This is a genomic window from Sediminibacterium ginsengisoli (assembly GCF_900167075.1).
Classification (GTDB): Bacteria; Bacteroidota; Bacteroidia; order Chitinophagales; family Chitinophagaceae; genus Sediminibacterium; species Sediminibacterium ginsengisoli.
Genome location: NZ_FUWH01000003.1, coordinates 229,312 through 286,982 on the forward strand (window position 1 = coordinate 229,312; position 57,671 = coordinate 286,982).

The following is a 57,671-nucleotide window of genomic DNA, read 5'->3' on the forward strand; positions in this document are numbered from 1 at the left end:
GCGGCTTTCTGTGCTCACTACTATTTTAGACCGGTTTTCATTTTCGTTTACCCGGCCCATGAATTCGGGAACATCGTTGGCCATTAACAGGTTCTGTTTGCCGATGGGCAGAACGATCTGCATGATCTTGTTGGCCTCTTTTTCCGGAACGTGGAATTCGGCGCTGGCCAGGTCTTTGAAGCGGATGAGCTTTGTGAACTCGCCGCCAAAAACTGATCTGTAAAAAGTAAACGCTTCTTCGGCATTGCCGTTGAAGTTGATCCAGGGATGAATGGCTCGCATGATTTGTATTTTTTAAGTGTTATGGATAAGAACGCTTTTCAGCGTGCCTATATGTTTTCTTTTTTATTATGATAATGTAGCCAGCAGTTCTTCCAGGTTTTTCAAAGTCATGGTGAAACCGATCCTGAAGCCTTCCAGTAATTTCTCCAGGCGCTCGAACGATTCATTGTAAATAACGATATGCACTTTGGTAATGCCGTTTTGTTCGCTGAAATTGTAATCCCATTCAGAGCCGGGCAGTTCGCGGTTTTCGTCTTTGTCTGAAAAAGCGTTGTACATTTTGAAATTGGTCTTCGGTGTGATGGAAGTGAATTCCTGTACCGCCCAGCGTTCCTGTCCATCAGGACTGATCATAGCGTAAAAGCGGCGGCCGCCAACTTTAAAATCCATATACTTTGTACGGGCACGCATGGGTGCCGGTGCACCCCACTGATCGAGCAGCTCGGGTTTGGTGAATGCATCCCAGACCAGGGCCAGGCCGGCATTGAATTCCCTGGTGATGTATACCGTTTGCGCGGCTTTGTCTACGTTGAACTCAAATAGCAGATCGTTATTCATGATTTCTTTTTTTTCATGGTGGTTAATAATTGATCGAGCTGGTTAAACTGTGTTTCCCAGCTTTGCCTGAACTGCGCCAGCCAGTGATCGAACTCCTGCATTTTTTTGGCGTTGAAATGATAGTAGATCTCCCTGCCGCTATGTTCCGGCTTGATCAATTCGCATTCGTGCAATACTTTAATATGTTTTGATACGGCCTGGCGGGTCATATCAAATTTCTCCGCCATTGCATTCGGGGTTAATGCCTGCACGGCGAGTAACATTAATATGGCCCGGCGTGTGGGGTCGGCGATGGCCTGGAAGATATCCTGTTTCATGTTTGATTTTAATTACGCAACTTTCAGGTTGCGAATATATGTGCAACTTTTGAGTTTCGCAAATTAATTTAGAGATTTTTTCGCTGAGGCTCCTTCAATAGATGTCAGTGCAGTACGCTACATGTCATTTCTAAAGCCGATTACAAATTTTAGGCCTGACTCGAGGGTTGAGTTATGAGCGCTCAGGCCGCTGGGCATCGTCTTTGCGCCAGCGCTGCTTTGGCCTCTATCGAAATGTGCTGCGCATCATTTCGATTACCGCCGCTTCGCTCGGCACCGAACCCAAAGAGGCGCCTCTGCAAAGACTGGTAGGATATTTTGGTTGTCAGTTGATCCTAACGATTTTACTATTTACGCCCGAACCCCGAAAGGTGTCTTTGCAAATCGGCAGGGTCTTTACTATCTCGGTGAGGTCTCCGCGAAAGGACGCAGCGCTGCACGAGAGTGTTGATTCATGGTCGCTTAGGCTGCCGGGGATCGTTTGCATTTGAGTCCTTACCGGTAAAAGGGCGTATTTACAGCCGGAAGAAAATAACGCAAGACCACCAGATAAAACGGCATCAGAACGAGCATACAAAGGATAATGATCGTGTATCTGCAGATAAAGTAGCTGATGTTGTTCAGTGCCATTTCCTCTTGCAAGGCGGCTTTTCCGAGAACCGGCCTGGTGATAAAACCAGCTAGTATTATCCAGCACCAGAAACAAGCCGTTGCGATCAGCAGTATTATGCAACTTGCAGTTAGTGCTGCTGTAAAACATTTTTTTACATTAAGCGGCGTATTGGCCATTGAGAGAGAGCCGTATATCAAATCCAGTGCTTCCAGCAGTACCTGTATGGCAGGCAGATAACTGATCGCCAGCATAGCAGCAGTGCCGCCCAGCCAGGCAGCATAAGCGCCGGTTTCTTTATAAGCGATCTCTTCCAACTTCCGGAACGGGCGTTCTGTTGCGCGCAGCAATGCGGTTATTATGAGCAGTGTTACTAAGGCAATCAGCAATAATAAAAAAGTACGCGAGGCAATCATATAAATGGTTTTAATTGGTGAAAGTTTGGTTCAGCATCGAAATACGCCATGCCTGCATGTTGCTGATCTGCGGATCTACCTGGCCAGGTTGTGCCCCGCGCATTGTTGTTTCCCATAATACATAGCGTTTGTTCTCATATCGGAATGCCTGGCCGCTGTAGGGCAACTGCATGCCAATGAGCGAATGCCGGTACGATTCGCTGCTCAGCAGGGCAACTTCATAACCATAGTGAGACAGTACCAGGTAACTGAACAATGTACGCGAATCGCAATCGCCGTTACCGCTGGCTATAAATTCGAGCGGTGTGTAAATGCCAAAGCGCTGATATGGCGCACAAATAGCACCGGCTGACTTAAGATAGTGTGTGATGAACTCGTCGTTATACAGCGCTGCATCGCAGGCTTCGGATAATACAACACTGTATGGCATGTCCTGCACAAAGCCCATAACCATTGCGGCAAAGGAGGTACTGGAAAGATTTTTTGCCTGCTTTAACGAATCGAACAAGCGGTAAACACCGGTCATGTACGAAGCATCATTCTCTTTTAACGCATGGATCACTTCATCATATCCTGCCGGTGTTGCATTGCCAGCAGGCAATTGTTGTTTAAATGCCCGGGCACTGCGAAGTTCGGATCTGCGGTAACTATAATTACCTGCATAGGTATTGCCTGCGCAGTCTGTCCATTCACGATAAAAGGTGACCAGCGTATCTGCCTGATCAGATGAATCCCTCACCGTTTCCAGAACAGGCGGCGACTGCCGGGGCTGCGATTCTGTTCTTGTTGTGGCAACAGATCTTCTCGTAGAGCGCTCGCCGCTTAGCAGCGATATCAGTACAACAATATAAATTACGAATACGCAAACTATCAATACAGAAGTGAAATTTCCCTTGTTTACGCCAGCTAACCGGCCCAGTAACATAAGGATAACGAAGAACAGCAGCAAAGGGAGAAGATAGGGCGCCTTGAGCAGCATCAACACCAGCAGCAATACTCCCGCGAACCCGCCGCCGGTGGAGCCGAGGCAACCACCCGTTGGCACACGTCTTCTTCCTCCGAACGTGAAACCACCGACATCCCGTTGCCGGTACCATTTGCCCCAGTAGGGCCTGCCATCCGAATGATAATATTCTTCGCGCACAAAAGAATAACTACCCTCGGTCTTTTGTTCCGTTTTTCCCGTGGGACCAGAAAACTCAAACGACATATCAGGCGTTTCTTCCGTAACCGTTTCGCTGATCTCCTGCTCTTCAAAATCATTCACATATCCATAGAACCGGCCTGTGATCGTTCCGAAACTCTGGTTCTCGTGTTTGGTAACCCAGATGATCTGGGGGTCGGGAATCCGGAGTTCCTGAATCGATAATGAATAATACGTGTTGAGAACGCCATCCCTGAACAATATTGTCAGCGGTTGTGGTATGGAAAGCGGAAAAGCCGGGTAACGTTGAAATATGCCGCCGAAACTTTCCGGATGCTGCTCCGACCAGATACAATCCTTTTTATCAACTGTTGCGGATGCCTGCGTTGCATGGATCAGATAAAAACTCTCCCGCAGGGACGGATCTGACCGCTCCGTATCCTGCGGCGCCCGGTATTTGATGAATATCGTTCCTGTAATATAGATCCTGATTTCGCGGTACACTTTACGCGTACGTACCGTGGTTTTGGAAGTTGACTCTTGTGCCGGCTTTTTACTGGTCTTGTTATCCGCCTCGATATTGCGCCAGTATTCATCGTACGCGAACCGCTTTTCATCATTTAACAGTACCTCTTTGGCTTCGTTGATCTCCTTGAGTATTTCCTCATATTCCGGTTTCCCGGGATTCCGGTCGGGGTGATAACGGACAGCCAGCTTGCGGTATGCCAGCCGGATCTCTGCCGAGGTTGCGTTCTTTTCAACACCAAGGATCTTATAATATTCTTTCCGGAAGTCCATAATTTCTGAAACGATTAAAAAAGTCTTTTTGACTGTCGCAGCCCGGCGCTTTTGTGCGGTGATTGCGGAATGGCGGATCGGTATGGGTTTCATAGAACGATATACCGCTTAGGTTATACCGCTCCAGGAAGTTCTTTGTATACAAATCCCTGAAACGTAAATAGTGCGTCATTACCAGCGCCTCCTCGGCCTCATTCTTTCCTATATAATACCTGTTGTTGGATGATACGGTATATACCAGTAAAGCCGGTGTAAAAAAAAGTATCAGGATAACCAGGCATATCACCCACGATGACCGGTAATGTTTTGCTGCCAGGCGAACACGCTCCAGGAAAAAGGGCGACCCGCTGATCCTTGCTGACGCGTTCTGAATGGCCCTTGACTGTTGCAATTCCAGTGCTCTGATCCTGACTGATAATTGCTGCAGATCATCCTCATTACCCAAGTTCTTTGCTATGGATTGCCGCATCTGCAGCCGTGCAATATCCGCAGCATATATTTTCTTTGTCTGTTGTTCAAAAGAAATATTCAATTCCTGCCTGTACCGGGCGATGTCTTTATCCAGCGGCATCGACAATATGAAGATCTCTACCGGCTTGGACAACAGGAACCCGATGAATAAAATGAACCCGCCCCGCAACAGGTTTGGCACATTGAACCACCGGCCCTGTTTTTGTCCGAGCGGCTTTTTTGAAATGGTCTGCAACAACAGCACATAGATGATACCGAACATGAGGCTGAAGAACAAAGACAGCAGAAACTGCACGTACCATTTATGAAACATCAGCTCGAACGCATAATAGACCGAAAAAAGACTGAGCATCAGGATGACCGCAACAAAAATGGCCGCCCAGTGAAACCGGTCGAGGTTTTTATCCGCGCTTCTCCTCAGCTCATCATAGTCAATACCGATCATCCCCACCATGAAGCGTTTGGTGATCTTCATTCTCATGCCTGGTCTTCTTTTATAAAGTTCTCCGGGTTGCCGGCAATATCTTCCTTCTTTTTTTCCTTCCAGCTGTGTATCGCCGTAGCACTCAGTTCGCTCTGGGTTTCGAGGATCTGTATTTTTTCTTTCAGCACCCGTATCACTTCGTGGTTGATCACGAGGTCTCGTTCAATTCCTTCCTTTTCAGGATAATAATTGTGTTTTATCTCGATACCCTGCTGTGCTTTCAGCAGTTCCTTCACATTTTCTTCCATATAATCATAGGGCGATTTGATCAGCATCAGTTTGAAGAATATAGGCGTCAGCTCTATGGTCATGAACAGCAGGGTGATGAACAACGATATAACCCAGCCGGCTTTTTCATGTGCCAGCTTGATGCGTTCCAGCAGGCCATCCAGCCCGGCAGCCACCTTGTCTGACTCGTCGAGTTTTTGTTTACGTGTTTTTTCGAGATCGTCGAGTTGCTGCTTTACAGCGAGGTATTCAGGATCATTTTTGATTGCATTTTTAGCCTCGTCATTTTTGAGAAATTGTTGCTTGAACTCCTGGCATTTATCACTGCATCCGCCGTGCGAGATTTCATAGTTGATTCTGCCCTGTAATGTATCGCCGATGGCGTTTAACTGTTTTAACCTTTCCAGAAAGGGACTGATCTGGCTTTCTTTTTTACTGATCTGGCCATTGAATACCGAATCAATGTTCGCCTTATAACTCTGTTGCTGCTGGATCTGTTTTTCATGCAGCGCCACATCGATCTCGGTTTTGAACATCCGTATCTCCACGGGTTTGGAGATAGTCAGTGCAATAATAGCACCCATTACCAGTCTTGGAAGCGCGCCGACAAATTCCTTCTTTGTAATGGCTTCCGTACCATCGCCCTTACCGGTGCTGGTAACAATGAACCGGTCTATGTTGAAGATGATCAGGCCCCAGATCAATCCGAATACCAGTGCCTTCAAGGCGGTAGGCCAGTGCGTCTGGTCGTAATTACCCGCGATACCCGATACTGTTCTGAAAGAATCGATCGCGTTGCCCTTTGGTTCAAAAATGGTATAGAAAGCATACCCGCCGGCAATCGCTGCCATCACGCCCGTTGCAATGATGATGCCGCCCAGGCAGACATATTTGATCTGATCGCCGTAAGTGCTTTGTTGCAAGAGGTAATGGTCTGCACCGGCAGCCTTCCAGAAGATACGCATGATCTTTGTTGCCCTGGGCGAAACGTAGAATTGTTTTTCGGTGTTCATATATTATACAATAAATTTTGCAGCACAGGTTGTTTGATCGTAAAAACGGGTGCGGATATAGCCGCTGATTTCAGCTGCCCAAAAGGTCTAGGTACAGGTAATTGGGGTTGCGGCCTGCACGGAACAGGTTTTGTACCCGAAACCTGCGCCAGTGTTTTTGCGTCGATGCGTATCAATTGCAAAACGAATTTCCTGCTGTACCACAGATTGCCCAGTTTGAGTTCAACTTCAGCTGTATCCGCCGGAATCATCCGGTAGGCCGAGCCCTCAGAAGACCTGCTTCGGAAACCTAACTGGCGCGACTTGAGGTATAAAGCGTCGACAGTCTTCCAGGTAAACAGCAAATAAGGATTTCCATCCACTACTATATTCGTGAAACGAATCGTTTCGAGTGTAGGTTTCCTGAAAACAAACAGGTACCGGACAGACAATAGTATAGCTGCTACCGTTTTCATGGGTATTAGTTTAGTTGTGAGACTGTTGGCCGGTATCACCGGTTTTTTCCGAGAGTTGTGATCAGGACCCGTACTTACAAAAGCAAGGGCTGTTGCGCTTCATCACCTCCATTTACGATGGTATCCATCCTTTACCGTTGTGCTGATGAAAGTGCTTAATCCGCTGCCAGCTACCGCAAGCTGCTTCATGCGCTCAATATTAAAAGCGCTCGTACTGCTGGTATTGTATAAATAATACTGACCACTTTTAAACTGAACAGTAATGCTGTCTGTACCTATTTCATATGCGAGGATACCTGAAGTACCGCTTAAGTTCTTATACTGTGTCATGGCTTACAGACTGTTTTTAATTTCAGGAGCAGAGACATTTTCTAAAAGACAGTTGTCTGAATGCTTCGCAACGCTCAACTGTCTTTTAGAAAATGTTGATCCGTAAAATTACCTTGCTTGAGAATGATATTTTTACGGGAACCCGTAAATCTTCAGCACCAAAATGTTTCAGCTCCGAGCAACAATGTTTATATTTAAAAATGCCTACGTCCGCAAAACATCACAAACAGCAAAGAACACAGCTGATAAGAATATTATTCTTTTTGTTTCTGTTTTGCAATGTTTTTAGTTTACAGGCGCAAAACATAGCAGAACAGATCTCCGAAGACACTACCCGCATGAATCTTTATACTGGCCGCGCATTCGGGAAAAACATCATGTTCACAGATACATCCGGAAAAAAAATAAGTCTTGCTGCCTTCCAAGGAAAAGTCTGCTACATCGATCTCTGGTTTGTAGGCTGTGCGCCCTGCGCCAATGAGATCCCTTTCTGGAAACAGCGGTTCGATCATTTTGCAGGCGATACCAACCTTGCCTTTATTACCATTGCGATACCTGTTTCCAAACAACATGCCGGATGGCGCAGGTATATCAGGGATAACCAGATTCCTGGCATACATCTTACCATCGCGCCGGAGCTGCTTAAGACGAAAACAGCCGCTGCAATTGCAAAAGCCTTACTTACGGATGAATATCCAAGCTATTATATCCTTGATAAAAACGGGCTGCTGGCCGGTAACAAAGTGAGCATTCCAAGCGATAAACTAATTACGGATTACATACTTTATAATGCGTTGAAATCTGTAGCTCCTTCAAAAAGTTATGTGGAAATTCATAGCGAACTTTCAAGGGTCAATTCCAAAACGGCCAGTCCGGCGTTTGTTTCCTGGGTTGAATCTTTTTATAAGAAACCTTTTATGGGGGCATTGAGTGAAGCACTGCAGTAAGTGAACCGCAATGTCTCCTTCAGGAGACAGTTGCGGAGGTAAAATCTTCGGGCAATGGTTGCGGAGACACAATATGCTTTTGGAGACGTTTGTCCACTGTAGTGTAGCCACATCACCCCCTTGCTGCTTCAGAATATCCTTATGGTTTTACCCATTCCCTGCTCCGCTGCAGCATTTCTGCAACTATTGCTTCTGTTGATGCATCGAACCGGATCAGGCGGCTATCTTTTTCAGATTTATAAATATCGATGTAAGCGGCAATGAAGTTTGCAGGATCGGCTAATACAAGATCTGCAAGTGCCTTCCTGCCTTTATATTTCACGATGGCTTTCGCCATTTCGTAGCCGGTGAAATAGGCGGTTTCGTCATAGGCGGTGCTAAAGCATATATTGTAATGCTGCTCGTAACGTTTTGCCGATGTGTCGTAGTAAGATTTGTACAGTACCGCTTCAAATAATGCAAAATTTTCCCGTCTGCGATCTGCATTTTTTGCCCATTCGGCGGTCTGTTCTTTTGCAAATGCACTTTTTCCTTCGAAGCCCGCAAAATCGCCCGCCAGGTTGGCTGAACCTTCGCTCCAGAGGTTTTCCAGCAATGCTGCCGTTGCCTGCAGAAAATAAGGATCCTTGCCGGTGATCGTTTTTTTACGCATCGACTGCCCTTCGGCCTGTACGATATGATAAAGTTCATGCGCCACCAGTAATTTCATCGCGTTGAAATCATTATCCAGTTTCTGCAAGGCCACATTAAACGTTTTGTCGTTGCCGATCGTAAAACCCAGTGCCCCGCCGCCCGCAAGAAAACAGGCTTTGATGGTGATATCGAGTCCTGCAGGTGTATAAGAAAGAATACTGTTCTTTACCTCTTCGATAAAGGATGCGCTGTTCGCATCTATCTGCCCGATCAATTGTTTCATCTCCGGAAGCGCTGCCTTTACCGAACGCCAGTTATAAGGATCATCGCCTTTTATATTTCCATCGATGATCATCGCCTTTAATGTGCTTATAAACACATCTTTACCCGCACCGCTGTAGCTTTTTACTTTTGCAATCAGCTGCTGGTTGCCGTATAACGCGGCGGCGTCATTGAGTTCCTGGTCGGTTACCTGCTTTTTTCCCAGGAGGGCAATATTCGCTTTAGCACTTTCCGCATCTACTATTACCTGTAAGCCCGGAGCGGCCAGCACTGTAACGACAGGAAAGAGCATACCTGACAGAAAGAGTAACAGGCTGCGACGTAAGGAATGGTTTTTCACGAGGCAATGTTTTGATTGCAGTAAAGATATTACTATCTCTTTATTGCCTCGTTCACCGGAAGAAATCCGCAAACGTATACCGCAATCCTACCCCGCCTCTTGCACCGTCAAAACCTTTTTCACCTGTTATGTTATACGAAGGCTGCCAGTCGAGACTGATGTTAATGGGCACACCGGGAATTTTCATGTCCAGCCCGATGATCGCATCCGGACCGAAAGTTGCGCCGTGCTTGCGGTCGGGAAAGAGTGCTTTCCAGTATTCGCTCCAGAAGCCGATATGCGCTCCTGCACCATAATAGCAGCTGAACCCTTTTAACTTTCCGATCTTATAATATCGTTCATACAAACCAGTGATGCGAAAATCCGCTTCAGAGAGGTAAATCAGTCCTTCTACTGCTTTATCCGGGTTTAGAAAATGCCTGGAACTGATCGCATTCCTTGCACCCGGTTTGATGCCCAGTGCATTTTTATACCAATATGGATCGGTAACGTTTTGTGCATTGAGGCACACAGAAATTAAGAGGCAATACAGGATTGCGATTGGCTTGCTCACGGAATTTAGTTTAATGGAACCGGCCGCGCCTTACCTGTCTTGCTTTCTGTTTCTATTATGTATAGGACACGTCCTCAGTTCGGCTTTCATTAAACTTAGCGGAATCGGGCTGCGAAGAAAAGTTATAATTATTGAACTGTTTGAATCAGTGACCGAACATCATTTAAATACCTGTTAAAACCACTACGGACAGCTGTTATACTTTCCCGTTTTTCTTTATCCGCTTCACCCATTTATATATTTCAAACCATAGAACAGATGCGGCTGCAACCAGAATTGCAATGCCCATTTCATGTGGGTTAAGGCTGGCTACTTTAAAGAAAGCTGTCACAGGCGGAAGGTATAGCATGACCAGCAACAGCAGCAATGTTATACCCGTTACGATCAGGAGTAAGTTATTACGGTTCCTGAAGGTCGAAAATATGCTGTAATAAAAAGACCGGTTTGCAAAACTCAGCAGGATGTTCGCAAAGATCAGTGTTGCAAATACCATGGCCCGGGTTTTGTTTTCATCTGCGCCTGACTTCACCATATACTGGTACACCAGTAAAATACCTGCCGTAATGACTATGCCCTGGATTATACTGATGACCAGCTCGCGCCAGTTCAGGAATGTATCTGTTAGCATCCGCGGAGGTTGTTTCATCGCATTGCGCTCCATCGGTTCATTTTCATAAACAATTGAACAGGTTGGGCCCATCACCAGCTCCAGAAAGATAACATGCACCGGTGTAAAGATCTGCGGATATAACCAGCCCAGAAATAAGGGCAGCGATACCGTAAGGATAATAGGAATATGGATTGAGATGATGTACTGTAGCGCCTTCTTGATATTCGCATAAATTCTTCTCCCCGCTGCAATCCCGCTGATCAGCTTTCCCAGGTCGTCGTTGGTGATCACCAGCGCTGCTGCAGCTTTTGCGATCTCCGTTCCCTTGCTTCCCATTGCCACCCCTATATGCGCCGCTTTTAATGCCGGTCCGTCGTTTACGCCATCACCCAGCATAGCCACAATTTCGCCTTTCCGTTTCAGCGCGTTCACTACAGAAAGTTTAGCTTCCGGGAACATCCTTGTGAATAAGGTGGTCTGATCCGCTACCACCACGAGCCTGTTTTCTTCGTAACTACTGATCTCGCTCCCATTTACTGCCGTCGCTTCATTACGGATACCCGCCTGTGCCGCAATTGCCTGCGTAGTATCTGCATTATCGCCTGTTATCACTTTCACTTTGATACCCGCATCGTATATCTGCTGAAAGACTTCCCTGATCCCTTTTTTCGGAGGATCATAAAAAACAACCAGCCCGATGAATTCAAAATCAAAATCCTGTTGTTTCTCCGGAAAACCCTGGCCTTCGAAATGTGTTTTGGCTACGCCCAGAACACGGTACCCTTTTTTACCCAGCGCTGCAACTTCCTTCCTTGCCTTTTCTTTATCGCTATCTGATAACCGGGATACGGCCAATATAGCTTCCGGAGCGCCTTTCGCCGCTATGATCCGCTGCTGTGTGTCGTTTTCGAATAAGTGGGTCATCATGGGCGGCTTCCCCTCCAGCGGATATTCATGAAAGAGCCGGAATTCATTTCTTTTGTCCTGCTGCGTTATTTCATAAATATGATGCAGGGTTTTCTCCATAGGATCGAACGGCACCGGCTCGCTGCTCCACATAGCATACTGTATCAGGTCTGACAATACAGGATCTGAAAAGTCCTTTTCTTCATACAACTGATCCGAAGTAAAATCGTACAGATGCTTCAGATGCATGGTGTTTTCAGTAATGGTGCCGGTTTTATCCGTACAGATAACAGTAGTGCTTCCCAGCGTTTCAACAATACTGCTTCGTTTAATGATGATGCCTTCGCGCATCAGTTTCCAGGCACCCAGGGCCATAAAAGTGGTAAACGCCACCGGGATCTCTTCCGGCAATACAGACATTGCCAGGGTTAGTCCGCTGAGTAAACTATCCAGAATATTTCCGCTCTGGTAAAAACGATAACCGCAAACCATCAGAAAAACAGTGACCCCGGCAATGGCCATGGTGCGTACAAACTTCCCGATCTGAATCTGCAGGGGCGACCGCTCTTCTTTGATGGAAGAAATAGAAATACCTATTTTACCCAGCCGGGTTTCTTTTCCTATTTTCTCTACTTCAAAAACCGCCAGGCCGGAAACGGTGATGGTACCGCTATATACTTTATTGTCTTCCGAATCTTTATCCTTAAACACAGAAAGACTCTCGCCTGTTAATGAAGCTTCATTTACAGAGAAGTCGTTGCTGTGTATGATCTGTCCGTCTGCATTGATCATTCTTCCTTCTTCCGTAATACACAGGTCGCCAACAGCGATCTCGTTTGTGGGGATTTGCTGTACTTCGCCGTTGCGTATGACCGTACTGAGTGGTTCGTTGAGTTGCTGCAGGGCTTTCAGCGCATTTTTACTTCTTCTATCCTGGTAAAATGAAATGCCCGACACGACAATGATCGCCGCCAGCATAAAAAAAGCTTCCGTGTAATTGCCTACGATGAAATAGATCACAGCAATAGCGATCAGCAACAGCAGCATCGGTTCTTTCAGGGTATCCAGCAACAGCTTGAATACCGTATGCTGCCGTTCATTCTCCATCTTATTGAAGCCAAATCTCTGCCGCGATCCCTGCAGGGCATTTGCTGTAAGTCCTTTTAAGTGTGCAGGTATATTATAAGACATAATAAACGCGGATCATATATTACCGACAGAGGCAATTTAATTCTTTTACGGGTTTTATACAATTACATATTAAATTTATGATACTATGAAACTCATCCCGACACTCCTGCTTTTTATTTACGTCAGATGCCTGGCTCATACAGACACATCACTGGTGTACCTCAATAAGGCTAATACAACCACTGTAAAGGATAGCGCTTTTTCTGTGCTGAAAATATACCGGGAAAACGATGCCTGGCATGGCAGGGAATATTATCTGAAGAACGACGTTTTGAAATCAGAGGGAAATTTTGAAAGTAATTCTATCGATAGGCGAATCGGTAGTTTTAAAAACTTCACAGACAGCGGGCAGTTGGATTTTGTTGTCAGTTATGAGAATTATCAGCCTGCCGAATTCACTTATTATTATAAGGATGGCAGTAAAAAATCCTGGTTACAATTGTCGGGCACCAATATTAAAGCGCAAACAGGCTGGGACGAATCCGGAAAAGAGATCAAAGGTTTTATCGTAAAACGGGATCCGCAATTCAAAGGCGGGATAAATGGCTGGCTCAGGTATCTCGAAAAGAACCTGAACGGCATGGCGCCTATTAATGCAGGCATGGCATCCGGAAGGTACACGGCTTACATCACTTTCAATATAAGCAAAACCGGGAAGATAAGTGAGATCAAAGCCTGGTCTTCATCTTGTAAATCCTGTGAGGAAGCTGCCATAAACGTGGTCAGCAGGAGCCGCGACTGGCAGCCTGCTATCTTCCAGAATGAACCGGTAGATTATTTCGGGCACAAACTGGGAATCACATTTATTGTTCCCTGAACCGGTTTCTTTTATTTAAACTCGGGATCGTTTGTCAATAGAATATAACAACCCGATGTATAAGTTGCCGGAGGAACTGTAACATATTGTACACCCACAGCAAACTTCAGGTCCTGCCATTTCCACTTATACAGGTTGGTAATGATCTTGGCGCCCGTGTTCGACTGATCCAGGATTTCCGGCTCGGGCAAATAACCGAACAGGTCGCCGTATTGGCTGAGTACCGGTTGGGATTTTTGTTTTGCCTTTGAAAAATCAGACTGGTCGCTCTCATAAAAGAGCATATGCATGTACGTTTTCAAACGATTGTCTTTTGTAACGATCAACCGATAACTTTTGAGTGATGCATCATCATAAATAATTTCTGCACCGTCCGGGCTCAGCTTCCCTTTCTTAGAGGGATTTTTTTTGAAATGCTCATCGAAGAACGCTTTGTTGAGTGCAACCACACTATCCACATGCATTCCCGGATACCAGCGATTCTCTTCCTGGAAAGCTTTGATGCCTTTTTCCGCTGCTGAACCCCTGTTTTTCAGCCGGTTCCTTTCGAGTTTGATCTTCATCACTTCCAGCAGCTTCTCTTCATTAAAGGCCGACATATCCGGTGCTCTTTCAAACTGTGCAATAGCGCTGTCGAGCTTAACGGCATAGCTTCCGCTCTTCGTATTCAGTTCTTTCAGGACGTTGATCCGCAGGAACAGAATTTTGGCATTGGCAGAACCAAGTTTTGCAGCCGCTTCATCCAGGTATTGCAGGGCCGTCTGCATATCACCTTTACCATAATGCTCTTCGGCAAGCAGGTAGGCGGCCTTAGCCTCCAGCGCATTGGTTTGGGCGCCAGACCGGGCCACGATCGCCAGCAGGAGAATAACAAACAGTTTCTTCATGCAGTTAATTATTAGACGTAATGATCTCGGTCAGTTTTGCGACAGGCAGTTTCCCGTTGGGGTATAATAAGCGGTGCAGTTCTATTTTCCTGTTGCCGCGCACCCATACATAACTTGTTACTTTTCCGGCAGCCTTATCATAAAGAACAGACTCGCTGATCACGGGCGAGAAACCGAGTTTACGTTCATATGCGCTTATGATAGCTATGATCTCCTGTACGGTTGCTGCCAGTGCATTTTTATTTACTTTCTTATCTGCATAAGCCAGTACAGAGCGATACTGCAATATTTTTTCGCCCGCTATGCCCAGGTTTACAGAGCTGATCTTGTTTTTAAAAACAGTATCATTATCAACAGTGCAGAAGGGATAGGCTTCGCTTGGCACATAGAGATCAAAATCTACCCAGGAGGGATGGTAAGTATTAATTTTCTCCTTCTTCCATTTTTTTACATTGAGTTCAGGATGCAGTTCGTTCAGCTGATCCAGCGTAATACCGAGCGGCCCGAAGCGTGTGAATTCCTCACTGAATGCTTTCTCGGCAGCTGCATTTGCAGCGTTTTCCCTGTCTGTTTTTTCTTTCAGCGCCTTCTGTTCTTTTTTCAGCGCCAGCTTCATCTTGGTGATCTCCAGCGATTTCTCCTCATTGAATGAGGCATAATCTGCGCTCTTTTCAAACTCATCGATCAGCGGCAGTACCTTATCCGCCACATTCGGATCTTTGGCGTGCAGTTCACGGGTGGCCATGATCTGCAGGTACAATATCTTACAATTGGTAGTTCCAAGACTGGTCCGCACCTGCTGCAGGTATTCCAGCGCACATTTATAATCTGCCTTCCCGTAACACTCTTCAGCAAGCAGGTAAGCAGCTTTTGCCTCATTTGCATTGACCTGTGCTTTTGCCGAATGGAAAATAATCAGCGCGGCAAATAATAAAACATATCTCCTCATTGTATAACTATTTGATCAGTGTATCGAGTATTCCTGCAGGGTCATCATACAGCAGTTCTACCAGCTTTGCAACGCCGGCCCTTCCTTGCGGAAAGCTGATCTGCATCATACTTACACCCTTACTGCCCTTTCTCCAATCGGTCAGCACAGCCGGGTTCCTCAGTGCTGTAAAACTCCTGGTAGTATATTCTTTACCGAATGTTATTTTAAATCCTTCCACAAAAGAAGCCGAAGTTTTCTTTACCTGGTCGTAGGTGGTGCTGAAGGTTGACTTCTCCTGGTCTAGTTCAAGCAGCTGTACCAGATAACCGATGATCTTGTTATCTGCAGTGATGATGCCGGTGATCGGATTCGGCGTACTGATGATCTTACGGTTCGTGGCAAAGGGAAAATTTTCGGCTGAGATGCTGAACAGGTTCGCGTCATAATAAACCTGAATCGCTCCGATGTCGGTTTTTTTCCACTTTTTCAGATTCCATGAAGGTTTTGCCCGGTCCAGTTCTTCCATAGACACGCCATAGGGGCCTGCTGAATATAAAGCAGTGGTAAAGGATTTTTCCACAGCAGCTTTATCGGCTGCTTCTTTTTCTTTTTTTTGTTCCGCTGCAAGCCGCTGTGCATTTTTCAACGCCAATTTCATTTTCGTGATCTCCAGCGACTTTTCTTCATTAAACGTTGCATGGTCAGGACTCTTCTCAAACTCTTCGATCAATGGTAACAGCATATCTGCAGCGTAAGGACTCTTTGCATACAGTTCGCGGCTTGCCATGATCTGGAGATACAGTATTTTACAATTGGTGCCGTCAAGGATGGTCCTTGCCTGCTTCAGATAGTCAAGCGTACATTTGTAATCTGCTTTCCCATAACATTCTTCAGCAAGCAGGTATGCGGCTTTCGCTTCATTTGCGTTGCCTTGTGCCTGTACTGTATAACCTGCTGCAATCAGAAAGGCAATTATTCCCAATAACTTCTTCATAGCATTAATTATTCCAGAAATCTGATTTCTTTTTTGTTGTGTCGGTTGCTGCTTTTACAGGTTGTTTCCCTGTTTCCCAGAAATCCGCCGGCGTTGCTGCTGTACCGTTATTACTTCCCACCGGTTTGAGTGTAACCTGTTTTACGGTCAGTTCGCTTTTTTGCGCCAGACCGATAAATGATTTGCGCATTTGTTCTGCCGCATTTTTATCGGTATAAAACCCAACGAGCATCACATCGCCTTTTGAAAGGCCGTTCAGTTTACCGGATACTACCGTTTTAAAAGGATAAGTGCCATCTGAGTATTGTGCTACCGGGAACACATTACTCACCGTTACATCTGCAGCTTCATTATTCAGTGTTGCCTGGTCAACAATATAACCGAACATGTATACCTGGGGTTGCGTTACCTTATGTGCAGTAAGTGGTGTTCCGCCATTGGGAAATGATTTCAGGAGCTGGTTACGCAGATCGTTCCTTGCTTTTTGTTTGGCTGCGATCAATGCTTTCTGCTGCCTTTCCCTTTCGGCCTTTAATGCCTCTCTTGCTTCCTTCTCTTCCTTGCTGGCTTTGGCGCTGTTGAAAATACTGCCGATCAGTGCCACACCCTGGCCGATTGCCTGTTCGGTGCTACTGCCATTGAAGTTGGCATTTACCGCATTGTTCAGTTTTGCATTTCTCGCCTGTTCTATTCCCTGAACTTCGCTGCGTATGGAACTGTATTTCTGGTTGAACTCAGCTTCCAGTTGTTCTATCGAATTATAATTACCCGATAATGTACTTAATTCTGCCAGGTTCTGCTTACCGTTACGGATAGCTTCTGCATAATAAAAATTCTGCTGCATCGCCTGTGAGAACTGGTTGATCCTGGCATTAATGGCAGCATCACGGTCCCTGGCATCTGAGAACATTTTGTCAACAGCGGCGCGAACTTCTGCCGCCGTCATTTTCTGCTCTTCTTTAACCGGCGTTGTATTACTGGTTGCTACGGCCGATTTTGCTTTCTGGTATTCTTCGGCGCTTACCTCCCTGAACTTTCCATCGGCTCCGCGATGAAAATATCCGCCATCCGTTGTGCGTACAAAATCCGGCAGGTTTTTATGATTGGGCTGTTCAGGTATTACTTTACCGCCTGGCTGAGCAAGTGTTTTGGTATTATCCTGCACAGGCTTTTTTTCGTTCCAGAAATCATCTTTTGCGGCAGTATTGCTGCTTGTTTTATTCTGCTCCGGCACCGGTCTTGGCTGACTAGCTCCGGAGGAAGCTGTATTGGCAGTAGTTGCCCTGTTTTGTACAGGTTCGGATGTTATGGCAGGAGCGCTGCTGCCCGTAACCGGTGGCTTAGCCACCTGGGGTGGCGCCTGGTTCTGGCTCTTACGTTTCTCTTCAAAATTGCGGATGGCCGTTTCAACAGGTTCTGTTCCGCTATAATAAACATTTCGTAACGACTGCACATGACAGGAATAAGTGGACAGTACAGCATCTTTCGATACAACACCCAGATCTTTCCTGCTGATGACTGATTCGTACAGAACTTCCTGGTTCACACCAGGGCCCTGTACAAGCACACTGAAACTTGCCTTCTGCATCCGCACAGATGCAAAAGGGTCGAAACCCAGATCACGATCGGTATATTCTTTACCATTATAGGTATAATGATAAGAAAAAGGAGCAACAGGGTTCTGCGCTGTTCCCATTGTAATATCCATTTTCAGAACCAGGTGTTTTTCGCTGCCGAGATTCTCGAAAGATAAGGTTGGAACAACTTTGAACCCGGGGGTGCTTAACCCGGTCCTGTGACCTTCCGGCATTGGCCAGTCACGGACGGAGGCCGCGCTCTGCGACCAGACCGGAGACAGGCCGACCAGTAATGTTATTGTAAATAAGGCAAGGAATTTCATAGTCATTTTAACTCATAAAAAACGAGGTAAAAGTACTATGAGACTGCCTGATATGCTTGTCCCCCAAAAACGTTCATCCCGTTTTTAAGCAGCAGTTGCAGAAGCCGGGTTATTTTCTCAGTATCTTCTCCATCGCCTTTCCCTTGGCCAGCTCATCCACCAGCTTATCGAGGTAGCGGACTTTCTGCATCACCGGATCTTCGATCTCTTCCACGCGGTAACCACAGATCAGCCCGGTGATCTTTGAGCTGTTGGGGTTCATCTGCGGGGCTTCCTTGAAAAAGGTTTCAAAATTGGCTTTTATGTCAATCTGCCGCTGCAGCGATTTCTGATCATAGCCGGTGAGCCAGAAAATAATCGTGTCAAGCTCTTCTTTGGTGCGGCCTTTTTTCTCCACTTTCTGAATGTACATCGGGTATACGCCGGCGAAAGACATTTTATATACCCTGTCGATGCTTGCCTGGTTCATATTGGTATGATTTGATAATGCTCAGGTTTCACGAGCAGATAAAATTAAAGATACAAACAGATAATCAGTTCAATTGTCTTCCCCGGATGATACTATAAAGACCTCCCGGCCGGAAGGTCTTTATACAGTAAGGAAACGATTTGCCTGTTACCAGATGTTGATGGAAAGCGGCCCGTTTACCGTAACATTCGTGAAAACAACAGGCGTTCCCGCTACCTGCGACTGGTTATAAGACGGTGTATACACGTAACAGGGAACAACTGCCGACGCCCCGGACCATTTTGTGATCTCCACATTATAGGTACCCAGCGGTAAGGCCAGAAAATCCGTGTAAGTAGTAGCGCCATAAAGATGGAAGGTGCTGATGGTAGCGTTGGTGGCCGCATCTTTGATCTGCACCGCATAATCGTCGGAATCATTGTTGATGTAGGTGACGTCAGTGTTGGTTTGCTTTACATTCAGCTGCTGTGTCTTTTTGACCGTATTGACCCGGCTTTCGTTTTTGACAGAGAGGTTGTTGTGCTGTACACTGGCGATGAAGAGGAACAGCGCAGCCGCTGTGATCATTGGTTTCATGGTATTTGGATTTATGGTTTACTGTTTAACACCTTTCTGATACAGGTATATAAATGAATGCCATTGCATCGGCAATAACGATAAATCTGAAACGGATCACTATTGGCAGGGGGATAAGAACAAGATACATTAAAAAAACCGATCATGCAAGTTTTTCTTAATGGCGAAAAATGGAATAATTTTAAATAAAATCTGCCTGAACATGAAGTTGCGTCCATACCTGATACTGCTTGCATTTGCGTTACTGATGCTGAATAAAAGTTACTGCCAGCTACCCGATTCCATCAAAAATCATATCGACAGCAGCCTTCTCATTCTTGAAAAAAATTCTCTTTACAGTAAAAATCTGAACTGGCCCAAGATCAGGCAGCAGGTATATAATGCTGCGGCCACAGCAAAGACCAAAGCACAAACCTTTCCCGCGTTGAAGATCGCGTTCGATGCATTGGGCGATAAACATGCCGCCTATTACCAGTTCGATGATCAGTACCGGCTTGATAATCCCACACTCATGGCGCGCTATTCGGACTCCATCAAAGCGGCCTGGAAAAAAGGACCGCGCATCCTCAAGCAGATGATCGGAGATATTGCTTACATCAGCATACCGCTAATGGCTGCAGGCAAACAGGAAGACATCGACAAATATGCCAACTGGATCTATGATGCGGTACTTGCCCTGCAGAAAAACAACCCCGCCGGCTGGATCGTTGATCTCCGGCTCAACGGCGGCGGAAATATCCGCCCGATGCTCGCCGGGCTGGCGATGTTTTTCGGAGATGGTATTGTAAGTTATTATATCGACAGGAATGGGAAAGCAACCGACGAAGCTGCATTCAAGGACGGCGATTTTACGATTGATGGAGTAAAACAGGCTACTGTAAAAAACAAAGTGCCTTACTTTAGTCCTGTAAAAACAGCTGTACTGATCGGTCCGGGCACAGCCAGTTCCGGAGAAGGAGTGGCAGTTGTTTTCAGCCAGCGGAAGCATACAAAACTGTTCGGGCAGCCGTCGGCCGGTATGGCCAATGCAACGAATGGATTTGTATTCAACAACCAGCAATCCTATTTTCTTATTTCCACCGCCTATATCGGTAATAAAAACAAAAAACGTTTACCGGAATCCATTCAGCCAGACCAGAAAGTTACGCCCAATGATGCATTTAGTGATGTGAATGCCGATCTGGTGGTGAAGGCTGCTGTTGAATGGCTGACGAAAAAATAAGCTTCGCCGAACGTTATGAATTGTGTTACAACTTCGGCAGATTATTTACGCAATAATGAAGCGTTTACTCCCGTTGGGGAAAAACAATAACAATATGAAGTTATCGCTGCTCTGCTTAGCATTATTATTATGTTCGGGCATTCTTGCACGAAGCGCCGACACTACTTTTTTAAAAAGGCAGGTCATCGATACGCCCTATCCTTCTTATCATGCTATTTTCATTGACACCGCAGACACGCATAAAAACCCGCTTATACATTTCGGCTTCGACCACTATGACAGCGCTACGTATTTTGAATTGCTCACAAGACTGAAGCCGTTGAAAAAAGTGGTTATGCCCGTCAGCAGTTTTCCCCAAAAGTGGATCGCGCTTTACCGGCTGAAAGGTCAGTATTACCTGTACACACCGTCCGATGCCGGTAATCATTTTCAATTCGAGATCACCGACAGTACTACAATCGATTTTACCATGGAAGGCCCCTGTCCGAGCAAACTAAACAGGATCTCCGCCAGCTCTTCTTCCGAGATCATGATCAACCGCAGCAATTACTGGAACCAGAACAACGTCCGCATCAGGATCATCGACAGCAACAAAGGCATCGCCGTATTTCAGTTCGGCCCATCCGGATTTAAAAAAAAGGAGAAGTATATATTGATGGTGGATGCTTCAAAGGCCCGCCTGTTTCCCGTTATTGTGAACTGGTCTACAGAAAAACAACCAGAATTTGATTTTGATGAAATTGACTTCGCACGGCTGCTGAAATAAGAATCCCTTAACATGCTTTCCGGTAAATTCACACCACTGATTTTTATGAAAGCATTTTTTAAACTACCTGTTCTGCTTCTGCTCGTTATCACGGCTACCGCACTTTGTGGCTGTCCGCCGCTCGACTACAAGGTCTTTGTGCGTAACATCACTTCGGATACCGCGCGACTGACCCTGCTTTATAAATCTAATGACACTGTTCCATCAGAGACACTTTCAGCAAGAGCTGCCTTTGAAATTTTACCGGTGCGGAAAAAGAACCTCGAGGTGATGAATGAGCGCGTACCTGCATCTGTGAATGCCCGGCATGTAACGTTGCTGGTTCCACCGAAGTCGACTGTGTACGTAAGTGATGTGCTGCAATCACTTCACAGGTTCGGTGCAGAATACCTGATGATAGAAAGGGCTGGTCACCTGGATACGGTTAAATCGAATTTCCATTACAAGGGCTTTTCGAAAAAACCAGATCCGTCTTATAATTATTTGTATAATACGCTTGTTTATTATGATATCAAATAGGCATCAACCATAATGACAGATCGCCCTAACATATTAGTAGTCTGCGGAAAGAATAAAAAGCGCAGCAGAACAGCAGAGCACATTTTTAAAAACAATGCGCGGTTCAATATCCGTTCAGCAGGGCTCAGCCCAAAAAGCGAAAGAAAGATTTCTGAGAATGACCTGCATTGGGCCGACCTTGTTTTCGTGATGGAATCCGATCACAGGGCCAAGATCCGGGAGGTATACAATCATCTTGAATTACCGCAAATAGAAGTACTTCATATTCCAGACGATTATGAATTTATGGATGAAGAACTGGTTGAGATGCTGAACGACAGGATGAACGGTACCCTGAATACTGTTTATGGAATTTAATGGTATTTTACGGTTGCTAAGCGTTCCTGCTCTTGACGGATTGCTCCTGTTTTAAAAAACACAAGGCAGAATAATCCGCGCAGACCAGGAATTGATACAATCATCATAATAGAATACGCTGCTCCCATGCTTAAATACATCATTCTTATCACATTCTGTTTCTTCGCAGAAAAAAGCATCGCCCAGGTAAGTAAAACAGATACGCTTTATAAAAAAGTTACCGCATTAGACAGCCTCGTATTTACAGAAGGATTCAATCGCTGTAATCTTGGCGTTTACGATAATATAATAGCAGAAGATCTTGAGTTTTACCACGACAAAGGTGGCATTACAAGCGGAAAAGCGGCGTTTGTAGCTTCGGTAAAAAATAATATCTGCAATAGCAAGACCCCGGTGAAACGTACATTAGACAGCATGCAGGTTTATACCATGCAGGGTAACGGGCAATTATACGGCGCTGTTCAGGAAGGTATACATAGTTTTTATCATTGGGGAAATAATACCTGGGTAAAATCTGGTGATGCAAGGTTTCTTCATGTCTGGCTGCTTGATAAAGGAAGCTGGTTGCTGAAGCGCGTGGTGAGTTATGATCATTGACTCCGGTTATTGCATTAAATGATCACGGGTTTCACAGAGAGAGAACCCTCCATGAAACCCGCAACAAATAATTTTCTTTAATCAGATCAATACTGTACAACCCCGCCTTTTCTCACGCCCGCGTTCTTCCCGAACTGCCAGCCGAAGCTCAATTCAAAACTTTGCAGAGAAGTACCGGCCATTTTGGAAGTGATCACATCATAAGAGAATCCCAGCAGCCATTGGTTGCCTTCCAGTCCGAGATAAGGATAGATGGCATCGCCGAAACGATCCCATACGCCAACATTCACTGAATTCAATGCAGTAACATTTTGTGAGAATCCTATTTTGTATAACAGCCCTGCAGTAAACTGGTTGTAACCACCTTGCTGCTCAAATAATGAACTAACAGCAAGCTGGCTGCCATTGGCATCTGTTTTCAACTGGTAACCCGCCTGCACACTCAGGCGCGGATCAATACTGTAAGACGAGTTATAGTATGCACCTTCTATCGGCCGCGCCGCATGGAAATAACCAACACCGCCATAGAAACCGGAAGATTCACCCTGGTACTGGTAAAGTAATCCCGCATTCACATCAAAATTATCCAGCTTGGGAATAACTACGCCGTCATTTGGATTAATCACCGGCTGATAACCACCACTGCCCAGCTGCGACCCGAACTGGAATTTCCCTGCATCGAGGAGGCGGCTCATATAATTGAATGTAAGACCGCCGCTGAGCATATGCTTCCCGGCTCCATCCAATGTACTGTGGTAGGCGGCACCAACACCGAAATTATTATGCTTCAGCAGGCCGCCGTTGGATGCATCCGTCATGAACATTGCTCCACCGGTCAGCTGATTCTTCGCGCCGGCGCCCAATAGATTTTTTTCCAGTGAAACGAATGTGGTTGTGAATGGTTCGGTGCCGGAACCCTGCCATTGCGAACGGTAAGTGGCAAGCGCACGCCAGTCGCCCACGTTTCTGCCCATCATGGCCGGATTGGTTACCATGGGAGCCATAAAATAATGGCCCAGCCTGGGGTCCTGCCCTAAAGAAGGCTGACTGAACATTATTCCTGCAAGCAGGATAAGCAGTGAATGAATACTCTTTTTCATAAGCTCGTTTTATGTTATCGCTTAGCGCAATAATGTTACTGATCCTTGTTTCCTGATGGTTGCTCCTTTATCGTCAACCGCTTCTATGATCCATGTGTACGTATCCAGCGGCTGGAGTTCTCCGTTATAACGGCCGTCCCAACCCTGACCCATTTGCGAGGTTTCGAACAACATTTTACCCCAGCGGTTGTATACGCGGAAATAATGCAGCGAACGGATATTGGCTACCATGATCGGCAGCAGCTTATCATTCTGTCCATCGCCATTAGGCGTAAATACATTCGGTACCAGGATGGCCGACGGTTCCTGCACACGGACAAGCAATGTATCTGTTACAATACACGCGCCTACCGTTACCTCAATATTGTATTCCTGTTGTGTTGCTGTTGTTACCTGCGGATTAGCAATTGCCGCATTATTAAGATAACTGTTCGGAATCCAGTTGTACCCTGATGCACCGGTTATGGTACGGGCCTGCAATGCTGTTGTAACATTCCTTCCTGCATCTATCGTAGTCAGACGAACGCCGGGAATATAGGCCGTTACATTTATCGTTACAGTAATATCTGCAAACAGGTTTCCATCGCTTACACGGATCACAAACTGGTCTGTTCCGTTATAGCCTGGCTGTGGCAGATAGGCTGTTCCCGGTGGCAACTGTGCCGAACCTGTTGCTGTTGCCGTTACCGGGAAACCCGTGAGGGTTCCATGCGCCGGCGCAGCTATAACGCTCCAGGTAAGTGTCTGGCCGTTATCGATATCCCTGGCACTGAGCAGGCTGTTCAACGATTTTCCTGTATTGCTGCACACTGTTGTTGTCTGGGCTGCGCCACCTGTAAATGACGGCGCTGCGTTGCCAGGTATATAATCAACAGCCGTATTGTTGGTAGTAGCTGTTACCGGCGTACCTGCATAACCATAAGTATCTGTAAACGCAATGCTGAATGTTACACGACCGAAGGCATCTGCGGTAGTCATGGTGTATGCTGCCGTCCAGCTGTTACCGCCGCTGCTCGTTGCTGTAATGGCATGTCCGGCAATCGTGACCGTCGGCGCAAGAATCGGCCTGTTTGCAACAAGACTTACGATAACGCTGTTTCCGGGAATAGCGATTGCTGTATTGGCATTGTTTGATGTGATATTTACCAATGTCAGTACCGGTAATGTTTTAAGGAAGTTAACATTGCTGCTGTTGGTAGTGAGCGTTACAGCTGTTCCTGTATTGCCCGACAGGTCTGCAAATGCGATGCTGAATGGCACGAAACCTTCTGCATCGGCAGTGGTCATGGTATAGGATGCCGTCCAGCTGTTGCCGCTGGTATTGGTTGCCGCTACGGTATGACCAGCAATTGTTACTGTTGGGTTCTGGATCGTTTCTGTAGCAGTGAATTGAAGTGTGACAATGCTGCCTATTACCGCTTTTGATATATCAGCGTGAGAAGATGCGATCGTCACCGTATTCATGGCAGGTGCGGTCTTGTCGAACAATACACTGCTGCTGTTGGTAGTTGCTGTTAGGGCTGTACCAGCATTACCGGTCAGATCACTGAATCCTATATTAAATGTAACCGTACCTGCTGCATCACCAGTTACCATCGTATAGGTTGCCGTCCAGTTATTGCCCGATGTATTGGTTGCAGTTACTGTATGCCCGGCGATGGTTACCGCAGGCGACTGGATTGTTTCAGAGGCAGTGAAGGACAGCGTGATCATATCCCCCGCTTTTGCCCTGCCTGCAGCAGCATTGGATGATGCGATTATTACTGCAGAGAGTGTCGGTGCTGTTTTATCAAACAATACAGTGCTGCTATTTGTAGTGGCGGTTACGGCAGTGCCGGCATTTCCTGCCAGATCGCTGAATGAAACATTAAAGATTACCGTACCCGTTGCATCGGCGGTTACCATCGTATAGGTTGCCGTCCAGTTATTACCCGATGTATTGGTTGCAGTTACTGTATGCCCGGCGATGGTTACCGCAGGCGACTGGATTGTTTCAGAGGCAGTGAAGGACAGCGTGATTACATCGCCCACTTTAGCCCTGCCGGTCGCCGCATTGGATGACGCGATGGCTACAGCCGCCAACGCAGGCGCCGTTTTATCAAACAGTACACTGCTGTTATTTGTAGTTGCAGCTACTGCTATACCTGCGTTACCGGTCAGATCACTGAATCCTATACTAAATGCTACCGGACCTGCTGCATCACCGGTTGCCATGGCATAGGTTGCTGTCCAATTATTACCTGAGCCGTTAGTTGCGGTAACGGTATAGCCGGCGATGGTTACAGCTGGTGTTGATATTGCTTCAGACGCGGTGAACGAAAGCGTGATCATATCACCTGCTTTCGCACGGGTTACATCGGCATTGGATGATCCGATGGTTACCGCTGTGAGCGTTGGTACTGTTTTATCAAACAATATACTGCTGCTGTTGGTAGTTGCTGTTACGGTTGTACCGGCATTTCCTGCCAGATCGCTGAATGCGATATTAAACGTTACAACACCTGTTGCATCACCGCTTGCCATGGTATATGTTGCGGTCCAGTTATTACCTGATGTATTAGTGGCGGTTACAGCGTGGCCGGCAATTGTTACCGTTGGTGCCGATATTACTTCAGACCCGGTGAACGAAAGCGTGATCATATCACCTGCTTTCGCACGTGTTGCATCGGTATTCGAAGATGCAATGATTGCGGTTGATAAAGTCGGTGCTGTTTTATCAAATAATATACTGCTGCTGTTGGTAGTTGCTGTTACGGCTGTACCTGCATTTCCTGCCAGATCGCTGAATGCGATATTAAACGTTACAACACCAGTTGCATCACCGCTTACCATGGTATATGTTGCAGTCCAGTTATTGCCAGCGCTATTGGCTGCGGCTACTGTATGACCCGCAATGGTAACAGCTGGTGCCTGTATGGCCTCAGAAGCAGTGAACGAAAGCGTGATCACATCGCCTACTTTCGCAAGTGCAGTATTGGTGTTGGATGATGCAATGGCTGCCGCAGATAAGGCCGGTGCTGTTTTATCAAATGACACACTGCTGCTGTTGGTAGTTGTGGTTACTGCGGTACCTGCATTCCCGGAGAGGTCGCTGAATGCTATATTGAATGCTACCGCTCCTGTTGCATCACCAGTTACCATCGTATAGGTTGCGGTCCAGTTATTGCCCGAACCATTCGTAGCCGTTACCGCATGACCTGCAATGCTTAACGTTGGCGCCTGTATGGATTCCGATGCAGTGAACGAAAGCGTGATCACATCGCCCGCTTTCGCAAACACAGTATTTGTGTTGGATGATGTAATGGCTACAGCTGTTAAGGTTGGTGCCGTTTCATCGAACACCACGCTGCTGCTGTTGGTGGTGGCCGTTACTGCCGTACCGCTATTGCCCGCCGCATCGCCGAAGGCAATATTGAACGTTACCGCACCTGCCGTATTTCCGCCAGCCATGGTATAGGTTGCAGTCCAGTTATTGCCGCTGGTATTTGTTACGCTTGCCGCTGCGCCCGCAATGGTCACTACCGGCGTAATGATGGTTTCGCTTGCAGTAAAGCTGACCGTAACCACATCACCGGCTTTCGCTTTTGCTGTATTGCTGTTACTCGATGCGATCGTTACCGCCGTCAGTGTCGGAACCGTTTTATCGATGGTGTATGTTTCACCCGCAAATGGCAGTGTATTTGTAAGCGTTGGTGTTAATCCCGTTGCATTGGCAAGGTTGAGTACCAGCGTACCGTCGCCGCTACCCGTATTCACGGTTACCGTATAGGTGGTTCCGCTGCCGCTTACCGATTGTACACTTGACCCCGTAATCCCTGCACTTGCTGTAAGAGAGAAATTAGTGGTCGTCAGCCCTGTTACGGCTGAGCCGAAAGTGACCGTATAATCGGCTGTAGTTATATTAACGCTTGCGTTACTTCCTGCTCTTACGATGCTGTTCAGTGTGGCAGGCGTTATAAAGTTTACAGGATTATTCGTTGCTGTACCTGTGTTATACTGAGCAGTTGCTGACTGGCCTCCGTCGTTGAATTCTACAACCATCACCCGGTAGGTTTTGGATGGCGACAGTCCTGTTACAGTTACACTGCTGCCTGTTCCGGCGTACACGCAGTACCAGCCGCTGGTTCCGATCTGCGAACCTGATGCGAATATTGTGTTTGCCGTATAATCTGTACCCGTAGCAGGAGCGGGGCTGCCGCTGTTTCCATCCAGCATGAACACAGCACGTTTTTCACCACTGCCGTTTGTCCAGCCCAGTGCAGCCGTGGTACCCGTTGGTGTTACAGTTATGGCCGTTGCCTGTGTTACCGGCGGGGCAATGAGTGAATTCTGGAATATTTGTATGGTGTGCGTATTGTAGTCAACAGAGAATATATCCGGCCGGCCATCACCGTTCACATCCTGGATATAGTTTTTGCCTACGGAAGCTGTCGCTGCAAATGTGACCGGGTTATCAAACGTAATTGTTCCGGCAGCAGCTGTTGTATTGGCATAGAGCACCAGGCTCCTGGGAGAGCTTGCATAGCTGAACGACAGGTCTGCTTTACCATCCCCGTTCAGATCGCCAACGGACACATCGTTTATAAAACCTGTATATGGTATCGTTATATTCTGTGCTGTACCGAAATTCAGTGAACCCGAACTGCTGTTATTATTGAAAAGCGTAAAAACACCGTCCGACCCATTTGCTGCTATGATATCTATTTTGCCATCATTATCAAGATCGCCCAGTTTCAGGATGTTTTGCACCGCGCCTGCTGCCAGCGTATATGGCGCATCAAAACTGACAGCGCCCATTGTGGTAGTTGTATTGCGCCAGATGATTACATGATAGATACCGCCGCCCGGACCGCCGTTCGTTACAATATCCAGCTTGCCATCACCATCCATATCGGCGAGGTAAACATTATATGCTGAAGTGGTAGTTGAGATATCTGTTTTAGGACTGAATGCTACCTGGCCGGCCGCGTTGCCCGTATTACGGAATACAGATACGGAGTTGCCAGCCGAGTTGGCCACTACCACGTCTATTCTTCCGTCGCCATCCAGGTCTCCGGCATCAAGTCCGCGCGGAGAAGAGCCGGTAGTAAATGCTGCCGTATGTGCAATAGTTGAAAGATCTCCTGTGCCCAGGGCTACCAGCAGCTGGTCTGTGCTTAAGTTGGTCATCAACACATCAGGCTTGCCATCTCCGTCAATATCTTTTGTTTTGATATACTCCGGTGTTGAGTACAAACCATTGTTCATGTCAACGGCAGTTGCAAAACCGATAGCTGCGGTAGTACTGTTGTTTTTTCTGAAATGAACGCTGTTGCTGAGTATATTCTCTGCATCTGCAATATCCGGTTTGCCATCTGCATCTAGATCGGCAAGTGCAAAGCCGCGCCCCAGGTTAGCGCCTGTAATGGTGGCTTGCAATGCAAAGTCCGTTGCTGACAGCGTTGATTTATTAGCCGCAAAAACGGGATGGAAATATTGCGCGCTTTGTCCTGTAAGCCTGTTTGTAGTGTGTGTTACAGTTACCGGTCCGTAAGAAGCGCCCGCCGGAACCGTTACCGTAAGACTGGTTGCCCCTGCAGAAGTAACAGTTGCCCTCACTGCGCCGAAGTAAACTACATTACCTGTAGTGAGTACATTAAAATTTGTACCCGCGATCACAATACTGGTTCCCGGCGCTGCTTTAGCCGGCGTAATCGATGTGATCGTTGGCGGGAACTGCATGATTCCTCTGTATACATAGAATCGCGCCAGATTGGTAACACCGGCAACAAGGTCATTGACCCCGTCGTTGTTGAAATCTGCTACGGCAAGACCGCGACTGAAATTAAGCGGGTCAGTCAGTTCAATCCGGCTGGCTTCATCAAAACTCACCGTATTTACCACACTTGTATTCCGGTAAACGATCAGTTTTCCGGGCGATGATCCGTCTGGTGCTACAACCAGGTCCGGCTTCCCATCCCCATTCAGATCGCCCAGCGTAGCTACCTGCTGGCTGATGCCTACCGCAACTGTACTTGTTGCAAAAGAAATATTACCGGCCCCGCTGCTGGTGTTCCTGTAAACAGATACGCTTGTGGAAGATCCCGCGAATGTCAGGATAAGATCCGTCTTACCGTCGCCATCTACATCTCCACCGGCAACAGAAATAGGGGAATTAGAACCACTGATCGTCTGCGAAGTGGCAAAACTGATATTACCCGGCGTACTGGTATTCAGCTTTACATCGAACCCGGACGCTCCGCTCCTTGGAATAATGAGGTCCGGTTTGCCGTCGCCATCGAGATCCGCGAAAAAGATCATGATGGGATTGGCTGTGATTGAATAATCATTTTTGGCAGCAAAGCTGATATTGCCCGTTCCGGAACTCAGGTTTCTGAAGAATGAAACTGATGCACTGGTCGTATTCAGTGTAGCCACATCAGGTAAACCATCGCCGTCCATATCTATTGCAAAACAGGAATTCGGACCCAGACCGGTTGTAAAGGCAGAAGATGCAGTAAAAGCACCTGTGCCCTGGTTCCTCAGTACATACATGTTACCGCTGCTGGCTATATTGGTTGAAAGATCCCTGGTAGATGCGATCGCGATAATATCGAGATTCCCATCCCCATCCAGATCTGCAAGCGCCGGCATACCCTGACCGTTATTGCCTGTGAAAGTATAGGTGTTAGGCGTGGCAAGGGTTATGTTACCTCCTGCAGTAGCTGTCGTATTGAAGTATACCTGCAAGGCATTTTCAAGCGGAGTCGCCGGCCCGTTGGCAGCTGTTACCAGGTCCGGCCTGCCATCTCCGTTCAGATCACCGGTAACCATTCCATAGATCCGTTGAGCAGAACTTGATGTAAGAGACCCCTGATATGGTATATCTGCTGTGGTGAGCACTCCCTTGGGTGTCTGTATGGTGGGCAGGAAATAGTCTTTGCTGTATGCGGTCAGTGCATTTGCGGTATTGGTCACTGTTACATAACCATATAAAGCGCCTTTCGGAACGGTAACGGTTAAGCTGGTGGCCGATGCTGCTGTTACCGTTGCTTTTGAACCGCCGATGAGCACTTTATTGTTTGCCGGTGTACTGTTGAACCCTGTACCTGTGATGGTGATGCTCGCGCCGGGTGCAGCATTTGCCGGCGAAAACGAACTGATCACAGGCGGAGGCAATGTTGTATTCTGGTAAACAGATACGGTGCGTGAGGCCAGGTTTCCGGTAAAGAAATCCGCCCTGCCGTCGTTATCCAGATCAACAATGTCTGAAGAAGCAGGTGCATTACCCGCAGCAAGTTCAGCGGCAGTACCGAACACCAGGGTGCCTGCTACAGTTGTCTGGTTGGGTATCATCGCCAGCCTGTAATCATTAGTAGCGAAAGCCACATTCATACCGGCAAGTATATCGGGCTTTCCATCACCGGTAACATCGCCGGTTGCAATAGTAGCTACGTTTCTGCCTGTAGTGATGGTAGTGCCAGCGGTAAAGGAGAGATCGCCGCCTGCGGTTGCATAGTTATTGATAAATGTATACACTGCCGACTGACCGTTCGATGTTGCAAGGTCTGTCTTTCCGTCGTTATCAAAATCAACGAATGAGATGGTTGTTGCCGACGTCAGCGACAGACTGGTATTCGGTGCGGCCGTGCCCGCAGTGCTGAAAGAACCTGAATTGATCGCGCCTCCCGCTGTTCCCAGATTTTTATAGATGGAAACGCCGCCGGGAAAATTAGCAACGATATCCGGCATATTATCCCCGTTCAGATCCATAGCGCCGATCGTGGCAGCATTAGCGCCTAATGAGAAGCTGGTAAAGCTTCCTAAAGCCAGGGAGCCTGGTGTACTGAAATTAGGATATATATAAAGAAAACTTGTAGAGGAAGTAGATACAAGAATATCAACCCGTCCGTCCTTATTGATATCAGACAGCGCTATATTAGCGAGAAATGTACCCACATTTATATTGCTGGTTTCTCCGAATGTGGAAATATCGCCGGTGTTCAGAAAGATCAGGATATAACCTGCATTAGGTGCCATGAGTACTAAATCCTTTCTTCCGTCGGCATCCATATCCGCAATGGCTAATTTGGTACAGAAATTACTCATGGCTACAGCTACCGGAGTTCCAAAGCTGACAGTTCCGCCGCTGCTTGTATTAGGAAATACAGAAATTTCACTCGCCGCCGGGTTGAGAGAAATCATTTCCGGCTTGCCGTCGCCGTTCAGATCCAGTGAACCTGATGCAACCAGCTGTAAGCCGCCACCGGCATCAGACAAAGTGCCGATGGATGTAAAATCAGCTCCTGACAAACTATTCCTCGCAGGAGGAAATCTTGTGCTGAAAAAAGACTGCGATTCACACTGAAGCTGTGTAGCCGTATTCAAGACCGTTATTTTTCCATAAGTGCCGCCTGAAGGAGCGGTAACGGTAAGAGATGTTGCGGTAGATGCCGTAACGGTAGCCCGCTGCTTGCCGATATAAACGATATTATTTGCAGGGGTGGTATTGAAATTGGTACCCGTTACTGTGAACGAACTTCCATTTATCGCACTCTGCGCAGATATATTCGTGATGGCAGGCACCTGCGCAACGGCGTTAATAGTAAGTGAGAGCAGTACTACCCAAATGCAGGACACAAGAAGGCAGCGATAACGGATTTTAAGTATAGTTGGTTTCATAAGCTATGTTCAGTTCCGTATTATAGCGAACGCGATGTTCTCGGGTGATAGGATGCCGGCTGATAATTTCGGCTCATTCCAGGCTTTTCAACAAAGCCTCCACGGTAATCGCTGGCAACATGATCGGGGGTGCTAAAACCATATTTTGCCAGTGATCATTCAGTCTTGGTAATATCAATTTTACTGCTCAGGAAGGACCATTGATATTTGGCGCAATATAGTGCAAAAATGACTGCGTCAAATCTAAAAATGGACCAAAGAAACCGACCGGATCGATAACCCGGTAGCCGTTCTTCAGCAATTGATGTAGTATTGTAATACGGTATCGCGAACACGTTCATATTATTGATAACCGATCTCAGGTATGCAGCAGCGGATTCAACTTACACTTTTTGCAGAGCCGGAAGAAACGCTCCTTATTGAAAAGGTCCGCAAGGCATTCAATCCTGTACAGTTTGCATTAATCCGTGCACATGTTACCTTATGCCGTGAGGATATGCTTCTTCAGAAAGATATGGTGCTGAAGCATCTTTCCCATACAGCACACCCTTTTATTACCATCCGGTTCGGAAAACCCGCGAGGTTTGCGGAAGGAAGGGGCTTGTTTTTGCCGGCAACGGAAGACACACAGTTCCAGCTCCTTAGAAGCCATATACTACAGGATATCTCATGCCCCGTTATCGCTCAGGAACCACATATTACGCTGATACATCCCAGGAACGCCACCTGCACCGATGCGATCTTTGAAGAGGTTTGCCGCATGAAGCTGCCCGAACAGCTCACATTTAAACGGGTTTCATTGATTGAACAGATCAATGGAAAAGAGTGGAAACCACTCCGTGAATTTCCGCTCCGTGGATAATTCATGGCACTCGTCCCATAAATTACCGCGTTCAGGTATTTTATACGGTATTAATTCCAACAATGTTGTTGCTTTATTCCATGAAGCGCAAGAAACATTCTTTATACTGGCAATGTCAGCTGGTCGGCTGGACGGCAGCTTCGCTGTACTGGTCCTTCTCCGGGATGTTGTCGGGCGGATTCAATTTTTCACTTGCGCTGGTACACCTGGTTTCCGACGTGATCTTATACATCGGCATTACACATTTGTACCGACTTTTCGTACTGCGTAATCAATGGCAGCAACTGGCGCTGAAACCCTTGCTGAAACGGCTCTTTCCTGCCATCATCGTACTGGCTGCGGCTTACACGGTAGTTACCTTAACAAAGATCTATCTGATCCGTTTCTACCTGGTGCCGGGGTTTTCGCAGGATGTATATGACTTTATCAACGCCAATACACTCGGTGTTGCCATGGCTGGTGTGAGGCTTATGTCTATCTGGATGCTGGCTTACCACGGCTACCATTATGCGCTGCGCGAAATGAGGCTGATACAGGAGAACGGGCAACTACAACTCGCTTTAAAAGATGCACAGTTGCAGAATCTGTCGGCACAGCTTAATCCGCATTTTCTTTTCAATGCACTGAATACGATCAAGTCGATGGTGATCGGACAGCCCGCATCAGCAAGACGTGGCATCGATTTGCTGAGTGAAATATTACGGACGAGTCTCTATGAAGACGAACATCAGGAAACGACCATTCACGCCGAATTAGCTCTTACACTCGATTACCTGGAGCTCGAACAGCTACGGATGGAAGACCGGTTACAGTATGAAGTTGTGATGGATGATGGTCTGCGTGAATTATCCATCCCGCGGCTTTCACTGATCACGATGGTGGAGAACGCTGTAAAGCACGGAATAGCACTTAATAAACAGGGCGGACATCTTATCATCAGCGGAATACTGCAGGAAAACGGGTATGGTATTACAGTAAGCCATCCCGGAAAACTGGGTGCCGGTAATGGCATCGGGTTAAAAAATCTGAAGGAACGACTGGAAATACTTTATAAAAACAAGGCCGTTTTCAGTATTTCGGAACAACAGGGTATTGTAACAGCAAGTCTTTTTATTCCTTTATAATGAACAGCATCAGGACCATCATAATAGACGATGAGCGCTCGGCCCGCGAAGAGCTGAAACGTGCACTGGCCGCATTCCCGCAGTTTGATATCGTGGGCGAGGCCGGAAATGCAGATGAAGCAGAGTCGCAGATCCAGGAACTGCATCCGGATCTGCTCTTCCTGGATATCCAGATGCCGGGCAGGTCAGGTTTTGAATTACTGGAATCGCTGCCCGTAATACCCGCGGTGATCTTTGTAACGGCATTCGATCGATTTGCACTCAGGGCTTTTGAAGTAAGCGCTATCGATTATCTGCTCAAACCGGTGCGTGATGAACGATTTGCAAAAGCTGTACGGGAAGCAGCGCAACGCATCCGGAACAGCAACGAATCTTTCTTTTTTATAAAAGATGGAGCGAAATATCATTTTGCAAGATGGAGTGAAGCCGCCTTGATCGAATCCGCAGATGCATATGTATGCATACACATGCGCGACAAAAAACCACTGTTGAAAACCTCGCTCATCCAGCTCGAAGCTGCGCTCGATCCGGTTCATTTTTTCCGTGCCAACAGGCAGCAGCTAATCAATCTTCGTTTTATCAGTTCCATACATAATAAAGAAGGCATCCTGCACGCAATGCTCACGACCGGTCAGCAGGTGGTCTTCTCCGAACGGCAATCGGCCGCATTCAAAAAAACACAACAGAATCTATGAAATCATTTATTGTATTTGTGCTGGGTATGTTATTGTTGCATACCGGCGGGGCGCAGCCTTATCTCATTGAAGACAGCGTACTGATCCGTACTCCTTATGGTGCCACATTATCTGCTGTAGTGGTCAGGAAAAAAGATGCGCCCGCCAAACAGCCGGCGGCGCTTATGTTCTTTATCTATGCCAACCGCGACCGCAGCCTTGAGGAAGCAAAATATGCTGCAGATCGCGGGTATGTGGGTATTGTGGCAGATACGCGCGGCAAACGGTTAAGCCCCGATCTTATTGAACCTTATGAACATGAGGCGCAGGATGTGAATGCAGTTATCAGCTGGATTGTACGGCAGTCCTGGAGCGATGGCCGCGTTGGAATGTACGGCGGCAGTTACTCCGGTTTTGCGCAGTGGGCCGCACTGAAGCATCCGCATCCGGCGTTAAAAACCATCGTGCCTTATGTTGCAGCCATACCCGGCCTGGGGTTGCCGATGGAAAACAATGTATTCATCACCGCTAATTACCAGTGGCCGTTTTATGTAACCAATAATAAACTCACCGATACTGCTGTCAATAACGACAGGGAACGATTCCGGAAAATGCGCCTCAACTGGTTCTACAGCGGCAGGCCTTATAATAAAATCGACAGCATCGACGGAGTGGCTAATCCCTGGCTGCAGAAATGGCTTTCGCACCCAGGCTACGACAGCTACTGGCAATCGATGGTGCCGTATGGCAAAGAATATGCACGGATTAAAATACCTGTCCTGAGTATTACCGGTTATTACGATGACGGCCAGATCTCGGCCATCGAATATCTCAAACAACATTACCTGTATAATCCGGCCGCAGATCACTATCTCGTCATCGGACCTTATGATCATTTTGGTGCACAGCAGGGAGGAACGCGAATGCTGCGGGGTTACCAGGTAGATTCTGTTGCGATCATCAATACGAGAACACTCACATTCCAGTGGCTCGATCATATTCTTAAAAGCGGGCCCAGGCCGGCAATACTCCGGGATAAGATCAATTTTGAAGTGATGGGAGCCAATCGCTGGAAACATGCGCCATCACTGGAAAAAATGGAAGACAGCGTATACCGGCTTTACCTTTCGGAGAGCGGGGAATTATCCTTCACCAGGCCCCTGAAAGAAAAATATCATTTGCAGGAAATCGATTTTGCAGATCGCGATCACTGGACCAACAGTTCCTATCCCGATCCGATCATTAAAGCCGAGCTCGATACATCGAATGGTTTATTCTTCTGGTCAAAACCATTTGACAAACCAGTTACCGTAAGCGGCAGTGTAACCGGCTTATTAAAAGCAGTGATCAATAAAAAAGATATGGATATCGGTATAGGCCTTTACGAAGTATTGCCTGACGGCCGTTTTTTCCAGCTCTCCTATTACCTGGGTCGCGCCAGTTATGCAGCAGATATGACCAAACGTAAACTGCTCGTTCCTGGCAAGGCAGAAGAGATTCCCGTTAGCCGTTCGCGACTATTCAGCAAACAATTGCAGCAGGGAAGCCGGTTACTGGTGGTGCTGAACATCAATAAAAATCCTTTTGCACAGGTCAATTATGGAACAGGCAAAGACGTAAGCCATGAAACGCTGCGCGATGCAGGAGAGCCGTTAAAAATAAAGTGGAGTTCGCAGAGTTATTTTATGTTGGGGATGAGCAGGGAGTGAAATGCGGGGTGAGGTGGGGTGGGGGCGAAATGAAGGTGGGGTGAGGGCGAAGTGAGGAGTGTGAGGCGGGATAAATCTGCGGTTTATTCCGGGGGACTATCCCATTAAGTGTGTAAACTTTCAAATCGGGGGTTACGAGTTTAAATTCTGACCCCTGTTATCAAATATAGTTAAGAACTGCCCAGGGATCATGCCCCAGTCTTTGATGGGCATGGTCCATTTTTTAAAAGTTCCGCTTATAACGAAGTCACACCCTAACCCCCACCCCATATAAATCGCCTGCGATTTATATGCCTCACACACCCTCACTTCGCCCTCACCCAATCATCTATAGCCCCAGCCTGAACCCCGCCACCACCACACGGCCAGTTGTAAAATCGAGTTCTGCAGCGCGTTTAAATCCCATTCGTTCATACATGCCCCAGGCAACCCGCATAAATTTTGTGCTGTGAATGATCACCTGGCGTCTTTTTTGAATCCCTGCCCTCCGGATACATTCACTAACCAGCATTTTACCGATACCACAGCCACGCGTATGCGCAGCCACAGCGAGGAGCCTGAACCCCGCGGCCTCTTTTTCGCCTGACACGTCGGCACCGGATCCATAATGTGCCATATCTTCAAAATAGACAACTGCACCGGCAATTACACCATCGCCTGATATACATATGATCAGATCAACACCGGGTTTTTCAGTTAACGTTCCAACGTTTGCAAGCATCTGGTAATAGCGGGGCTCTTCATCAGGGCCCGGAAATGCTTCGAGGGCGATATATGCATCCACCATCAGCTGGCCGGTCCGTTCAAATTCATGCGGCATTGCATTTCGTATAAGCCATTGTGTTTCCATAAATTATTTTAATTGATTTGATTGCACGATACTGCGGCCGGTAAAGTCCGGTGGCCTGATCATGCATTTCAGCAGATCCGCTTCATCCGGTATACCAGGCTGTATAACTTTACCGCAAATGTTCAACGTTTGTTTTTGCCGAACAAGCAGTGTCAATTTTGTCACTTAAAAAATCTGTTATGATTGCAGCGATTGAAGCTGGAGAATTTAAAGGAGTAACCTGTCCGGTTGACCTGTGTATTGAGTTTATCAAAGGAAAACGCAAAGCCGCCATATTGCTGCAGATTGCCGGTGGCTGTAACCGATACAGTGAACTTAAGAAAGAGATCAAGATACACAAGCGGGTACTTGCCAGGCAATTGCGTGAGTTGCAGGAAGATAAGCTCATTACAAAAACAACCATCAGGGAAAAACCATTGCATATTGAATACAGTCTTACTGATCTGGGGTTGAAACTGAGTGTGCTGATTAAAGACATGTTCCGGTGGAGCATGGATTATTGTGAAGCCATAACAAAGGAGTAATATTATTATCTGTCTGGCCTTTATCTTACTTTTAATTCCACATGCCGCCTTCAAAAAACCTAGACGAGATCCTTGATACCAGACAGGTGCTTTCTGAAGCATCGAAGCTGGCTTTTGCAGCCTGTACCGAAGAAATACAATTAGCCCGCGGAACAATTCTCTTGCGGGCAGGCAGGGTGGAAACAAGTATTTATTTTATTAAACAAGGTATCGTGCGCGCGTATGCTCCCGGCGATCCGGAAATCACTTTCTGGTTCGGACAGGAAGGCGACCCGGTGATCTCCATGAGAAGTTACGTAGAACAATTACCAGGTTATGAGAACATAGAATTGCTGGAAGATTGCACATTATATGCGTTAAAAACAGCTTCACTACAGAAGCTGTTTCAATCCGATATAGCTATCGCCAACTGGGGACGAAAATTTGCCGAACTGGAACTGATCCGGACCGAAGAGCGACTGATCTCCCGGCAATTCCGCACAGCCACCGAACGCTATAAGGAACTGATGGAAAATAATCCTGGTCTGATACAGCGTGTGTCGCTAGGTCATATTGCTTCTTATCTCGGAATTACCCAGGTAAGCCTGAGCCGGATCAGGGCCGAGATCCGCTGAAGTATTTTTTATCATTTGTAAAAATGTTCCCGCCGGCATTTCTGCAATTTTGCAAAAAAAGAAATGAACTGGATCATCCTCATCATTGCGGGTTTGTTTGAAGTAGCATTTGCATCCTGCCTCGGCAAGGCCAAGGAAAGCACCGGAACGGAAATGTATGCCTGGTATGGCGGCTTCCTCGTTTCGCTGACCATCAGCATGGTACTGCTTGTCAAAGCCACACAGACACTTCCGATCGGAACGGCTTATGCAGTATGGACGGGCATCGGGGCCGTAGGTACCGCGCTGATGGGGATCCTCTTCTTCAAAGATCCTGCAAATTTCTGGCGTGTGTTCTTTCTTATCACGCTGATCGGTTCCATCATCGGACTTAAAGCTGCTTCACATTAAAAAGGTATAATTACGCAATGACATTTAAATTGTGATCAGATACATTTGTCTCATCCCATGGAAAAAGCACTGACCAACAAAAAATACCTGCTCGAAAAATTTCCAGGCAAGGGCGGCTGGACCTATGCCGCTATCCCGGGAATCCGGGGAGATGGCACCAGGGCTTTTGGCATGATCAGGGTAAAAGGCAGTATCGATGATTACGGGATCAGCGGGTATCATCTTATGCCCATGAAGAACGGAGACCTGTTCCTGCCAGTGAAAGCGGATATCCGCAAGAAGATTGGCAAGCAGGCCGGAGCCTGGGTGCATATCATTCTGTATGCAGATAACGATCCGCTTACCATTCCGGAAGACTTGTTGGATTGTCTGCACGACAATCCACTGGCGCATAAGGTCTTTCTCAGTTATACCGAAGGCGAACAGAAAGCTTTCATCAACTGGATCACCGATGCAAAAACGACAGCAACAAAAGTGGACAGGATTACCCGCACGCTTAGTTTGCTTGAAAAAGGACTAAAACACCATGAGCGGAATATTGATTGACAACAACACCATTTTCAATGGGAAACATGCAACAACGCGATCTCGGTTACAGAGCTGCCGTTACAGATGATGTTAGCGGGATGATCGCATTCCTTGTGCCCAGCGGCAACCAGATATCGAAATCATCAGGATATTACATGTAAGGATGGATTTAAAAAGCAAAATGGATGAGTAAGCCATGCCTGCAATTCGCTTGCAAATTTTGCTTATAAACATGTAGCCAGTATATGTTTATCTTAAATTTAAAATGGCCGGTAAACCCGGCCATTTTAAATTAGTGTTATTTATACAGCAGGTATTTCAACCGCATTTGTTTATAATTACCCAGCGCAGGTTCCCAGCTTTTGCGGATCTCTTCTTCGGGAACATTGGCCATGATCTGCTCTTTGAATCTGGAATCACCCGTACGGTAATCCACATTGCCGATCTCCTTGCTTTGCTTGAAATCGAAGAATTTCTCTTTTTCAGGATACGCGTTATACATTTCCTGGATCCAGGAAATGTTGATCCGCTTCGTCTTCACCAGGGAGTCTAAGTTATACTTGCTCAGGTCTAGGCCATAGCAGACTTCATTCATATACAGCGGCGCCTCAGACATGCCTTTGATGCTTACAGGTGTAAAAGAGAAAGCATATTTCCCTTTCAACTTTGGTGCACCGAGTATAGTAAAGGGTGTATAGGTTCCGCGGCCATAGTTAAGTATGGTTCCTTCATAAACACAGGTGGAAGGATACAGCAGGATCGACAATGGTGTATTCAGGTTTGGTGAAGGATTTACGGGCAAGGTATACATCATATCGTGCGTGTAATTCGCGACCGGTATGATTTTGATCTGACACTGCACTTTATTGGCCAGCCAGCCTTCACCGTTGACCATTTTCGCAAATTCGCCGATCGTCATGCCATGCGTGATCGGGATGGGGAATTTACCGATACCTGATTTGAGTTTCATATCCAGCACCGGCCCGTCTACAAAATATCCGTTCGGGTTAGGACGGTCGAGGATCAGTAACTCTTTGTTATTTTCGGCGCAGGCTTCCATCACATCTGCCAGCACATTGATATAGGTATAAAAACGGCAACCTACATCCTGGATATCATATATCATCAGGTCTATATCTGCCAGGTCTTCTTTGGTTGGCTTTCTCTTAGGACCGTATAATGAAATAATGCGTATGCCGGTTGCGGAATCTACTTCATCGCCCACTTTAACCCCGGCGCTTGCCTTTCCGCGGAAGCCATGTTCAGGACCAAATGCTTTTACAATCTGTATGCCCAGCGAACGTAAACTATCAACCAGGTGTGTTTTACCGATCACGGAAGTCTGATTACCCACGATCCCGATTCTTTTCCCTTTCAGGTAAGGCAGGTATTTTTCAGTCTGGTCTGCCGCAGGGATGATCTTTGAACCAGCCGGCGGATTATCAACAGGCTTTTCAGCGATACTGCCAATGTTCCAGACACCAACAGCAGAAAGGAATAACAGTCCTAATAATGATGTTTTCATGCGCTAAATCTACTAAAGACCGCACAAAGCCGCAAATATTTGAACTTAATTCAGCATTAAAATGCAGAATATATTAGTTACCCTGCTTGCGCACATATTTGGTAAGGATCACGATCACCTGTCCTTCGATCTTACCTTCTATCTGTTCTGTATTATCTTCTACCAGGCGGATGTTTTTTACAACCGTTCCCATTTTAGCGTTCAGGGAAGTTCCCTTCACATCGAGTGAGCGGGTAAGAATTACGGTATCGCCCTGCAGCAGCTGGTTACCGTTAGCGTCGAGATGAAGGTCTACAGTACCATCGCTTTCATGATCGCCGGTTGCTTTGGCCCAGGCAAGTGTTTCATCATCGAGATAAAGCATATCCAGCTGATCCGTGGCCCAGCTTTCCGCACGCAGCCTGTTCAGCATACGCCATGCCGTTACCTGGATGCCCGGCACTTCACTCCACATGGTTTCGGTGAGGCATTTCCAGTGCTCCTGGTCGAGAGGGGCTTTTTTATCGATCTGAACCTGGCATTTGCTGCATACCATGATGCTGTTATCCGCGGTGCGGTTATCCTGCGGCAGCACACTGTATAATTGTACGCTTTCCGCAGATCCGCATAATTCGCATTTGCCATTACTCCTGTTCTGTAAGATCTCTTCCATTTTCATACCGCTGTATTTTGGGCCCGCAAGGTAACATAATTCAACGGCTGCTGCTGCATAATGTTAATTATGCCTGTCTTTTTGTACTTTACAAAACCTTAATCACAGATCATGAAAGGGAGTATCGCACCGGATATCGACACCTATATTTCTGAGTTTCCAAAAGAAGTGCAGGTCCTGTTACAACAAGTCCGCAGCACCATTCAGAAAGCCGCTCCTGGTGCAAAAGAAGCTATTAAATATGCGATGCCCACTTTTGTACTGAACGGCAACCTGGTGCACTTCGCGGCATTCAGCCATCATATCGGATTCTATCCTGCACCCACCGGCATCGAAGCTTTTGAAAAAGCATTGTCGCCTTATAAAACCGGGAAGGGCTCAGTACAGTTTCCCATCGGAGAACCTTTACCACTTAAACTTATTACACAGATCGTGCATTACCGTGTAGCGGAAAATGAACTGAAGGCGGCTAAGAAGAAAAAGAAATAATAAGTTCGCTCTGCTTCGCCGGTCATTAAATGATTAATCCCCACTTCTCCCATCGTAGGCTTTCATAATTACCTGTAAGTTTGCAGGCTCAATAATAGTGAACATGAAAAAGCAACTCCCTCCCATACCAGCCGTATTACTGGCAATTGTCAGTGTACAGGGCGGAGCTGCCGTTGCGAAAGGCCTCTTCCCGGCGCTCGGATCCGGCGGAACAGCCGCTATCCGTACCAGTTTATCCTGCATTATTTTACTGGCTATTTTCCGGCCCAACCTCAGGAAACTTACCGCACAGCAATGGAAAGCCGTTGTGCCTTACGGACTCGCACTGGGCACCATGAACCTGGTTTTCTATCTCGCGCTGGAACGCATTCCGCTTGGCATTGCCGTTACGCTTGAATTTGTTGGTCCGCTCGTACTGGCTGTTACCGGATCGCGTAAACTGCAGGATCTGCTCTGGGTTGTGATGGCTGCCGCAGGAATTGTACTGATCGCACCCTGGAGCATTGCTGGCAATATCGACATGGTTGGTGCGTTGCTTGCACTGCTGGCCGGAACTTTATGGGCCTTCTACATTGTACTCGGCGGCAGGGTGTCGCGTGTATTACCCGGCGGCGCTGCCGTATCCATTGGAATGATCTTCGCCACGCTGGTTGTACTGCCTTTTGGCATTGCAGGCGGCGGGCTGACACAACTCACCCCTGTGCTGCTGCTGGCCGGAGCTGGTGTGGCCATCTTATCCGGCGCACTTCCTTACAGCCTGGAGATGCAGGCTTTGCGGCAACTGCCGGCCCGCACATTCAGTATTCTTATGAGTCTTGAACCGGCGGTGGCCAGTGTCTTCAGCTTTCTTTTCCTCAACGAACATTTCTCTTTTTCCGAATGGCTGGCGGTAATACTGATCGTTGCGGCCAGTGCCGGCGCTGCTATCACCGCAAAAAAGAAAACCGTTTCGGATGTCTGATCACAGTTTTCGTGCAGGCGATACAGTTAATATCACTTAATAAACAGCATATCCTGCCGGCAAATCGTATCATGATCTGCCGGTAGTTTCGTTGGCAATACAAGCCATATGAAAAAGATCTGCGCCATACTACCCCTTCTTATGCTGGCAAGTTTTGCCGGCGTTGCACAGAAGTCCGCACCCCAGCGTCCCAATATTATTTATATCCTGGCAGATGATATGGGCTATGGTGATGTGAAATACCTCAACCCGCAGGGTAAGATCGCCACGCCTAATATCGACAGGATCGGTAAAGAAGGAACCGTACTTACTGACGTGCATTCTTCTTCTGCCGTATGCACACCTTCCCGCTACAGTATTCTTACAGGACGCTATGCCTGGCGTACCAAACTGAAAAGCGGCGTGCTCAACGGATCCAGTGCTCCGCTGATAGCACCCGAACGACTTACCGTTGCATCGCTGCTGCAGCAGAATGGCTATGCTACGGCATGCATCGGCAAATGGCACCTTGGGCTCGACTGGGCCATGAAAAAAACCGATACCGGCACTTTAACTGTCGATTATGCAAAACCTTTCAGGGGCGGCCCTGTTGAACGGGGATTCGATTATTTCTTTGGTATCGCAGCATCACTCGATATGCCGCCTTTTATTTACCTGGAGAATAATGCGTGTGTAGGATTGCCCACCGTTAAAAAGAAATACGGAAGAGAAGGGCCTGCGGAAAAAGATTTTGAAGCAGAAAACTGTGTGGGCGATTTTACAGCCAAGGCCGTTTCTTTTATTAAACAACAGGCAACCGGCAAGAAACCTTTTTTCCTTTACTTTCCCATGCCTTCGCCACACACCCCTATTGTACCTACTAACCGCTTCAAAGGAAAAAGCGGCGTTATGGAATATGGAGATTATGTGCAGGAAACGGACTGGTCTGTAGGTGAACTGCTCAAAGCACTCGAAGAATCTGGTCAGGCAAAGAATACACTTGTGATCTTCACCAGCGATAATGGTTTTGCGCCTTATGTATTACCGAAAATGAATGTGGAGTCTTTAGGCCATTATCCCAGCATGGATTTCAGGGGCTACAAATCCGATATCTGGGAAGGCGGGCACCGTATTCCTTTCCTTGCCAGCTGGCCGGGAAAAATAAAAGCGGGTACTACCAATGCCAGTACGGTTTGTCTTTCCGACTTCATGGCAACCGTATCCGCGATCATCGGTAAGCCACTGCCTGATAATGCAGGTGAAGACAGCTATAACATACTTCCTTATCTTACCGGCAATACTTCCAAACCAATCCGGGAAGCTACTGTACATCATTCCATCAACGGTTATTTCGCGATCCGTGAGGGCAACTGGAAACTGATCCTTTGTCCTGGTTCCGGCGGTTGGGAGAAGCCGAAAAATGATGAAGCATTCAAAGCTGGCATGCCGCCCGTGCAGCTTTATAATCTTGCATCTGATATCAAAGAAGAACATAATGTACAAGACAAATATCCCGAGGTTGTGCAACGTCTTACACTGTTGATGGAAAAATATGTGAACGATGGCCGGAGTACACCGGGTAAAAAGCAGGCGAATGATGACAATGTTGATCTGTGGAAGAAAAACTTCATGACAGCGCCTGCGAGCGGAGGTTAACGGATCATGCGGTTATACCTCAGGACATATCACCTCCCCTGCTGCATTTTGTTATGCATGCTCTTGTGTGTTTCGTGCAGGAATAAAACAGGCAGTGTTGAAACGGACACACTTTCCTGTTCCGGCAAACTGCCGGCGCGGTTTAGTGTTCCGGTTAAGGAAGCGGCGCAGCGCGCACCCGGTACAATATCGCATCATAATATGGTACGGATCGAAGGCGGAACTTTCGATATGGGATCATCAGATAAGGAAGGAAGGGATGACGAATATCCCGCGCATGCCGTAACCGTAACTGGTTTCTGGATGGATCGTACAGAAGTGACCAATGCGCAGTTCAAAGCCTTCGTTGATGCTACGGGTTATATCACCACTGCAGAAATCACGCCCGATTGGGAAACACTGAAAAAAGAACTGCCGCCGGGAACACCCAAACCACCGGATGAGCAACTGGTAGCAGCTTCGCTCGTTTTCACACCTACCGCAGGAGCTGTTCCCTTAAACGATCCTTCGCGCTGGTGGAACTGGAAAGCAGGGGCCAGCTGGCGCCATCCGCAGGGACCAGGCAGCAGTATTGAAGGAAAAGAACAATATCCAGTAGTACATGTTTCATGGTACGATGCCGCTGCTTATGCAAAATGGGCCGGGAAACGCCTGCCTACAGAAGCCGAATGGGAATATGCCGCAAGAGGTGGTTTGAAAAATGCTTCATTCCCCTGGGGCAATGAAGGCATTGATAAAGGAAAGAGTAAAGCCAATACCTGGCAGGGGAATTTTCCTTTCAGCAATACGGTTCGTGATGGTTATCGCGGACTTGCTCCCGTTACTTCTTTTCCTGCCAATGGTTACGGGCTTTCAGATATGGCCGGCAATGTATGGGAATGGTGCAGCGACTGGTATGATCATCATTATTACAGCCAGGGCAATAACCGCGTTCTCATCAATCCAAAGGGACCTGCACAAAGCAATGACCCCATGGAGCCTGGAGTGGCAAAAAAGACCGTACGCGGCGGCTCGTTCATGTGTCATGCATCTTACTGTAAAGGCTACCGTGTTGCATCGCGCATGAAATCCTCGCCTGATACAGGCCTTGAGAATACTGGCTTCCGCTGTGTATCGGATCAATAATTATTCTTCGCCCTGCAGCGATAAAAGATAGTGCTTCAGCTTTTCGATATTCTGCCGCTGACCTTCATCCGCCTTATGTGCTTTTACGATAGTTTCCCGCATTTCTGCAGAATCAAATAACATGGTCCAGTCGAGCTGAGTTTCTTCACCAAGAGGCGTAAACAATACCGTTGTAATAAAATGAGGATTGAAGTGTTCGAACACCATCTTCCTGAAGGGAACGATCTCTTTGTAAACACTCCTGTTGGGATAATTTGTTCCGTCGGGACCGTGCAGTGTCAGCAGCCATTCACCGCCTTCTGTCAGATCCATATGGTGTATGGTAGAAGTGAACCCGTCAGGTCCCCACCAGTTGATCAGATGTTCGGGGTTGGTCCACATTTCCCAGACGAGTTCATCGGGTGCATGAAGCCTGGCACTGATCTGAATTTCGCGGCTGGAGATATTTTCCATAATATGATATTGATTCTTTACGAAGGTTAATTAACAGTATGCACTCTTCCCGTGATGTATTAAACGATCAATATACAACTACATTAAATGTCAGGGCCAAAGTTAGAATATTGCAGCTACATCCAATATGCTTATTGATTACGCACTTAACTTCTTTAGTAATGTATCAGCTGAGATCATTGACAATGGAATTTTTGTTCCTTTGATGATAATCTGGTGCTTTTCTATTTTATCAATTTTAGACAAGGCAACAATAAACGATTTATGAACACGCAAAAATTGACCAACGGGCAATCTTTTTTGAAGTTCTGTTAATGTCATACGAGTTAGAATAGACCGCTCTCTCATAAATAAATTAGCATAATTATCTTCGCCTCGTATATAAAGCAACTCGTCTAATTTGACGGATACCCAATTAAATCCGTCCTTCACAAATAAGATTTCGTCTTTTGCGGGCCTTAGGTCACCGGCAAATTTCCTGGTTTCCGCCAATTGACATGCTTTCAGGAAACGGTCATAATTAATCGGTTTCAACAAATAGTCAGTTGCGGCTAATTCGAACCCTTTTATGGCATGCTCCGGATGTGCGGTCACAAAAACAATCTGGGCCATGTTTTTTACCATTTCTGCCAATTCCAATCCAGATAATCCGGGCATCGAGATATCCATGAAAACAAGATCCACAGTGTTCGATTTCATGTATTGAAAAGCATCAGCAGCACTTAAAAAAGTAGCTGCTAATTGAACGAACTGGATTTTTTCGCAGTGATTTTTAATAATATCAAGCGCTACTGGTTCATCATCAACAGCTATGGTTATTATCATTTCACAAATATTTCTTCGAGTTTTTTACGTAGGTCGCCCGGGGTTAATCCTTTTGCAATGATAACTCCATTGGGGTCAATTAAGAAATTCTCCGGAATGCCATGTATACCATATAATTTAGCGACACTATTATCCCAATGCCTGAGATCTGAGACTTGTGTCCACGATAAATTATCGTCCTGAATGGCTTTGATCCAGTCTGATTTACCATCGTCAAGCGAGACACCTAAAACCGCAAAGTTCTTTGTTTTAAAATCATTGAATACGCTCACGAGTGCCGGATTATCTTTCCGGCATGGGCCGCACCAAGACGCCCAGAAATCGAGCAATACATATTGGCCTCTGAATGACGAAAGCCTGATCGGGTTACCCGACTGGTCATTCTGAGTGAAATCCGGCGCAAGTTTACCGGGAACCACATTTTTCTGACCATTTAAAAACTGATTAAATGCTCTGCCATCAACGCTATTTCTAACAGTTGGTGAAAGGCGGTTAAACATGGGTTCTATAATCGCCAGATCCGGATATGCACCTGCAACGATTATAATATTTTTTAAAGAAATGTAACTGCCGGGGTTTGCATCAATGAATGCTTTGACGATTAGCTTTTTGGCTGACGCCAGGCTGTCGATTGATCTTAACCATCCGGCAACCATCAGCGAATCCTGTATAGACAACCTTCTTTTTTGCGCATCCTTACCCACATACCTGCCAACCCGGAGTAAGTTGCTGATTCGCATTTCTTCGTCTGTGACCGGTTTTAACATTAACTTAAACCGTTCATTATCTGAATTGATAACTGATCCCGAAAAGCCTGCGTTACGGATTAAACTGTCTGTTTTGATTCCAATCTTACCAGGATGAATGTAAAATTGCAGGGCATCCACAGCCGCGCCATTTTTCGCATTCTTCATTAATTGTTTAGACCCTGAATTTTTGTAATCTGTAAATAACGTGGCCTCTAAAGGCTTGTCAACTGTTCCTGATAGCACAAACAGCCCTTTCTTTGATTTGGCGGAGTCCAGCATTAACTTTCCTTCTGTTTGCCAGATTAAGAATACTGTGGTCTTTTCATCAGCAGCTTTAATATGAATATGAAGTGTGAATTTCTGGGCAAGGGCCATTAAGGGCAGCAGAAATAATGCTGTAAAGCATTTAAATTTATTCATGATGTTTTCTGTTGAGAATTTAATGCCAATTGTAAAATCGTTTCATGGTTATTGCCATCGTTCGCTTGTGTTAAATCATAATTATGAGGATAAAGCAATTTTAATCGTTCAATGGTGTTTTTAATCCCGGTGTTATTCCCTTTGATCTCAACCAATCCCTTTACTATCCTGTTTTTGATTACAGCGACAAGCTTATTGCCTGAAATTTCAATTCTTATTTGTATAAAACATGGTTCATCCATACTTATTCCGTACTTAAATGCATTCTCCACAAAAGGCAAAATGAGCAGTGGGGCGATCTGAGCGTCTGGTAAAACTGCCGGCGTTCTGATATCTATTCTGATATTATCTTTTTTGGGTAAACGAGCCTGCTGTAAGGCTAAATAGTTGTCCATAAATTGGAATTCATCTTTAATCGACACAAAATTTTCATGTAGTCCAATTATCGTATATCGCATCATACCAGAAAGTTTATCGATACCATCTGCAGTAGCCGGTGCCTTTTCATTAAGTGCCGTTCCGTATAGATAATTTAAGCTATTGAACAAAAAATGAGGATTGATTTGCGCCTTTAAAGCATCGAGTTCATTTTTAGACTGTTGAAGTTGTAAATCTTTTCGGTAACGAATCTGGTGCAGATAATTACGGATAATTGAATAGAGTAAAGCATAGACCGTGATGATTAAAAATTGGCCAAAGTCTATGTATATATCTTTATTGTTGTCATGTTGCATAATACTGAATGTTGCACATCCAACCATTCCGACGACAGCGCTTGAGAGGACAAACAGAAAAAAGTGACGTTTTTTAAAAAAATACTGGTGATTGATTTCGATATAAAAAAGACATATCATCAAAATCAGTGTATCTATATCATGAAAAGTATGATAGACGAAAAATTCCCAGGGAGTGCGTCCTGTGTATGGTGTGTTAATAATGTATTCGTAAATATGAAACAGGTTAACCAGAACCCAAATCATACCGAAGTGAGCTAGCCAGCCAAGCAGTATACGCTTAACCTTTCCTTTCATCTTTGAAGATTTATAGCTCAAAGAAAGTAAACACTTTAGCGAGTTTGCAATCTATGTGGTGAACCCCGGAAACGATGGGGTAACCATCAATACAGCCGTGGTCTGCCTATAACCTCTTGATCATCGTCTCAATAATGCAGCCATAGAAAAATCCCTGGGTATAGGTTAAACACGAGAAAAGTAAAGTGTGGATTAATTTTCCAGGCATAAAAAATCGGAAAGTTTATCTCTGGTAGTAACTGCCATGGCGCTCGCAGGGAACAAAAAAGCCCTGAACACATCGTGTTAAGGGCGTTCGCTAGTCGGGATGACTGGATTCGAACCAGCGGCCTCTTCGTCCCGAACGAAGCGCGCTACCGGGCTGCGCTACATCCCGTAAAAAAATAACCAGTCGGGCAACGCTAAAATAATCACTTTGATACTTATTATCTACCCTTCAAACAAATTATTTCTTCCTGTACAGAGAATCAGCTGATCTTTAAATTCATATTTTAAAGCCGATGAACCTGATACCAAGAATTGAACAGCTGACAGAAAAAAAACTGGCGGGACTGTCACTTCCCATGAGTCTTGCGGATAATAAAACGCCGCAGCTCTGGAAAAGTTTTATGCCACGCCGCAAGGAAATTCTGCATCCCGCCGGTACTGACCTTTTTTCCCTGCAGGTCTACGAACCGGATTATTTTTCAGCATTCCGCCCCGACAGGATTTTTATTAAATGGGCAGCTATGGAAGTAACAGACTGGGCAGACCTGCCTCAAAACATGGAAGCATTTACCTTGCCCGGCGGGCTCTATGCCGTTTTCGATTACAAAGGCATGGCCGGCAACCCGGCGGTGTTCAGTTATATTTTTGGCGAATGGCTGCCGGGATCAGGTTATATGCCCGACAACAGACCTCATTTTGAAGTACTCGGAGAACGGTACCGGAATAATGACCCCGAATCTGAAGAAGAGATCTGGATCCCGGTAAAACTGCTTTAGACAGCATTGTTTCACAGAAAGAAGGGCGCGGCGTTTATTATTTACCCGCATTTTAATACTTTCGTGGCAGATTAAACAAGCTATCTATATGACCATCGAACAATTTAAGACGCTTTCGCATGATGAAAAGTTGGAACAGATCAGGCACCACAGCAACCTGCTGGGCAGCTATGAGCGTCCTGATGCACAAGGTGGCAAAAAACAACCGGGTGATATTTACGAACTGTTCGATTTCTGGGTTTTCCTGAGCGATGATGAGCAGACAGTGATCCCTACCCGCAGGAACCCGATCAAGGAAGCATAAGATTCAGCATACATTTTTTTGCGAAAGCACCAATGCCCGGGAAGGTTTCTCCGGGCATTGATTCCATGGCAAGTTATGTTATTTATCAAAGGGAGAGCCAACCTTAACATACCGTGAAAAAAGCGGTAGAAGAACGGGGAAAACACGGGGGTGTTCATTTCATTTTTTTTCTGAATATTGTCAGATCATTCATTAACCCCTAATTAAATCCAAAACATGGCAAAGAAACCAGCCGCAGCTTCCAGGAAGCTATCCCCCCAGAAAAGTGCAGCAAAAAAAACAACTCCACACAGGAAAGAAGCAGGTAAAAAGAAAAAACAGGTAGGCGGACTCGGGTTCGTACACCGTTTAGATCCGGATGTAGCAGCGAGGGAAGTATACGACTTCCGTCAGACCTACGATCCTACCGGTTCTTATGGTGTGTGGTACACCCGTGAGCAAATCTATGATTATGTAAAACCAGGAGGTATTTACGACAAGCTTATTGCTGCCGAAGAAGAGATCCCTGATACCCAGGAATGGGTTGTAGGATTCTATTTCCGCACAACCATTGTTGAAAACGAAGAGAAACTGACCTTCCTGGTAGCGCCGCTGAAACGCTTCAAGAATTCAGACGAGATCATCGACCGTTTCTACAGCGACCACGTATTTAAATCCGTACAGCCAACCAAAGGAATGGTGGGCGGCGAATATACAGGTGGTGAAGACGACCTGTACGATTCAGGAAATATGTGGCCATAAACACCCTTGTTATTCTGATGAATTTTCCATTCAATGAGATAATAGAGATCATATGCCTGCTTTTTGCGTTCGTATGCCTTACGAACCAGAAAGCAGGCTTCTGGCAATGGTTCCGGTGGTTCCTGCTTTTTACGGTGCTGGTAGAGATATCCGGCGGCATATTGCGCAAGTCACTGCATTACGATAATCACTGGCTTTACAATCTCTACCTGCCGATAGAAACCATATTCAAAGGGCTTGTGCTATACCGGCTCTGCCGGAATTATTTCAACGTAAAAGTCTGGCTCATTGCGGCTTTTGCATCTTTTTCTGCCATTTACCTGTACGAAAGTTTTACCAGCGGCTTCCGTGAGTACAGTATGATCGCCAACAATATCACATCGGTAAGCTTTATTGTGATCAGCTGTTTATTCTTTTACTATTTCCTGCAAAAGGAAGAATATGTGAATATATACATGCACCCGCCCTTCTGGGTGGTGGCAGGATTATTCCTGTTCTATTTCGGGAGTACATCATGCAATATATTTTATACCTACCTTGCCGACATTAACGCCCGTCAGAATATACCGGTCCGTTATTTCATCTTTGTAGTGCTTAATTTTATATTTTATAGTTGCTGGAGTTACTCTTTTTTATGCAAGTATCGGCAAACAACATCATCGTCATTGTCATCCTGACCACCTGCATCTTCCTGATTGCAGCTATGTTCCTGTTGTCGTATGTGCGGCTTTACAATAAACGTAAAAGGAAATACCAGGAAGAAAAAGAGGAACTAGAAAAACAGCTTATGCAATCACAGATGGAAACCCGGGAGGAAACACTCAATCAGCTTGGAAAAGAGCTGCACGACAATGTGGGCCAGCTCCTCAACAGCACCAAGCTGCTGATCGGTGTGGTACAACGTACTATTCCCGATCCGCCAGAAACCCTGAAAATTGCAGACGAAACGCTCGGCAAAGCCATACAGGAATTACGCTCGCTTTCAAAATCGCTGAACAAGGAATGGCTCGAGCAGTTCAGTTTTGTAGATAATCTGCAGGCAGAAGTGGCAAGGATCAACGCCACCAAAAGTCTTGCGATTCTTTTCTCTCCGCCTGCATCCCTGCAGCTTAAACCGGACAAGCAGGTGATGCTTTTCCGCATTGTGCAGGAGGTCTTGCAGAATGCGATCAAACATGCCAACGCCAGCAGCATACATATCAAAATGCATGAAGAAGCAGGCCGGCTGCATGCATCCATCAGTGATGACGGTTCCGGTTTTGAAGCCCTTTCCTCCAAAAGCGGCGTAGGCATCCTTAATATAAAACACCGTACCCATCTGCTGGGCGGGATTGTAGACTGGCAGTCTTCACCCAATGGCACAGTTGTTACGCTGCAGATACCGGTTAATACCCCCGAAGCATGAAGATAACCATAGGACTAGTAGACGATCACCAATTATTTCTCAAATCACTCACCCTGATGCTTGAAAGCTTCAGGTCTTTTAATGTGGTGATAGAAGCGCTGAACGGGAAAGACCTGCAGGATAAAATGTTCCGCGACAAGATCATCCCCGATATCATGCTCATTGATGTGAATATGCCCGTCATGAACGGCCAGGAAACCACCCGCTGGCTGAGCAAACATTATCCTCAGATCAAACTGGTGGCTTTATCCATGAACGATTCGGATAAAGTGATCATCGATATGATCAAATCGGGTTGCTGCGCTTACCTGCTTAAAGAAACACATCCCGATGATCTCGAAAAAGCCCTGCACGAAATTGCCAGCACCGGTTTTTACAATGCCGACGCCAGCAATGTCAACTACAGGAAATTACTCGAGTCAGAAAAAAAGACCACACAGATCACGGAAAAAGAAAAACAGTTTCTCCAGCTCGCCTGCAGCGATATGACCTATAAAGAGATCGCCTCCATCATGAAGATCAGCGAGCGCACTGTTGACGGGTACCGCGAAATTCTTTTCGTAAAGCTGAATGTTCAAAGCAGGGTAGGTCTCGTAATGGAAGCCATCAAAAGACACATTGTAACAATATAGATATAAATAATCTTTAATTACAATCAATTAAGCGGCTTGCACTACAATATAAATGAAAAACATTTCCCATTTGTAGTAATTTAACTATAGCTTTTTTGACAATTCCCTATCTTTAAACGGCTCGGGCTGCATTTATTTTGCAGTATCACTTGAAAGAGTGATGAGTTTATATCCAATGATCCTTTGTAAAGATCTTCAGTTCAGCGTAGTATTAGCGTATTCGCTGGCGAACTCCAATCCATGAAAACCAGCAGCGAAAGCTGCAAAAACAACCTTTGTAGGAATAAATCCCACAAAGGTTTTTTTATGCCTTACTACAGGAAGGCCTGGATCAATATGCGGATACTCCAGGCAATCACCAGTATACCCACGCCGAGGAACATCGTTTTCAGCGGAAGCTTTCCCGCCAGTGCTGCCGCCAGCGGAGCTGCGATCATACCTCCGATGATCAGTCCTGCAATAACCGGCCAATGTGAAATACCCAGCATGGAAAAAAAAGTGGCTGCACTTGCCAGGGTTACAAAGAACTCTGTAATGCTTACCGAACCGATCACATAACGCGGTGTTTTTCCTTTGGCGATCAGTGTACTTGTTACCAATGGCCCCCAGCCACCACCACCGAAAGAATCCAGGAATCCGCCTGCCGCTGCCAGCCAACCAGCCCTTTTGACCTTGCGCGGCTGTTTTGTTCCTCTGAAACCGGTTCGTAAAATCCTGATGCCGAGCAGTAACGTATAACAGGCCAGTAATGGCCGGATATACATTGCATAGCGGTCGCCATATACAGACAGCAATACCGCCCCGGCAACAGCACCAAGCACACCCGGAATCAGCAAAGCCTTGAATAACTTCCTGTTTACATTCCCAAACCGGTAATGACTATAACCCGATGCCGCACTTGAAAACATTTCCGCGGTATGGATGCTTCCGCTGATGGCAGGCAGCTTTACCCCCAGCGACAAAAGCACCGTTGCCGATACCACACCATAACCCATACCAAGCATGCCATCTACCAGTTGGGCAAGAAAACCCGCCAGTATCATCCAGTAAAACGTACTATCAAGTGTACTGAAAAAAGCAGTGCCGTCTGCCAGCAACCGGTTGAAGGGGATGTAAGAAAGAATCAGGTGACCGATGAACATAAAAAAGAAAGCAAACAGGAAACGCGATGCAATTCGCTGCCATTTCTTTTCTGCCTGCAGGGATGTGCTATTGACGACAGTATTTGTAACAGTTGTTATTTTTTCTCCCGACGGGCTGGCGGTATAAAAATCGCAGAGAAAGGAATAGTAAGGCGTATACACCATCACACGTCTTGCCCTGGCATCGTTGCGTACCTGCTCGGTCAGTGCCTGGTCGCGCTCCGTGATGATGGCAAGATCCGCATCGAAAAGATCTCCGGGAGAATATGATTTTCTTATAAGAGAAACATTGGTATAATAAGACGCGAATACTTCCAGTTCCGGAATGATGCGCGGAGCGGTTATTTTGATACCGGCCGCAGGTGCTTCCGCCAGTATTGCCTGCAATTGTTCATACGCGGCAGTATCACCGCCGATCAATACAAGACGCAGATGATCGAGCCGGATAAAAACAGGAAGCAACCGGTTGCTTCCTGTTTCTGCGCGGTTATGTATTTCTTTTCCCGGAGCTACTGACATACGTTTGCTTTTACAGTGAAGGGACAGGTTTTCACAGCAATGAGACGACAGGTAACTCTTATTTATTTAAAGCGATCACTGGATGATACAGGCAGCAACCGTAAGATGACTGGTTTCATCCACCAGGATCGCGCCACCGTTATTACGTAATTTTCTATAGCTGTCTGCAGCAAGCGGCGATGCGGTTTTGATGGTCACACGCGCAATATCATTCAACCCGATACTGCCGGTTAATGCCTGCTGCTGCAATGAGCTTACATCCAGCTTGTACACAATTTCCTTCACCATGGCTTTTACTATTTTGCTGTTGAGCTGCAGTAAATACTTATTGCCGGGCAGCAGTGGTTTATGATCCATCCAGCAAAGGAGCACGTCCAATTCGTTGGTAACAACAGGACCGGAACCGGTTTTAACGATCATATCACCGCGGCTGATATCGATATCATCGGCCAGGTGCAGCACCGCACTTTGTGGCGCAAATGCTTCTTCCACTTCCTTATTGGACACTTCTATTGCACTGATGGTACTCTGAAACCCGGATGGCAGCACGGTAACAGCATCTCCTTTTTTATAAATTCCGCTATTGATCTTACCGGCGTAGCCCCTGTAATCATGCAGGTCTTCTGTCTGCGGACGGATCACATACTGCACGGGGAAACGCGCGTCATGGAGATTGATATCTTTTTCCACCTGTACTTCTTCCAGCAGCTGCAGCAAGGGTTTGCCTTTATACCAGTTCAGTTCCGGTGCTTTCTCTACAATATTGGCGCCGGTAAGTGCGCTGATGGGGATATAGGCAACATCTTTCAATCCAAGCCTGGCCGCTATTTCAGCATAAGCGATCACAATATTATTATAAACGTCTTCCGCATAATCAACCAGGTCCATTTTGTTGATGGCGATGACGATATGCGGAATGTTGAGCATTGCAGCGATGATCGAATGCCTGCGGGTCTGTTCCATCACGCCGGTCCTGGCATCTACCAGCAAAATAGCCAGGTCTGCATTGGAGGCGCCGGTTACCATGTTACGCGTATACTGAACATGCCCGGGGGCATCTGCAATAATGAACTTGCGCCTTGGCGTTGAAAAATATTTATAGGCTACGTCGATCGTGATACCCTGCTCACGTTCGGCACGCAGGCCGTCTGTAAGCAGCGCCAGGTCAAGTTCACCGCCGGAACGGGTTTTACTTTGTTTTTCGATGGCTTCGAGCTGATCGGCCATGATCGATTTACTGTCATACAGCAACCTGCCGATCAGGGTACTTTTACCATCATCCACACTTCCCGCTGTTATAAATCTTAATAAGTCCATTGCTTTACTTTAAATTTCTGATCAGAAATAACCGTTCTTTTTCCGGTCTTCCATTGCTGCCTCGCTGGTGCGGTCGTCTATTCTTGTTTCTCCGCGCTCACTGGTTCTTGTTGCGGTGATTTCCCTGATGATATCATCGATGGTAACAGCATTGGATTCAACTGCAGCGGTACAGGTCATGTCGCCAACGGTACGATAACGTACTTTTTTAACCGAAACCTTGTCCTCTTCATCCAGGTTAATGAATGCTGAAGTTGCGATCAGCTGGCCGCCATATTCCAGCACTTCCCGTTCGTGTGCAAAATAGATGGAAGGCAATGCAATATTTTCTCGTCTGATATAATTCCATACATCCAGTTCCGTCCAGTTGCTGATCGGGAATACACGTACATTTTCTCCTTTACTGATCCTTCCGTTATAGGTATTCCATAATTCAGGGCGCTGGAGTTTGGGATCCCACTGACCAAATTCATCACGCACTGAAAAGATCCGCTCTTTGGCCCGGGCTTTCTCTTCATCGCGCCTTGCTCCGCCGATGCAGGCATCGAAACCGAATTCTTCAATAGTATCAAGTAAGGTATAGGTCTGCAATGCATTCCTGCTGGCCAGTTTACCCTTGGGTTCCGTCAGCTGCCGCACACGAATGGTATCTTCTACTTTTCTAACGATCAGTCTTTCGCCGATCTCCGTCACCAGCTGGTCTCTGAACGAAAGCGCTTCATCGAAATTATGACCGGTATCGATGTGTACCAGCGGAAAGGGCAGTTTGCCGGGCCGGAATGCTTTCAGCGCCAGGTGCACCAGCGTAATGGAATCCTTACCGCCACTGAACAGCAGGGCCGGTTTTTCGAACTGGCCGGCCACTTCGCGGAAGATATGGATCGCTTCCGACTCGAGCTGATCGAGATAATCTAATGTATACTGACTCATATTCAATTTGCTTTGTGAGTATGCAGGCCACACTCCTTTTTACTGTTATCTTCCCACCACCATCTGCCGGCACGGAAATCTTCGCCTGGTTGTATTGCCCTTGTGCAGGGCGCGCAGCCGATGCTTACAAAACCCTTATCGTGGAGCGGATTATAAGGTATTGCCGCACTGTGAATATAAGTACTTACTTCCTC

The 57,671-nt window shown here is 46.5% G+C and carries 56 protein-coding genes and 1 tRNA gene (2 of these 57 only partly in view); 25 read left to right on the plus strand and 32 right to left on the minus strand.

The window, feature by feature from the left end:
* The 9 genes from B5D42_RS06750 to B5D42_RS06790 form a co-directional block, all read right to left on the minus strand.
* Positions 1 to 282: the 5' portion of a VOC family protein gene (locus B5D42_RS06750; protein WP_078830697.1), read on the minus strand. The gene continues 150 nt to the left of window position 1, outside the view; only the first 282 of its 432 coding nucleotides appear in the window; the start codon lies at positions 280 to 282; its stop codon lies beyond the left edge, outside the window.
* A gap of 66 nt (positions 283 to 348) precedes the next feature.
* Positions 349 to 840, minus strand: a complete 492-nt coding sequence (locus tag B5D42_RS06755) for an SRPBCC family protein (protein ID WP_078830698.1) — start codon at positions 838 to 840, stop codon at positions 349 to 351.
* Positions 837 to 1,157: an ArsR/SmtB family transcription factor gene (locus tag B5D42_RS06760; protein WP_078830699.1), complete on the minus strand. Its 321-nt coding sequence runs from the start codon at positions 1,155 to 1,157 to the stop codon at positions 837 to 839. Before B5D42_RS06760 ends, B5D42_RS06755 begins: the two co-directional genes overlap by 4 nt.
* Before the next feature lie 495 nt (positions 1,158 to 1,652).
* A complete protein-coding gene (locus B5D42_RS06765; RefSeq protein WP_078830700.1) occupies positions 1,653 to 2,183 on the minus strand; it encodes a hypothetical protein in 531 nt (176 codons plus the stop codon).
* A 10-nt stretch (positions 2,184 to 2,193) separates the two neighbouring features.
* Positions 2,194 to 4,125, minus strand: coding sequence for a J domain-containing protein (locus tag B5D42_RS06770; protein WP_078830701.1), 1,932 nt, complete (start codon positions 4,123 to 4,125; stop codon positions 2,194 to 2,196).
* Positions 4,100 to 5,077, minus strand: a complete 978-nt coding sequence (locus tag B5D42_RS06775; RefSeq protein WP_078830702.1) for a DUF4407 domain-containing protein — start codon at positions 5,075 to 5,077, stop codon at positions 4,100 to 4,102. The genes B5D42_RS06770 and B5D42_RS06775 overlap by 26 nt, the downstream gene beginning before the upstream one ends.
* Positions 5,074 to 6,321 carry a DUF4407 domain-containing protein gene (locus B5D42_RS06780; RefSeq protein WP_217698796.1) on the minus strand — a complete coding sequence of 416 codons (1,248 nt, stop codon included), beginning with the start codon at positions 6,319 to 6,321 and terminating at the stop codon, positions 5,074 to 5,076. Before B5D42_RS06780 ends, B5D42_RS06775 begins: the two co-directional genes overlap by 4 nt.
* On the minus strand, positions 6,318 to 6,776 hold the full coding sequence (locus tag B5D42_RS06785; RefSeq protein ID WP_078830703.1) for a hypothetical protein: 459 nt from the start codon (positions 6,774 to 6,776) through the stop codon (positions 6,318 to 6,320). The genes B5D42_RS06780 and B5D42_RS06785 overlap by 4 nt, the downstream gene beginning before the upstream one ends.
* A 102-nt stretch (positions 6,777 to 6,878) precedes the next feature.
* On the minus strand, positions 6,879 to 7,106 hold the full coding sequence (locus B5D42_RS06790; RefSeq protein ID WP_078830704.1) for a hypothetical protein: 228 nt from the start codon (positions 7,104 to 7,106) through the stop codon (positions 6,879 to 6,881).
* 338 nt (positions 7,107 to 7,444) lie between these two features.
* Between B5D42_RS06790 and B5D42_RS06795 the strand changes: the two genes are divergently transcribed.
* Positions 7,445 to 8,053: a TlpA family protein disulfide reductase gene (locus B5D42_RS06795; RefSeq protein WP_176112929.1), complete on the plus strand. Its 609-nt coding sequence runs from the start codon at positions 7,445 to 7,447 to the stop codon at positions 8,051 to 8,053.
* 139 nt (positions 8,054 to 8,192) lie between these two features.
* Here the strand turns inward: B5D42_RS06795 and B5D42_RS06800 are convergent, their stop codons facing one another.
* The 3 genes from B5D42_RS06800 to B5D42_RS06810 form a co-directional block, all read right to left on the minus strand.
* Positions 8,193 to 9,308 (minus strand): DUF5700 domain-containing putative Zn-dependent protease, encoded by a 1,116-nt coding sequence (locus B5D42_RS06800; protein ID WP_139367023.1) that lies wholly within the window; start codon positions 9,306 to 9,308, stop codon positions 8,193 to 8,195.
* A gap of 52 nt (positions 9,309 to 9,360) precedes the next feature.
* Positions 9,361 to 9,861, minus strand: a complete 501-nt coding sequence (locus tag B5D42_RS06805; RefSeq protein ID WP_139367024.1) for a hypothetical protein — start codon at positions 9,859 to 9,861, stop codon at positions 9,361 to 9,363.
* 196 nt (positions 9,862 to 10,057) lie between these two features.
* Positions 10,058 to 12,568: a cation-translocating P-type ATPase gene (locus B5D42_RS06810; RefSeq protein WP_078830708.1), complete on the minus strand. Its 2,511-nt coding sequence runs from the start codon at positions 12,566 to 12,568 to the stop codon at positions 10,058 to 10,060.
* 85 nt (positions 12,569 to 12,653) lie between these two features.
* On the opposite strand from B5D42_RS06810, the gene B5D42_RS06815 reads away from it, so the two are divergent.
* Positions 12,654 to 13,385 (plus strand): energy transducer TonB, encoded by a 732-nt coding sequence (locus B5D42_RS06815; RefSeq protein WP_078830709.1) that lies wholly within the window; start codon positions 12,654 to 12,656, stop codon positions 13,383 to 13,385.
* Between the two features lie 11 nt (positions 13,386 to 13,396).
* On the opposite strand, the gene B5D42_RS06820 is transcribed toward B5D42_RS06815, so the two are convergent.
* The 6 genes from B5D42_RS06820 to B5D42_RS06845 form a co-directional block, all read right to left on the minus strand.
* Entirely contained in the window at positions 13,397 to 14,272 is an 876-nt protein-coding gene (locus B5D42_RS06820) for a hypothetical protein (protein ID WP_078830710.1), read from the minus strand.
* A gap of 4 nt (positions 14,273 to 14,276) precedes the next feature.
* Entirely contained in the window at positions 14,277 to 15,221 is a 945-nt protein-coding gene (locus B5D42_RS06825; protein ID WP_078830711.1) for a hypothetical protein, read from the minus strand.
* 7 nt (positions 15,222 to 15,228) lie between these two features.
* On the minus strand, positions 15,229 to 16,197 hold the full coding sequence (locus B5D42_RS06830) for a hypothetical protein (protein ID WP_078830712.1): 969 nt from the start codon (positions 16,195 to 16,197) through the stop codon (positions 15,229 to 15,231).
* Positions 16,198 to 16,201: 4 nt separating this feature from the next.
* Positions 16,202 to 18,097 carry a hypothetical protein gene (locus B5D42_RS06835; RefSeq protein ID WP_217698797.1) on the minus strand — a complete coding sequence of 632 codons (1,896 nt, stop codon included), beginning with the start codon at positions 18,095 to 18,097 and terminating at the stop codon, positions 16,202 to 16,204.
* Between the two features lie 109 nt (positions 18,098 to 18,206).
* Positions 18,207 to 18,566, minus strand: a complete 360-nt coding sequence (locus B5D42_RS06840; RefSeq protein WP_078830714.1) for a DUF2200 domain-containing protein — start codon at positions 18,564 to 18,566, stop codon at positions 18,207 to 18,209.
* Between the two features lie 147 nt (positions 18,567 to 18,713).
* On the minus strand, positions 18,714 to 19,142 hold the full coding sequence (locus B5D42_RS06845) for a hypothetical protein (RefSeq protein WP_139367026.1): 429 nt from the start codon (positions 19,140 to 19,142) through the stop codon (positions 18,714 to 18,716).
* Between the two features lie 202 nt (positions 19,143 to 19,344).
* On the opposite strand from B5D42_RS06845, the gene B5D42_RS06850 reads away from it, so the two are divergent.
* The 5 genes from B5D42_RS06850 to B5D42_RS06870 all read left to right on the plus strand — a co-directional run bounded on the left by B5D42_RS06850 (position 19,345) and on the right by B5D42_RS06870 (position 22,603).
* Complete coding sequence (locus B5D42_RS06850) at positions 19,345 to 20,364, plus strand: S41 family peptidase (protein ID WP_176112930.1); 1,020 nt, start codon at positions 19,345 to 19,347, stop codon at positions 20,362 to 20,364.
* Positions 20,365 to 20,458: 94 nt separating this feature from the next.
* Positions 20,459 to 21,130, plus strand: a complete 672-nt coding sequence (locus tag B5D42_RS06855) for a hypothetical protein (protein WP_139367027.1) — start codon at positions 20,459 to 20,461, stop codon at positions 21,128 to 21,130.
* A 45-nt stretch (positions 21,131 to 21,175) separates the two neighbouring features.
* Positions 21,176 to 21,649 carry a hypothetical protein gene (locus B5D42_RS06860; RefSeq protein ID WP_139367028.1) on the plus strand — a complete coding sequence of 158 codons (474 nt, stop codon included), beginning with the start codon at positions 21,176 to 21,178 and terminating at the stop codon, positions 21,647 to 21,649.
* A gap of 12 nt (positions 21,650 to 21,661) precedes the next feature.
* A complete protein-coding gene (locus tag B5D42_RS06865) occupies positions 21,662 to 22,006 on the plus strand; it encodes a low molecular weight protein tyrosine phosphatase family protein (protein WP_078830719.1) in 345 nt (114 codons plus the stop codon).
* A gap of 126 nt (positions 22,007 to 22,132) precedes the next feature.
* Positions 22,133 to 22,603, plus strand: a complete 471-nt coding sequence (locus tag B5D42_RS06870; RefSeq protein ID WP_078830720.1) for a nuclear transport factor 2 family protein — start codon at positions 22,133 to 22,135, stop codon at positions 22,601 to 22,603.
* Positions 22,604 to 22,689: 86 nt separating this feature from the next.
* Here B5D42_RS06870 and B5D42_RS06875 read toward each other — a convergent pair whose 3' ends face one another.
* Positions 22,690 to 23,703 (minus strand): PorP/SprF family type IX secretion system membrane protein, encoded by a 1,014-nt coding sequence (locus tag B5D42_RS06875; protein ID WP_078830721.1) that lies wholly within the window; start codon positions 23,701 to 23,703, stop codon positions 22,690 to 22,692.
* A gap of 21 nt (positions 23,704 to 23,724) precedes the next feature.
* On the minus strand, positions 23,725 to 32,364 hold the full coding sequence (locus B5D42_RS06880) for an FG-GAP-like repeat-containing protein (RefSeq protein ID WP_078830722.1): 8,640 nt from the start codon (positions 32,362 to 32,364) through the stop codon (positions 23,725 to 23,727).
* Between the two features lie 364 nt (positions 32,365 to 32,728).
* Here B5D42_RS06880 and B5D42_RS06885 point away from each other — a divergent pair, with 364 nt between their 5' ends.
* From B5D42_RS06885 to B5D42_RS06900, 4 genes are all read left to right on the plus strand, one after another.
* Positions 32,729 to 33,226 carry a 2'-5' RNA ligase family protein gene (locus B5D42_RS06885; protein WP_078830723.1) on the plus strand — a complete coding sequence of 166 codons (498 nt, stop codon included), beginning with the start codon at positions 32,729 to 32,731 and terminating at the stop codon, positions 33,224 to 33,226.
* 80 nt (positions 33,227 to 33,306) lie between these two features.
* Positions 33,307 to 34,350, plus strand: coding sequence for a sensor histidine kinase (locus B5D42_RS06890; RefSeq protein WP_176112931.1), 1,044 nt, complete (start codon positions 33,307 to 33,309; stop codon positions 34,348 to 34,350).
* On the plus strand, positions 34,350 to 35,045 hold the full coding sequence (locus tag B5D42_RS06895; protein WP_078830725.1) for a LytR/AlgR family response regulator transcription factor: 696 nt from the start codon (positions 34,350 to 34,352) through the stop codon (positions 35,043 to 35,045). Before B5D42_RS06890 ends, B5D42_RS06895 begins: the two co-directional genes overlap by 1 nt.
* A complete protein-coding gene (locus B5D42_RS06900) occupies positions 35,042 to 36,733 on the plus strand; it encodes a CocE/NonD family hydrolase (RefSeq protein WP_078830726.1) in 1,692 nt (563 codons plus the stop codon). The genes B5D42_RS06895 and B5D42_RS06900 overlap by 4 nt, the downstream gene beginning before the upstream one ends.
* A 328-nt stretch (positions 36,734 to 37,061) precedes the next feature.
* On the opposite strand, the gene B5D42_RS06905 is transcribed toward B5D42_RS06900, so the two are convergent.
* A complete protein-coding gene (locus B5D42_RS06905) occupies positions 37,062 to 37,583 on the minus strand; it encodes a GNAT family N-acetyltransferase (RefSeq protein ID WP_078830728.1) in 522 nt (173 codons plus the stop codon).
* 179 nt (positions 37,584 to 37,762) lie between these two features.
* Between B5D42_RS06905 and B5D42_RS06910 the strand changes: the two genes are divergently transcribed.
* The 4 genes from B5D42_RS06910 to B5D42_RS06925 all read left to right on the plus strand — a co-directional run bounded on the left by B5D42_RS06910 (position 37,763) and on the right by B5D42_RS06925 (position 39,657).
* Positions 37,763 to 38,107, plus strand: coding sequence for a winged helix-turn-helix transcriptional regulator (locus tag B5D42_RS06910; RefSeq protein ID WP_078830729.1), 345 nt, complete (start codon positions 37,763 to 37,765; stop codon positions 38,105 to 38,107).
* A 41-nt stretch (positions 38,108 to 38,148) separates the two neighbouring features.
* The gene (locus B5D42_RS06915) at positions 38,149 to 38,721 is read left to right on the plus strand and encodes a Crp/Fnr family transcriptional regulator (RefSeq protein WP_078830730.1); all 573 of its coding nucleotides are present in this window, start codon (positions 38,149 to 38,151) and stop codon (positions 38,719 to 38,721) included.
* A 63-nt stretch (positions 38,722 to 38,784) separates the two neighbouring features.
* Positions 38,785 to 39,111 (plus strand): DMT family transporter, encoded by a 327-nt coding sequence (locus B5D42_RS06920; protein ID WP_078830731.1) that lies wholly within the window; start codon positions 38,785 to 38,787, stop codon positions 39,109 to 39,111.
* A 57-nt stretch (positions 39,112 to 39,168) separates the two neighbouring features.
* The gene (locus B5D42_RS06925; protein ID WP_078830732.1) at positions 39,169 to 39,657 is read left to right on the plus strand and encodes a YdeI/OmpD-associated family protein; all 489 of its coding nucleotides are present in this window, start codon (positions 39,169 to 39,171) and stop codon (positions 39,655 to 39,657) included.
* Positions 39,658 to 39,937: 280 nt separating this feature from the next.
* Here the strand turns inward: B5D42_RS06925 and B5D42_RS06930 are convergent, their stop codons facing one another.
* Both B5D42_RS06930 and B5D42_RS06935 read right to left on the minus strand, forming a co-directional pair.
* Entirely contained in the window at positions 39,938 to 41,164 is a 1,227-nt protein-coding gene (locus B5D42_RS06930; RefSeq protein ID WP_078830733.1) for an exo-beta-N-acetylmuramidase NamZ family protein, read from the minus strand.
* A 73-nt stretch (positions 41,165 to 41,237) separates the two neighbouring features.
* The gene (locus B5D42_RS06935; RefSeq protein ID WP_078830734.1) at positions 41,238 to 41,822 is read right to left on the minus strand and encodes a PhnA domain-containing protein; all 585 of its coding nucleotides are present in this window, start codon (positions 41,820 to 41,822) and stop codon (positions 41,238 to 41,240) included.
* Between the two features lie 105 nt (positions 41,823 to 41,927).
* Here B5D42_RS06935 and B5D42_RS06940 point away from each other — a divergent pair, with 105 nt between their 5' ends.
* The 4 genes from B5D42_RS06940 to B5D42_RS06955 all read left to right on the plus strand — a co-directional run bounded on the left by B5D42_RS06940 (position 41,928) and on the right by B5D42_RS06955 (position 46,026).
* Positions 41,928 to 42,305 (plus strand): iron chaperone, encoded by a 378-nt coding sequence (locus tag B5D42_RS06940; protein WP_078830735.1) that lies wholly within the window; start codon positions 41,928 to 41,930, stop codon positions 42,303 to 42,305.
* Positions 42,306 to 42,408: 103 nt separating this feature from the next.
* The gene (locus tag B5D42_RS06945; RefSeq protein ID WP_176112932.1) at positions 42,409 to 43,266 is read left to right on the plus strand and encodes an EamA family transporter; all 858 of its coding nucleotides are present in this window, start codon (positions 42,409 to 42,411) and stop codon (positions 43,264 to 43,266) included.
* 108 nt (positions 43,267 to 43,374) lie between these two features.
* A complete protein-coding gene (locus tag B5D42_RS06950; protein WP_078830737.1) occupies positions 43,375 to 44,901 on the plus strand; it encodes a sulfatase family protein in 1,527 nt (508 codons plus the stop codon).
* 57 nt (positions 44,902 to 44,958) lie between these two features.
* Positions 44,959 to 46,026: a formylglycine-generating enzyme family protein gene (locus B5D42_RS06955; protein WP_139367029.1), complete on the plus strand. Its 1,068-nt coding sequence runs from the start codon at positions 44,959 to 44,961 to the stop codon at positions 46,024 to 46,026.
* Here B5D42_RS06955 and B5D42_RS06960 read toward each other — a convergent pair whose 3' ends face one another.
* From B5D42_RS06960 to B5D42_RS06980, 5 genes are all read right to left on the minus strand, one after another.
* A complete protein-coding gene (locus B5D42_RS06960) occupies positions 46,027 to 46,479 on the minus strand; it encodes an SRPBCC domain-containing protein (RefSeq protein ID WP_078830739.1) in 453 nt (150 codons plus the stop codon).
* A 138-nt stretch (positions 46,480 to 46,617) separates the two neighbouring features.
* Positions 46,618 to 47,304 (minus strand): LytR/AlgR family response regulator transcription factor, encoded by a 687-nt coding sequence (locus B5D42_RS06965; RefSeq protein WP_078830740.1) that lies wholly within the window; start codon positions 47,302 to 47,304, stop codon positions 46,618 to 46,620.
* Complete coding sequence (locus B5D42_RS06970) at positions 47,301 to 48,473, minus strand: TlpA disulfide reductase family protein (RefSeq protein WP_078830741.1); 1,173 nt, start codon at positions 48,471 to 48,473, stop codon at positions 47,301 to 47,303. The genes B5D42_RS06965 and B5D42_RS06970 overlap by 4 nt, the downstream gene beginning before the upstream one ends.
* Positions 48,470 to 49,504: a sensor histidine kinase gene (locus B5D42_RS06975; protein WP_078830742.1), complete on the minus strand. Its 1,035-nt coding sequence runs from the start codon at positions 49,502 to 49,504 to the stop codon at positions 48,470 to 48,472. Before B5D42_RS06975 ends, B5D42_RS06970 begins: the two co-directional genes overlap by 4 nt.
* Positions 49,505 to 49,806: 302 nt before the next feature.
* Positions 49,807 to 49,880 (minus strand) — tRNA-Pro (locus B5D42_RS06980).
* Between the two features lie 124 nt (positions 49,881 to 50,004).
* Here B5D42_RS06980 and B5D42_RS06985 point away from each other — a divergent pair.
* From B5D42_RS06985 to B5D42_RS07010, 6 genes are all read left to right on the plus strand, one after another.
* Complete coding sequence (locus B5D42_RS06985) at positions 50,005 to 50,487, plus strand: GyrI-like domain-containing protein (protein ID WP_078830743.1); 483 nt, start codon at positions 50,005 to 50,007, stop codon at positions 50,485 to 50,487.
* An 88-nt stretch (positions 50,488 to 50,575) separates the two neighbouring features.
* A complete protein-coding gene (locus B5D42_RS06990; protein WP_078830744.1) occupies positions 50,576 to 50,791 on the plus strand; it encodes a hypothetical protein in 216 nt (71 codons plus the stop codon).
* A gap of 216 nt (positions 50,792 to 51,007) precedes the next feature.
* On the plus strand, positions 51,008 to 51,532 hold the full coding sequence (locus B5D42_RS06995) for a hypothetical protein (RefSeq protein WP_078830745.1): 525 nt from the start codon (positions 51,008 to 51,010) through the stop codon (positions 51,530 to 51,532).
* Positions 51,533 to 51,549: 17 nt separating this feature from the next.
* Entirely contained in the window at positions 51,550 to 52,209 is a 660-nt protein-coding gene (locus tag B5D42_RS07000) for a hypothetical protein (protein WP_078830746.1), read from the plus strand.
* Positions 52,167 to 52,937: a sensor histidine kinase gene (locus tag B5D42_RS07005; RefSeq protein ID WP_078830747.1), complete on the plus strand. Its 771-nt coding sequence runs from the start codon at positions 52,167 to 52,169 to the stop codon at positions 52,935 to 52,937. The genes B5D42_RS07000 and B5D42_RS07005 overlap by 43 nt, the downstream gene beginning before the upstream one ends.
* On the plus strand, positions 52,934 to 53,569 hold the full coding sequence (locus tag B5D42_RS07010; protein ID WP_078830748.1) for a response regulator transcription factor: 636 nt from the start codon (positions 52,934 to 52,936) through the stop codon (positions 53,567 to 53,569). Before B5D42_RS07005 ends, B5D42_RS07010 begins: the two co-directional genes overlap by 4 nt.
* 314 nt (positions 53,570 to 53,883) lie before the next feature.
* Here B5D42_RS07010 and B5D42_RS07015 read toward each other — a convergent pair whose 3' ends face one another.
* The 4 genes from B5D42_RS07015 to B5D42_RS07030 all read right to left on the minus strand — a co-directional run.
* Positions 53,884 to 55,230, minus strand: coding sequence for a TSUP family transporter (locus B5D42_RS07015; RefSeq protein WP_139367030.1), 1,347 nt, complete (start codon positions 55,228 to 55,230; stop codon positions 53,884 to 53,886).
* 75 nt (positions 55,231 to 55,305) lie between these two features.
* The gene (locus B5D42_RS07020; RefSeq protein WP_078830749.1) at positions 55,306 to 56,547 is read right to left on the minus strand and encodes a sulfate adenylyltransferase subunit 1; all 1,242 of its coding nucleotides are present in this window, start codon (positions 56,545 to 56,547) and stop codon (positions 55,306 to 55,308) included.
* 21 nt (positions 56,548 to 56,568) lie between these two features.
* Positions 56,569 to 57,477, minus strand: coding sequence for a sulfate adenylyltransferase subunit CysD (gene cysD, locus B5D42_RS07025; protein WP_078830750.1), 909 nt, complete (start codon positions 57,475 to 57,477; stop codon positions 56,569 to 56,571).
* Between the two features lie 2 nt (positions 57,478 to 57,479).
* Positions 57,480 to 57,671, minus strand: partial view of a phosphoadenylyl-sulfate reductase gene (locus B5D42_RS07030; RefSeq protein ID WP_078830751.1) — the 3' end only. It continues 531 nt past the right edge of the window; 192 of the gene's 723 nt are visible here — the last part of the coding sequence; its start codon lies beyond the right edge, outside the window; its stop codon occupies positions 57,480 to 57,482.

Coding starts and splice junctions, on each gene's coding strand:
- B5D42_RS06755 (WP_078830698.1), bottom strand. CDS start 840: ATGAATAACGATCTGCTATTTGAGTTCAACGTAGACAAAGCCGCGCAA.
- B5D42_RS06760 (WP_078830699.1), bottom strand. CDS start 1,157: ATGAAACAGGATATCTTCCAGGCCATCGCCGACCCCACACGCCGGGCC.
- B5D42_RS06765 (WP_078830700.1), bottom strand. CDS start 2,183: ATGATTGCCTCGCGTACTTTTTTATTATTGCTGATTGCCTTAGTAACA.
- B5D42_RS06770 (WP_078830701.1), bottom strand. CDS start 4,125: ATGGACTTCCGGAAAGAATATTATAAGATCCTTGGTGTTGAAAAGAAC.
- B5D42_RS06775 (WP_078830702.1), bottom strand. CDS start 5,077: ATGAGAATGAAGATCACCAAACGCTTCATGGTGGGGATGATCGGTATT.
- B5D42_RS06780 (WP_217698796.1), bottom strand. CDS start 6,321: ATGAACACCGAAAAACAATTCTACGTTTCGCCCAGGGCAACAAAGATC.
- B5D42_RS06785 (WP_078830703.1), bottom strand. CDS start 6,776: ATGAAAACGGTAGCAGCTATACTATTGTCTGTCCGGTACCTGTTTGTT.
- B5D42_RS06790 (WP_078830704.1), bottom strand. CDS start 7,106: ATGACACAGTATAAGAACTTAAGCGGTACTTCAGGTATCCTCGCATAT.
- B5D42_RS06795 (WP_176112929.1), top strand. CDS start 7,445: ATGAATCTTTATACTGGCCGCGCATTCGGGAAAAACATCATGTTCACA.
- B5D42_RS06810 (WP_078830708.1), bottom strand. CDS start 12,568: ATGTCTTATAATATACCTGCACACTTAAAAGGACTTACAGCAAATGCC.
- B5D42_RS06815 (WP_078830709.1), top strand. CDS start 12,654: ATGAAACTCATCCCGACACTCCTGCTTTTTATTTACGTCAGATGCCTG.
- B5D42_RS06820 (WP_078830710.1), bottom strand. CDS start 14,272: ATGAAGAAACTGTTTGTTATTCTCCTGCTGGCGATCGTGGCCCGGTCT.
- B5D42_RS06825 (WP_078830711.1), bottom strand. CDS start 15,221: ATGAGGAGATATGTTTTATTATTTGCCGCGCTGATTATTTTCCATTCG.
- B5D42_RS06830 (WP_078830712.1), bottom strand. CDS start 16,197: ATGAAGAAGTTATTGGGAATAATTGCCTTTCTGATTGCAGCAGGTTAT.
- B5D42_RS06835 (WP_217698797.1), bottom strand. CDS start 18,097: ATGAAATTCCTTGCCTTATTTACAATAACATTACTGGTCGGCCTGTCT.
- B5D42_RS06840 (WP_078830714.1), bottom strand. CDS start 18,566: ATGAACCAGGCAAGCATCGACAGGGTATATAAAATGTCTTTCGCCGGC.
- B5D42_RS06845 (WP_139367026.1), bottom strand. CDS start 19,142: ATGAAACCAATGATCACAGCGGCTGCGCTGTTCCTCTTCATCGCCAGT.
- B5D42_RS06850 (WP_176112930.1), top strand. CDS start 19,345: ATGAAGTTGCGTCCATACCTGATACTGCTTGCATTTGCGTTACTGATG.
- B5D42_RS06855 (WP_139367027.1), top strand. CDS start 20,459: ATGAAGTTATCGCTGCTCTGCTTAGCATTATTATTATGTTCGGGCATT.
- B5D42_RS06860 (WP_139367028.1), top strand. CDS start 21,176: ATGAAAGCATTTTTTAAACTACCTGTTCTGCTTCTGCTCGTTATCACG.
- B5D42_RS06865 (WP_078830719.1), top strand. CDS start 21,662: ATGACAGATCGCCCTAACATATTAGTAGTCTGCGGAAAGAATAAAAAG.
- B5D42_RS06870 (WP_078830720.1), top strand. CDS start 22,133: ATGCTTAAATACATCATTCTTATCACATTCTGTTTCTTCGCAGAAAAA.
- B5D42_RS06875 (WP_078830721.1), bottom strand. CDS start 23,703: ATGAAAAAGAGTATTCATTCACTGCTTATCCTGCTTGCAGGAATAATG.
- B5D42_RS06880 (WP_078830722.1), bottom strand. CDS start 32,364: ATGAAACCAACTATACTTAAAATCCGTTATCGCTGCCTTCTTGTGTCC.
- B5D42_RS06885 (WP_078830723.1), top strand. CDS start 32,729: ATGCAGCAGCGGATTCAACTTACACTTTTTGCAGAGCCGGAAGAAACG.
- B5D42_RS06890 (WP_176112931.1), top strand. CDS start 33,307: ATGAAGCGCAAGAAACATTCTTTATACTGGCAATGTCAGCTGGTCGGC.
- B5D42_RS06895 (WP_078830725.1), top strand. CDS start 34,350: ATGAACAGCATCAGGACCATCATAATAGACGATGAGCGCTCGGCCCGC.
- B5D42_RS06900 (WP_078830726.1), top strand. CDS start 35,042: ATGAAATCATTTATTGTATTTGTGCTGGGTATGTTATTGTTGCATACC.
- B5D42_RS06905 (WP_078830728.1), bottom strand. CDS start 37,583: ATGGAAACACAATGGCTTATACGAAATGCAATGCCGCATGAATTTGAA.
- B5D42_RS06910 (WP_078830729.1), top strand. CDS start 37,763: ATGATTGCAGCGATTGAAGCTGGAGAATTTAAAGGAGTAACCTGTCCG.
- B5D42_RS06915 (WP_078830730.1), top strand. CDS start 38,149: ATGCCGCCTTCAAAAAACCTAGACGAGATCCTTGATACCAGACAGGTG.
- B5D42_RS06920 (WP_078830731.1), top strand. CDS start 38,785: ATGAACTGGATCATCCTCATCATTGCGGGTTTGTTTGAAGTAGCATTT.
- B5D42_RS06925 (WP_078830732.1), top strand. CDS start 39,169: ATGGAAAAAGCACTGACCAACAAAAAATACCTGCTCGAAAAATTTCCA.
- B5D42_RS06930 (WP_078830733.1), bottom strand. CDS start 41,164: ATGAAAACATCATTATTAGGACTGTTATTCCTTTCTGCTGTTGGTGTC.
- B5D42_RS06935 (WP_078830734.1), bottom strand. CDS start 41,822: ATGAAAATGGAAGAGATCTTACAGAACAGGAGTAATGGCAAATGCGAA.
- B5D42_RS06940 (WP_078830735.1), top strand. CDS start 41,928: ATGAAAGGGAGTATCGCACCGGATATCGACACCTATATTTCTGAGTTT.
- B5D42_RS06945 (WP_176112932.1), top strand. CDS start 42,409: ATGAAAAAGCAACTCCCTCCCATACCAGCCGTATTACTGGCAATTGTC.
- B5D42_RS06950 (WP_078830737.1), top strand. CDS start 43,375: ATGAAAAAGATCTGCGCCATACTACCCCTTCTTATGCTGGCAAGTTTT.
- B5D42_RS06955 (WP_139367029.1), top strand. CDS start 44,959: ATGCTCTTGTGTGTTTCGTGCAGGAATAAAACAGGCAGTGTTGAAACG.
- B5D42_RS06960 (WP_078830739.1), bottom strand. CDS start 46,479: ATGGAAAATATCTCCAGCCGCGAAATTCAGATCAGTGCCAGGCTTCAT.
- B5D42_RS06965 (WP_078830740.1), bottom strand. CDS start 47,304: ATGATAATAACCATAGCTGTTGATGATGAACCAGTAGCGCTTGATATT.
- B5D42_RS06970 (WP_078830741.1), bottom strand. CDS start 48,473: ATGAATAAATTTAAATGCTTTACAGCATTATTTCTGCTGCCCTTAATG.
- B5D42_RS06975 (WP_078830742.1), bottom strand. CDS start 49,504: ATGAAAGGAAAGGTTAAGCGTATACTGCTTGGCTGGCTAGCTCACTTC.
- B5D42_RS06985 (WP_078830743.1), top strand. CDS start 50,005: ATGAACCTGATACCAAGAATTGAACAGCTGACAGAAAAAAAACTGGCG.
- B5D42_RS06990 (WP_078830744.1), top strand. CDS start 50,576: ATGACCATCGAACAATTTAAGACGCTTTCGCATGATGAAAAGTTGGAA.
- B5D42_RS06995 (WP_078830745.1), top strand. CDS start 51,008: ATGGCAAAGAAACCAGCCGCAGCTTCCAGGAAGCTATCCCCCCAGAAA.
- B5D42_RS07000 (WP_078830746.1), top strand. CDS start 51,550: ATGAATTTTCCATTCAATGAGATAATAGAGATCATATGCCTGCTTTTT.
- B5D42_RS07005 (WP_078830747.1), top strand. CDS start 52,167: ATGCAAGTATCGGCAAACAACATCATCGTCATTGTCATCCTGACCACC.
- B5D42_RS07010 (WP_078830748.1), top strand. CDS start 52,934: ATGAAGATAACCATAGGACTAGTAGACGATCACCAATTATTTCTCAAA.
- B5D42_RS07015 (WP_139367030.1), bottom strand. CDS start 55,230: ATGTCAGTAGCTCCGGGAAAAGAAATACATAACCGCGCAGAAACAGGA.
- B5D42_RS07020 (WP_078830749.1), bottom strand. CDS start 56,547: ATGGACTTATTAAGATTTATAACAGCGGGAAGTGTGGATGATGGTAAA.
- cysD (WP_078830750.1), bottom strand. CDS start 57,477: ATGAGTCAGTATACATTAGATTATCTCGATCAGCTCGAGTCGGAAGCG.